The organism is Streptomyces sp. NPDC086519 (genome assembly GCF_040686075.1).
GTDB lineage: Bacteria > Actinomycetota > Actinomycetes > Streptomycetales > Streptomycetaceae > Streptomyces > Streptomyces shenzhenensis.
On the sequence record NZ_JBFBJL010000010.1, the window covers coordinates 115,343 to 173,013 of the forward strand.

Sequence of the window (57,671 nt, forward strand, 5' to 3'; positions counted from 1 at the left end):
GGACGCAGACGTGAGCCGGGTGAGCCTGTGGGGAGGGACGATGGCAACAGTGGCAGTACCGAAGGACAAGTTGGACGCCCCGGCGGTGCTCGGGGTGAACGGACCGGAGGGCGGCTTCTTCGCGGACTGGAACAGCATTGACTGGGACGGTGCGCAGGAGAACGTACGCCGACTGCGCCAGCGCATCTTCACGGCATCGAGGGACGGGGACCTGGCCAAGGTCAGGAACCTGCAGAAGCTGATGCTCCGGAGCCTTTCCAACACGCTGGTCAGCGTGCGGCGGGCGACGGAGATCAATGCCGGACGAAAGACAGCAGGGGCGGACGGGCAAGTCGTGCTCACCGCCCCGGGCAAGGCCGAACTGGCGCGCTTCATCCAGCAACGCGCCAGTAGTTGGCAGGCCCGTCCGGTCCGGCGGGTGTTCATCCCGAAGAACGGGGCGGGGCGAAAACGCCGCCCGCTCGGCATTCCCGTGATCATCGACCGGTGCCATCAGGCCCGGGCGGCGAACGCACTGGAGCCCGAGTGGGAGGCCCGGTTCGAGGCGAGGTCGTACGGCTTCCGCCCGGGCCGGGGCTGCCATGACGCGATCGGGGTTATCTACAACACGCTGAACGGGAAGAACCCCGGGCGCGTATGGATCCTGGACGCGGACCTGGCGGCGGCGTTCGACCGTATCGACCACGACCACCTTCTCGCCCAGCTCGGCACCTTTCCCGCCCGGGACATGGTGCGACAGTGGCTGAAGGCCGGCGTGGTCGAACGCGGCCGGTTCACCCCGACTCAGGAGGGGACGCCACAGGGCGGGGTGATCAGCCCCGTGCTCCTGAACGTCGCTCTCCATGGGATGGAGGCGGCCGCGGGCGTGCGTTACTACAACCTGAGCACCTGGCCCAAGGGCATGCGGCTGATCGTCCGCAAGGAACGCCCGCACCCCGGTGCCCAGTTGCGCTTCACCGACCTCGACGGACTGCGGCTGACCTGCTTCGCGACCAACCCCAAAGGCGGCCAGCTCGCCGATCTCGAACTGCGCCACCGCAGACGGGCCCGCTGTGAGGACCGCATCCGAAACGCCCGTGACACCGGACTGCGCAACCTGCCCCTGCACGAGACCGCCCAGAACCGGATCTGGCTGGAGATCGTCTCCCTCGCGCTCGACCTGCTCGCCTGGATGCCGATGCTCGCCCTGACCGGCGACACCCGCCGCTGGGAACCCAAGAAGCTCCGCCTGCGCCTGTTCTCCGCCGCCGCACAGCTCGTGAACACCGGACGCCACCGCTGGCTCCGCTTCACCGCCCGATGGCCCTGGACCGACGTCATCACCCACGCGATCGACAGACTCCACACCCTCCCGAACCCCGGCTGACCAGCGAATCCGACCGTCCCGACACCCCGCACCACCCCCACCGGCGAAGTGGAACCCGGCGCCCACCCGACGCGAAAGCCGGGCCCTCAGCCTGCCCCAACCCCGAAAAGACCCCACCCCACAGACACAACGTCCCCGTCAGCAAGCTGACGGGGACTCATGAACGATCGAGGCTAAAGTACGCCTGATTCCAGTCTCCGAGTGCGCGATGAACACCGTGGTGATCGTCGAGCTGCTGAAGGGGATCGCGACGCCGTGGCCCCGGCTGGAGTCGGACACGCACATCATCTCGACGGGGTCGGCGCGTCCGCTGGAGGACGCCTTCCGGATATCGCAGCTCGACCTGGTGCGGTGGCTGGTGCGCGACTACGGGTTCGGCGAACTCGACGCGTACCAGTACGCGACCCAGGCGGTGGAATCACCGTTGGCCAATGTGTGCGACACCAACTACACATGTGTGGCCAAGCTACGCAAGGAGTGGCTCCCCGCGCGCGAGACTTACCGCGGACTGCATGGGCGACTGCGCGAGACGGCGGCCACCCTGCGCCGCTGACCGCCCCTCGACTCCCCCGTGCTTCGAGCACGCTTCCGAAAGGCACCCCACCCATGGACCGGGCACGACCGCTCCCCAGCAGGAGACGGCTCTTGAAGGGCGCGGCCCTCGCCGCAGTCCCGTACGCGCTGCTCCCCGCGGGCCGGGCCGGCGCACAGACCGGAGCAGTCGACTATCCGTCGGCCGAGTGGCAGGCGGCGAGCGGCGACAACCGGACACGGGCCCAGCGCCCCGACGACTACGCGATCGACCATGTGATCATCCATGTCACGCAGCAGTCGTACGCCGGCACGCTGTCCATCTTCCAGAACCCGAAGAACCGGGTGTCCGCGCACTATCTGGTGCGCTCGGCCGACGGACACGTGGCCCAGTGCGTGCGGGAGTCCGACGTGGCCTGGCACGCCGGGAACTGGGACTACAACACGCGGAGCATCGGCATCGAGCACGAGGGCTGGGTGGACGAGCCGAAGTACTTCACCGACGCCCTGTACAAGGAGTCGGCGCGGCTGACGGCGTCGATCTGCGACCGCTACGGCATCCCGAAGGACCGGGACCACGTCATCGGCCACGTCGAGGTGCCGGGGACCGACCACACCGATCCGGGGAAGCACTGGGACTGGGTCCGCTACATGGGACTGGTCGGCGTGTCGTCGCTGTGAGGCTCATCGGCGGTCCGCGTGACAAGGCCGGTCGAAACGGTTGTCGGCGCGAACACCCCGCATGACGATGTCCTCAGCCGCATCGCCGTCGGGAGGCCGAGTTGACCGATCCCTGGGTGGCCCTGGAGCCGGGGTCCGACCCTGCCGAGCGCGTCCGGGCGCTGCGCCGGGCGCACGAGACGTTCACCACGGCGGGCACGGTGCCGCGCCCGGTGCGGTCCGTGGTGGCCGAGTCGTGGCGGCGTTCCGCGCGGGCCGGGGTGGGCCCGGACGGCACGGCACGCGTGGAGCTGACGGACGGTGACCTCGGGGCGTATCGGGCGGAGCATCCGCTGGCCCGGGTGATGCCGCTGATCAGGGAGCTGATGGGCACGTTCGCGGCGGACGGCGAGCACCTGCTGGCGGTGTGCGACGCGGACGGCAGGCTGCTGTGGGTCGAGGGCCATCCGGCGACCCGGCGCCGGGCGGACCGGATGAACTTCGTGCCGGGCGCGCGCTGGTCGGAGACCGCGGTCGGCACCAACGCGCCGGGGACGGCGGTGGCCGTGGACCGGCCGGTGCAGGTGTTCGCGGCGGAGCACTTCATCCGCCGGGTGCAGCCGTGGACGTGCGCGGCGGCGCCGGTGCACGATCCGCGCACCGGGCGGGTGCTGGGTGCCGTCGACATCACCGGCGGCGACCGGCTGGCGCATCCGCACAGCCTGGGCTTCGTCCAGGCGGTGGCGCGCGCCGCGGAGTCGCAGCTGGCGCTGCTGGATCCGCCGGTGCCCGCCGCCGAGGCGCCCGCGCTGGCGGCGCTCGGCCGTGACGAGGCCGAGCTCCGGCTGGACGGCCGCCGACTGCGGCTCGGCCGCCGGCACAGCGAGCTGCTGGTGCTGCTGTCCCGTCATCCGGAGGGGCTGACCGGCGACGAGCTGCTGTGCGCGCTGTACGAGGACGAGTCGGTGACGCCGGTGACGCTGCGGGCGGAACTGGTGCGGCTGCGCCGGCTGCTGGGCCCGGGGCTGCTCGCCTCCCGGCCGTACCGGCTGACCGCGCCGGTCGAGTCGGACGTGACCGTGGTGGAGCGGCGGCTGGAGGCGGGGGCGGTGGCGGCGGCCGCGCGGGCGTACTCCGGACCCCTGCTGCCCGGCTCGCAGGCGCCCGCGGTCGTACGGCTCAGGCAGCGGCTGGCGGACGGGCTGCGGGCCGCGCTGGTGGCGGGCCATGACCCGGACCTGCTGTCGGAGTGGGCGCACGCGCCGTGGGGCGAGGACGACGTCGAGGTGTGGCGGGCGCTGGCGGCGGTGCGGCCGACGGCGGTCGTACGGTCCCGGCTGGCGGCCCTGGAGGCGGAGCTCGCGGCGCCGGCCGGCTGACCCGCGGCGCAACGTGATCGCAACGTCCGCTCCCCTAGCCTCCGCGCCGGGAGCTGCCCGACGGCGGGCAGCTCATCTGCAAGGAGGCAGGCCACCATGACCCGTTACGCGGCGCCCGGCACCGAGGGCGCGATCGTCTCCTACCAGGCGCGCTACGACCACTTCATCGGCGGCGAGTACGTGCCACCGGCCCGGGGGCAGTACTTCGAGAACCCGTCGCCGGTGAACGGTCTGCCCTTCACCGAGGTGGCGCGGGGCACCGCGGAGGACGTGGAGCGGGCGCTGGACGCGGCGCACGCGGCGGCGCCGGGCTGGGGCCGCAGGTCGGTGACGGAGCGCTCCGACATCCTGCTCAAGATCGCCGACCGGATGGAGGCCCACCTCGAACCGCTCGCGGTCGCCGAGAGCTGGGAGAACGGCAAGCCGGTACGGGAGACGCTGGCCGCCGACATCCCCCTGGCGATCGACCACTTCCGGTACTTCGCGGGGGCGATCCGCGCGCAGGAGGGTTCGCTGGGCGAGGTCGACGACGACACGGTGGCGTACCACTTCCACGAGCCGCTCGGCGTCGTCGCGCAGATCATCCCGTGGAACTTCCCCATCCTGATGGCGACCTGGAAGCTGGCGCCGGCCCTCGCGGCCGGGAACGCGGTCGTCATCAAGCCGGCCGAGCAGACCCCGGCCTCCATCCACTACTGGATGAGCCTGATCGCGGACCTCCTGCCGCCGGGTGTGGTGAACATCGTCAACGGTTTCGGGGTGGAGGCGGGCAAGCCGCTGGCGTCGAGCCCCCGGGTGGCGAAGGTCGCCTTCACCGGTGAGACCACCACGGGGCGGCTGATCATGCAGTACGCCTCGGAGAACATCAAGCCGGTCACGCTCGAACTGGGCGGCAAGTCCCCGAACATCTTCTTCGACGACGTCTGGGCGCACGACGACGACTTCCGCGACAAGGCCCTTGAGGGGTTCACGATGTTCGCGCTCAACCAGGGCGAGGTCTGCACCTGCCCGTCCCGGGCGCTCGTCCAGCGCGGGAACTACGCCGAGTTCATGGAGGCGGCGGTCGCCCGTACCCGTCTGATCAAGCCGGGTCACCCGCTCGACACCGACACGATGATCGGCGCCCAGGCCTCCAACGACCAGTTGGAGAAGATCCTCTCCTACCTGGACGTCGGCCGGCAGGAGGGGGCGAAGGTCCTCACGGGTGGGGAGCGCATCGAGTACGACGGCGAGCTGAAGGGCGGCTACTACGTCCAGCCGACCATCTTCGAGGGTGACAACCGGATGCGGATCTTCCAGGAGGAGATCTTCGGCCCGGTGGTCTCGGTGACGTCCTTCGACGACTTCGACGACGCGATCAAGATGGCCAACGACACGCTGTACGGACTCGGTGCGGGCGTGTGGACCCGCGACATCAACACCGCGTACCGCGCGGGCCGCTCGATCCAGGCGGGCAGGGTGTGGACCAACTGCTACCACGCGTACCCCGCGCACGCGGCGTTCGGCGGCTACAAGCAGTCGGGGATCGGCCGTGAGACGCACAAGATGATGCTGGAGCACTACCAGCAGACCAAGAATCTTCTGGTGTCGTACTCGCCGAAGAAGCTGGGCTTCTTCTAGACACATGCGAAAAGGCGCCTGACCTGGGTTTTCACCCGTCAGGCGCCCTTCGCGCAAGCCGCCCTCGATCGAACCCGGCTTGCGCGCCAGCTCGCAATTCCTCCCACGACTGCACCCCTCCTGACCAGTGCTTCCGGACCAGTCACGGACCAAACCCCCGGTTCAGCCCTCGGGTACGTCACCTTGACTGACGCGCTGCCACTCGTTCATGGACTGCTCGATGAGACGATTCGCCTGCTCTCGAAGGCCGTCAAGGAACTTGGCGTGGTGGCGAAAGAGAACCTCGATGCTCTGGCCGGCGCGGCGGGCGCACTCGGCCGGGTCCACTCCGGAGTAGAGCCAGAACGAGATCCCGGCGTGCCGGAGATCGTAAGGCCGCTTGGCCAGGCGAGAAGTGCGCTCAGTACGGGTCAGGGCGTATTCCCGGGCCCGCGCCCACGTGATGCCATAGGCGGCAGCGTCCACGTAGGTGCCAGCCTGGTTCCGGAAAAGTCGACCGTCAGGTGCCACGTCGAACCGGTTCACATGGGCACGCAGCATGCGTACGGACTGCGGCGGGAACGGACCTGGACGTCGGTGCCCTGTGGGCGGCGGTGGAGGAGGCCGTGCCGCGTACGGCGGTGTCCGGGGCGGTCGCGACCGTGGGGGCTCTGGTGCCGGAGGACGACGGGTCGGCCGGGGCGGCCATGCGGGAGAAGCTGGCCCTGCGCTACGACACGGTCCGGCCCTTCCTGTCCCTGCTGGTGAGTCGGACGCGCTCGGCGCGGCCCCGGCCGGGCGCCAGGTGCTCGCCGCAGTACGCCGGCTGCCCGCGCTGTCGCGGCGGCGGGTCAAGGACCGGCCGCTGCTGCCCCGCGAGGTCGACGCCGAACTCGTGCCGGCGATGTGGAGGCGGGCGGTGTTCTCCAACTCGAAGCTGCCGCAGGGCGCGGTCGACCGTGACGCATACGTGGTGTGTGTGCTGGAGCAGCTGGACCACGCGCTCGACCGGCGGGACGTGTTCGCCTCGCCGTCGAACCGGTGGGCGGACCCGCGCGCGAGGCTGCTGGACGGGCCGCGGCGGGAGGCGATGAAGGCGGACGTGCTGGCGGGCCTGTCCCTGTCCGAGGACGCCGCCGAGCACCTGGACCGGCTGATCCGGGCCCTGGATGCCGCGTGGCGGCAGACGGCCGACCGGCTGGAAGAGGCCGAAGACGACGCGAAGGTGGAGGTCGTCGTCCCCGAGGGCGGCGGCAGGGCCAAGTTGTCGGTGGACAAGCTCGGCGCGGTGGGTGAGCCGGAGTCGCTGACCTGGCTGAAGAACACCACGGAGGCGATGCTCCCCCGGATCGAGCTGCCGGACCTGCTGTTCGAGGTCCATTCCTGGACCGGGTTCCTCGGCGCCTTCAGCCACGTCTCCGAGCGGCGCACCCGCATGGAGGGCCTGCTCGTCTCCCTGGTCGCGCTGCTGGTCTCGCAGAGCTGCAACATCGGCCTGACCCCGGTCATCGACACGGAGAACAAGGCACTGACCCGCTCGCGCCTGTCCCATGTCGACCAGAACTACGTGCGCGCCGATATCCTCGCCGCGGCGATCGCCGCGCTGATCGCCGCGCAGTCCCGCATCGAGCTGGCCCAGAGGTGGGGCGGCGGACTGCTCGCCTCCGTCGACGGCCTGCGGTTCGTCGTCCCCGCCAAGAGCGTCAACACCGGCCCTTCGCCCGAGTATTGCGGTTACAAACGCGGCGTGACCTGGCTCAATGCGGTAAACGACCAGGTGGCGGGGATCGGCGCGATGGTGGTGCGCGGCACGCCGCGCGACAGCCGGTACACGCTGGACACCCAGCGGCCCCGGCCAGGGCCTGCGCCCCTTCCGCGACCCCGACGCCGCTGAGGACGACGAGGAAGAGGCCTGACATCCCGGGCGTGTCCAGGACGTCAGGCCGTTCGTTCGCTGCTTGCTACCGGGCCCTGGGGCCGGGGGCGGGCGGGGTGCGCGGTCGCAGGCGCTCTCCCTGCGGCCCGAACATGATCAGGTACTCGACCGGGCCGCCGAGGCCGGCGTTCACCACCCCATGCGGGGTGCGGGTGTCGAACTCAGCGACGTCCCCGGCAGTCAGGACGAGGTCCTGGTCGCCGAGTGCGAGCCACAGCCGCCCGTACAGGACGCACAGCCATTCCCAGCCGTCGTGGGAGACCTGCCGGGGCCGCGCGGGCGGCTCCTGGACGGCGGGGAGGACGTGTTTGTGGGCGTGCAGGCCCCCGACGTACCGGGTCAGCGGCAGCACCGCCTTGTCGTCGCCCAAACGCTGGAGCGCGGAGGTGCGGGGCTCGGCGGCGGGGGCGGTGCCGGTCAGCTCGTCCAGGGAGACGCCGTACTCCTTCGCCAACTGCAACACCGCTTCCAGGGTGGGCTTGCGTCGGCTGGTCTCGATCCGCGACAGCGTGCTCGGGGAGATGCCGGTCGCGCAGCTGACGCCGGTGAGCGTGGAGCCGCGGTGTTCGCGCGCGGCCCGCAGCCGGGGGCCCATCGCCGCCAGCGTGTCGGCCACGTCGTCGCCTGTCACCCGCTCTGCCCCCTTCCGGACGTGCCGCTCCACCATCCTGTCCTGCAAGTTTGCCAGAGTGGCAAGGGTAATCGCGTCGGACGGTCGTCGCGCCGCATGATCGATGCGTACCTGCATCCACCCGCGAACCGAGGAGAAGCCCCCATGCAGCCCGAGCCGTCCGCCGCACTCCGCCACCGCACCGTCGAGGCCCCGGCCGGGCGCCTGCACCTGGTCGAGCAGGGCACCGGCCCGCTGGTCCTGCTCGTGCACGGCTTCCCCGAGTCCTGGTACTCCTGGCGCCGCCAGCTCCCGGCCCTCGCCGCGGCCGGCTACCGGGCGGTGGCGATCGACGTGCGCGGCTACGGTCGCTCCTCCAAGCCTGCGGCGACCGACGCCTACCGGATGCTGGACCTGGTGGAGGACAACGTCGCCCTCGTGCACGCCCTCGGCGAGGAGAACGCGGTGGTCGTCGGCCACGACTGGGGCTCCAACATCGCCGCCACCTCCGCCCTGCTCCACCCCGAGGTCTTCCGGGCCGTCGCCCTGCTGAGCGTCCCGTACGCGCCACCCGGCGGCCCCCGCCCCACCGACATCTTCGGTCAGATCGGCGGCCCCGAGCAGGAGTTCTACGTCTCCTACTTCCAGGAGCCCGGCCGGGCCGAGACGGAGATCGAGCCTGACGTGCGGGGCTGGCTCGCGGGCTTCTACGCCGCCCTGTCCGCCGACACCATGCCCGCCCAGGGCGAGCCCGACCCGCACTTCGTCGCCCACGACGGCCAGCTGCGTGACCGTTTTCCCGCCGGCATCCTCCCGGTCTGGCTGACCGAGGACGACCTCGACGTCTACGCCGGAGAGTTCGAGCGCACGGGTCTGACCGGCGCCCTCAACCGCTACCGCAACGTGGACCGCGACTGGGAAGACCTCGCCCCCCACCGCGGCGCCCCGATCAAGCAGCCGTCCCTGTTCATCGGCGGCGCCCTGGACGCCTCCACCACCTGGATGTCCGACGCTATCGACGCCTTCCCCACCACCCTCCCCGGCCTGACCGCCTCCCACCTCGTAGAGGGCTGCGGCCACTGGATCCAGCAGGAACGCCCCGAGGAGATCAACCGTCTGCTGACCGGCTGGCTCAACACCCTCACGGGCTGAACCGTCAGGCGCGGCCGGGGCTTCTGTACACGGAACAGTTCGGCCCGCGTACCCAAGCGCGGCGGCTACGGCCGGGTGCTGCGTGATTCTCACAAATGATCAGTTGCGAGAGTCCCGCGAACGCCCCGGAGCCGCTCACGAATCCGCAGGTCGCCGTTCGCAGAACCGACTGTCCGAAGTGCGAAGCCCCGGCGGGCAGCGCCTGCCGCACTCGGAGCGGGAAGTGCGTAACGAAGTACCACACCGCCCGCTTCATCCTCGTCCCCGCGCTCCGCGAGGAACTGGAGGTGACCGTCCCCGAGGACCGCGGCCCGGGGCGGCCGTGGAAGGCGGGCCCACCCGTCGAAGCTCCACCGGCCGCCGCGACGGCCAAGCCGATCCGGATCGGGTACGCCCGCTGTTCGACCGCCCAGCAGGAACTCGCCTCCCAACTCACCGCACTCGAACCGGTCTGCAAGCAGATCTTCTCCGAGAAGATCTCCACCCGGATCACGACGCGGCCGGAGCTGGAGAAGGCGCTGAAGCTCGCGTACGACATCAAGGAGGCAGCCCCCGACCAGGAGGTGATCCTCACCGTCCGCGAACTCAACGTGCCTCGCCCGCAACGCCGCTGAGCTGATGACCCTCTCCGGCCGGCTTCAGGACGCCGGCGTCCAGCTCGAACTCGTCACCGGCCCGCTCACCGGCATCTACGACCCCGACGGCATGGGAGCGATGTTCTTCGCCGTGCTCGCCGTCGCCGCCCAACTCGACCGCAACTACATCCGGGAGAAGACCCTGGAGGGCCAGCAGACCGCCGCTGCCAAGGGCAACCACGGCGGACGACCCAAGGTCATCGACGACGACATGCTCACCTTCGCCGTCGCGCTGAAGAACAAGGGTGTCCCTGTCCCCGACATCGCGAAAAAGCTGACGATCAAGGCGGGCAGGAACGCGGGACGCCACCCGTCGGTCGCCTCTCTGTACCGGGCGCTTCGCCGGTCAGCAGCCAGGTGAAGCTTGCTGCCCGCCTCTGGAGCACTGAAGGAGAGCGGATTTCTGCCGGAGATTCCGCCGACGCCAGTAGCAGCGGCAGTTCTCCCGCCCAACCGGTCTCGATGTTCTGCCCGTTCTGTTCTTCAGGGCCGGTGACCCGGCACCGCCGGTGTCAGGACCAGGCGATCTCGCCATGGCGGTCGATGAAGCGTCCGGTGCCGGCGCCGGGCTCCTCGGTGGCGAGGGCGACGATCGCGTCCGTGCCCTCGGTGAGGGTCTGGGAGCCGCTGTGGCCGTTTATGTCGGTCGCGGTGTAGCCGGGGTCGGCGGCGTTGACGCGAATGCCCTTGAGCCCCTTGGCGTACTGCGTGGTCAACATCGTCAGCGCCGCCTTCGAGGAGGCGTACAGCGGCGCGACGACGTGCGACTCGGACCGGCCGGGGTCGTGGGTGAAGGCGAGGGAGCCCATGCCACTGCTGACGTTGATGATCACGGGGTCGTCCGAGCGGCGCAGCAGCGGCAGGAACGCGGTGGTGGTGCGGACGGCGCCGATGACGTTGACGTCGAGGACGGCGCGGGCGTCCGCGGCGGTGAGGTCGCCGGGATCACCGAAGGGTCCCTGTACCCCCGCGTTGTTGATCAGGACGTCGATCCTGCCCTCGTGCTCGGCGACGTCCGCGGCGGCGGCGGCCACGGACGCGTCGTCGGTCACGTCGACGGGGACGAAGCGTGCGCCCAGCGCGGCGGCTGCCTCCTCACCCCGCTCACGGTCGCGGGCTCCCAGGAGAACGGTGTGACCGCACGCGATGAGGCGGCGGGCGGTCTCGCGGCCGATGCCCTTGTTGGCTCCGGTGATGAAAGTGATCGTCATGCCTTCGATGGTTGCCTGGACGAGGGAACTGGACCAGGGACGCTTCGGCGGTGGGAAGACCAGTACCACCCTTGCGCCCCCGCATGTGATCGGGGATGCAGGAGGATGAAGAGCATGACGACGACACCCCCCGGGGCCGGACTGGGCGCGGCGATCCGCACGTGGCGGAACCGGCTGCCCCCGTCGGCCGCCGGGCTGCCGGTCGTCCGCAAGCGCCGGGCTGTCGGGCTGCGGCGCGAGGAACTGGCCGATCTGGCCGGAGTGTCGGTCGACTACGTCGTGCGCCTGGAGCAGGGGCGGGCCACGACACCCTCGGCGTCGGTGGTGGCGTCCCTGGCGCGCGCCCTCCAGCTGTCCACCGCCGAGCGGGACCACCTCTACCGCCTGGCCCAGATCGTGCCGCCGGCGGACGGCACGATCTGCGACCATCTCCCGCCCGGTATGCAACGAGTGCTCGTCCGCCTCGGAGACGTACCGGTTGCCGTGTTCGCGGCGGACTGGCAACTGGTGTGGTGGAACCACGGGTGGGCCGCCCTGCTGGGCGACCCCTTGGCCTCGCCGCCGCGGATGCGCAACTTCGCCCGCGACAGGTTCCCGGTGGGCGCCGATCACACCCCCCTCGCGCTGTGGCCGGTCACCGATACGGACCCCGCCACCGCCGACGCCGCCCTCGTCTCCGACCTGCGCCGCGCCACCGGCCGCTTCCCCCGGGACAGTCGCCTGGCCGCGCTGGTCCGCGACCTGAACGCAGGCAACGAGAGGTTCGCCGAGTTGTGGGCGAAGGGAGCGGTGACCGCGAACCGCGAGGTCCGCAAGACGGTCGACCACCCGTCGGTGGGCCCCGTCACGGTGGACTGCGATGTCCTGACCGACGGCGACACCGAGCTCAAGATCGTCATCATGACCGCCGCGCCGGGCAGCGAGGACGAGACCAAACTCCAGCTCACCACCGTCGTCGGCCCACCGGCCGGCACGCGCAACTGATCCGCACGTCAGGCGTGGAGGAGAGCACACTCCCGCCGGACTACCAGCGCATTCTCGCCGCCGTGCGGCAAGCCGCCGGACCGGTCATGGCCCGGCACGTCGGGGACACGCCAGGAATCGACGTCAGCGTGCGGGCCAAGCTGGAACCGCCGCGCGGGAAGCTGGTCAGACTCGTCGATCGCGGCTGGCTGCGCAAACTACCCGACGGCCGGTTCACCACCTGCCTGTGACCAGGCACGCCAGCGCCCGGAGCGATGGGGTGCGGGCGTAACCGGGGTGGCCCCGGCGGCCGTTGGAACTGTGTGACGAGAACCAGAGAACGCGCCGAGGACACTTGCCCGCTTGATTACAAGTGCCGTCTGCCGCTGTCCACGCGCACCGTCAACCACCTCGCCGATCTACTGCGACGCCATCTGAAGGCGATACGGTCCAGGTGGCGGATCCTGCCGCCCGGGAGGATCACGGTGATCGTCCTGGCCGTGCTGCACCACGACCAGCGCCTGGCCGGCATGGCCGGCGGCAACAACGTGTCCGAGTCCACCGTCCGCCGCTGGCGCGACGAGCTGATCACCCTCCTCGCCCCGCAGGCTCCGCGCCTGGACCGCGCCCTGAAGAAGATCGCCAAGCAGGGCGGGGAGGTAGTCCTGATCGACGGCACCCTCATCCCCACCCTGCGCCGCGCAGGAAAAGCCGACCGACGAAACTACTCTGGTAAACACCGCCATCACGGCCTGCACTTCCTCGCCCTGACCGACGAGAAAGGCGGCCTGATCTGGATATCCGCCGCCCGGTCCGGCCGCACCCACGACAACACCGCCGCCCGCCACGAACACATTCTGGCCCACCTGCGCGCCGCCGGTCTCGGCGCACTGGCGGACCTCGGCTTCCGCGGCCTGGACAACGACGTACGCGGCCCCGTGATCGTCACCGGCTTCACAGCCACCGCGCTCACAATCTCACCCCGGCCAGAAGACCGCCAACCGCGTCCTCGCCACCGGACACGCACCCGTCGAACACGGACTCGCCCACCTCAAGAACTGACGGGCCCTCATCAAACTCCGCACCGGAGGAGGGCGGTCCGCGTGCTCTGCGGTCGCAGGGGCCGGCGTCGCTGCCCGGGCTGAGCGAGAAGCAGTCAGCGCAGCTGGAGGCGGAGCTGGCCAAGGGGCCGACCGCGCACGGCTGGGAGGACCAGCGCTGGACCCTGGGCCGGATCAAGACCGTGATCGGCCGGCGCTTCCACCTGACCTACACCGTCCAGGGTGTGCGCAGGCTCCTGGTGCGCGACGGCTGGTCCTGCCAGGACCAAGAACATTCTTTGTTCTTACAGCCCTCGGAAACTCGGGTTCTTCCAGAGCCCGCAGCCTGACGTCAGGACTGCTCCGCCGCCAGGGCGCACAGCTGTGAGCGGTTGGGCAGCCCGGTCTTGGCGATCAGGCTGGCGACGTGTTTCTCGACGGTGCGCGGCGATATGTAGAGCCGGGCGGCGATGTCCTTGTTGCTGGGGCGGTCGGCGAGCAGCCGGAAGATCTCGTACTCGCGGACCGTCATGCCCTTCATGCGCAGTTCCGGTGGAATCCGGTCGCTGCCGGTGCGGTGCTGGCGCACCGGTGCGCCGATCGCGCGCAGCAGGGTCCGGCAGGCGCCGACCACCGCGGTGGCGGAGGTCTCGCGGAAGTGGTGCTCGGCTTCCCGCAGCCATCTCTCCGGTTCGCCCCAGCTCAGCGCGTGCGCCTCCTCCGCGATCAGCCGCTGCCCGAGATGGCGGGCGGTGGGGTAGGGCGCGCCCGTGGTCTCGGCGAGGAGTGCCGCGTGTCCGGCCGCCTCGGGCCGGCCCTCGCGGCCGAGCAGGACGGCCTCGGCCAGCAGGAGGAAGTACCGGTTCCAACGCATCCGGCCCGCGGCGCTGGCGGCCAGCCGGTCGAGCTGACCACGGTCGGCCCGGTCGTCCAGGAGGTCGAGCAGCAGCGCGAGGCCGTGCCGTCCGCTCAGGTGGAAGGTGGTCGGGTTCTCGGCCTCCAGCGCCTTGAGGTCGGCCATGGTCCGGGCCGCCTGGTCCCGGTTCTCCTCCAAGAGGGCACAGAAGACCTGGGCCAGACCGAGGGCCAGCGGCTCCTCCAGCGAGCCGCGCCCTCCCCAGCGTCCGAAGTCGGCCAGGGCCTCCTCCATGGCGGTACGGTCGCCCTGGTGAGCCGCCAGCACCGAGCGGGCCATCAGCAGGTATCGGGCCACCGACGTCAGCTTCAGGCGGGCTGCCATGGTCAGCGTCTCGTCGCCGAGCGCCCGGGCCTCGGTGAACCGGCCGCGCAGCACATCGTGAAGGGTGAGGATGCCGTCGATGCCGTAGACGACGGTGACCGCACCCAGCCGCCGGGCCTCCGTGCGGGCCTCCTCGAGGGTGGCGGTACTGCCGTCGTCCAGCCACCGGATGCCGCCGAGCCGGGTGAGCGCGTACATCCGCTGGAGCGGCAGACTGTGCCGTTCTGCGGTGCTCATGGCCTGTTCCAGGTAGGTACTGGCCTCCGAAAGGTCACGTTCGCGGGCGACCACGGCGAGGAGTTCCCACGCCTGGCAGACGACCAGGGGCAGGCCCTCCCGCTCGGCGGTGCCGAGCGCGGCGCGGGCCAGCCGCTCGGCCCGCTGGGTGCGGTCCTGTCCCGGCGTGTCGAGGCACAGGTACGCCTCCACCACGTCGGTCAGCGCGGTGTGCGCCTCGTCCGGCGCCGTCGCCAGCAGCGCGCGAGCCCGTTCGATCTGATTGTTGCCGTCGGCCCAGCGGCCGGCCATGTACGCCACGTGCGCGAGGCGGGTGTGCAGGGCCGCCAGCCGGGCCGCGCCCAGACCGGCTCCGACGAGTTCACGCAGGGTTCCGGTGAGGCTGAGCGCGCGGGTCAGGTCCCCGGTCTCCGCGAGCGCGGGCAGCAGCGCTTCCAGGACCTCGGCGCGGGCGACGGAATCCCCGCCTTCCGCCAGCAGCCGCTCGGCGCGGTCGAGCAACGCGACCGCGGATCCCACCGCGCCGTCGGCGAGGGCACGGCGCCCGGCCTCGGCGAACAGCCGGCCGCCCCGGACGGGGTCACCGGCGTCGGCGCGCAGGGTCGCCGCCAGCGGGCACCAGTCGCCCGGCAGACCGGGGTTGAGGGTCTCGATCGCGTTCGCGGCCTGCTCGGACAGGGCCACTCGGGCGGCCGGGGTGAGCTGCGCGAGCAGCGCTTCGGCGGTCAGCGGATGCTGGAAGGCGTACCAGTCGGGGGCGGGTTCGTCGGCCGCGACCAGCCGGGCCGCCACACTCGCGTGCAGGTGGCTGAGCAGGCTCCGGTCGTCGACGCCGGTCATCGCCTGGAGCACCGACAGGGGGAACCGCCGGCCCAGCACGGCCGCGGCGCTGAGCACGGTCCGCCCCTGCGGGCCGAGCTGGTCGATGCGGTGAATGGCGCCCTCCAGCAGCGCCCTGGGCATGTTGCGGCGGAGGTCGCCGACCACCCGCCAGGCGGCGCCCTCGCGGACGAGCGAGCCGCCGGCGACCGCGCCCTGGAGAAGTTCCTCGACCAGGAACGGGATGCCCGCGCTGTCCTGCCACATCTGGACGAGCACCTCGGCGGGCAGCTGGCCGGGATCGGTTTCCAGGCAGGAGGCGATCATCCGGCCGACCCCGTCGGCGTCCAACGGTGCCAGCCGGAACACCGTCGCGCTGCGACGGCGCCCGGCGGACTCGGCGAGGCTCAGCGCCTCGCCGGGATCGGACCTGATGGTCGCCGCCAGCATGAGCGGCTGCTGTTCGAGGTTGTCCACCAGGTACTCGACGACGGCGAGGGTCTCGGTGTCGGCGTCGTGCAGATCCTCCAGCACCAGCAGGCAGCCGCTCTCACGGCCGGCATGCGCGAGCACCCGCAGGACCGCTTCGGCGAGCACCACCGTCGATCCCTGGTCGGGGGAGCCGGTGCTCCAGCCCGGGATGAGCCGGCCGAGCACCGGGCGGTACGGTCCGAGGCTCGCCTCGTCCGGTGTCACCCCGCCGCGGGAGAGCGGCATCAGGGCCTCGGTGAGAGGCCGGAGCGGCACCATCGGTCCGATGGTGCTGCTCCGGCCCTTCAGGACCCGGACGCCGGCGTCCAGCGCCGATCCGATCAGCTCGGCGACCAGCCGCGACTTGCCGATTCCCCCCTCTCCGACCAGAAACGCCGTGCCTCCGCGTGACCGGTTCAGATCCCGCAACGATTCGCCGAGCTCGGTGACTTCGGCCTCACGACCAATGAGATGAGCTGCCCGCAGACGCATACCTCCGGATGGTAGCCACTCGCTCACGAAGGTCACACACCTGCTCGAACCGGCCGGGAGTGACGTCAGGTCAGGCGGGCACCGACACGGTGGTGATGGTGGCGGAGCCGAGGCCGACCACCACGCCGCTGCCGAGGGTCATTCCGGCAAGCGCCCGGGTCCGGGCGCACGCCCCGTTCCAGCGGACCAGCCGGATCTCGCCGGCCGGGTCGGTGGCCGTCGCGGACGCGCCCGTGGCCTCGCCGTGGACGGTACCGTTCTGCGGGAAGCTGGACATGGTTCTTCCTTTCGGTGGACATCGATCCGACGTGGGATCGCGCTGTTGATGAACTGTTCGTATTTCCGAAAAGGTTCTCGTGGTGCTCGCGGCGCGGGCACCGGTTCGGACGGCGGTTCGAGGGCACTCAGCCCCGTCCGCCGCCCTGGGCGGGGCCGAGCAGCAGGACCGAGGGCACGGTGTCGGCGAAGCCCAGCCGGAGCAGGGCGTAGCCGATGCCCGACAGCCCGGTGAGCAGTCCGGGCGTCGGTACGCGCCCAGGTGTCCCGCAACAGGGCCCCCAGGCGTGGAGCAGTCCGAGGACCAGGCCGATCCGGCCGGTCAGGCTGCTTCGCGCCTCGGCGTGGCCACACCCGGCGAGGGCGGCCACCGCTTCCGCGATGCCCAGCTCGCCGTGGCACAGGCTGAGGTCGGCCACCGGCGGGTGCTCGGTGAGCCTGCGGCTCGCGTCCCGGGCCGGACCGTTCTCCGGCTGCGGGCAGAGCCCGGCGTCGGCCGCCGCCAGTAGGACGCCCGCGGTGCCGCAGCACCAGCCCGCGTCGAGCCGGTCCGCCGCCGCGAGCGCGGTGGTCAGCCGGGTGCGTCCGGCCGCCTCGGTCCGCGCGCCCATTGGACCGCCGGCGAACCGGGCGTGCCGGGCGAGCGCCCAGCCGATCCCGGCCTCGCCGAAGGCGAAGCCGAAGCTCTCCGGTGCCCCGTCACCGGGCCGGCCGGCCGGCGCGAGCCCCAGCAGCCGTTCGGCGATCCGGTCGGCGAGGTCGGCGGCCTGTGGCAGCCCGCGCTCGCGGTACACCGCGAGCAGGGCGGCGAGCGCTCCGGCCAGGCCGGCCGACACGCCCGGTGGGGTGTCGTCGCCGAGCGCCGCCAGCGCCAAGGCGTCCAGCGCCGTCGGCAGGCACCCGGCGAGGTCGTCGTCAACCAGGGTGGCCACCCGTGCGAGCGCGTAGCAGACCCCGCCCAGGCCTTCGAAGCCGCCCGGGCCCACGGCCCGGCTCAGGGCCGGGTCGGCGGCCATCGCGGCGACGAGTTCGGGCACCGGGGCGAGCGCCGCCCGGGCCAGCTCGGTGTGCCGGGCGGAGCCGGTGAGCGCGCCGAGCTGGGCCAGGAACAGGGCCACTCCGCTGTATCCCTGGGCCAGCCCGGCGCCCATGGGCAGCACCGTCCAGCGGTCGTCGACCGCCTCCAGGCCGATCCAGTTGGCCCGGCCGTGTCCGCCGACGGCCCGGCCGGCGATCTCGTCGGCGATCCCGCAGGCGGCGGCCAGCAGTGCGGAGGGTTCCGGCAGGACGGCGGGAGCCGGACTGGCCCGGCGGCTCACCCGGTGGTGGCGTCCGGCGGCGCACGGCTCCGCGGACGCCAGGGTGGCCGAGATGATCCACTCCTGGGCACGGCGGTCGACGGTGCTCATGGCGGCGAGCTTCGCCCGTGAGGAGGCGAGACCGGAGGTGTCCAGGACGCCGCTCACCGGGCTCCCGTCCGAGGCGAAGACCTCCGGTGAGCCGGGCCGGTGGAAGAAGACGGGGACGTCGCCGTCCCACAGGTCGGCGATCTCGTACTCGATCAGGGCCTGGCGGGCCGGGTCGCCGTCCGAATCGGCCCACAGCACCGCGAACATGGCATCCCGGTCGAGCCCGTCGCGCAGCACCTGCGGATGGGTCGCCTCCTCCAGCAGGGTGGCGTACAGCGGCGTCGGCCGGAGCACGAGCCGACCGACCGCGTCCCCGCCGGCGCCCAGCGGCCCGGCCGGGCCGGACAGTTCGTCGCGGTGCCGGACGACGGCGTCGTACCCGGTGCGGAATCCCGCCAGGACCGCGGCCACCCGGTCGGCGCTGCCGGGCCCGGCCGCGGCGCTGTAGGGCCGGTTCAGCGCGCCGGTGAACGGCGCCGGGCGGCGCACCATGCGCATCGCGTCCGTGCCGGCGTCCTCCCAGACCATCCGGGTATCGGGGGACTCCCCGCCCGGTGCGCCGCCCAGCGCGGAGACGTCGACCGCGCCCAGCTCTCCCACCAGGAGCTGCGGCAGCAGGCAGGTGCGGTGCACCGAGGAGGCGTGTGCCCCGGCGGCCGGATCCGGCCGGGTGGTCCCGCCCTCCCGCAGGACGGGGTGCAGCAGCGTCTCGACATCGACGAGCACGGGCTGGTCGCCGTGCGCGAGGACGTTCTCGTAGTGCAGGTCCACCCCTTCGAGGGTGTAGGCCAGCGCGATCAGCAGACCCTGCCGACGGTGGAACCGGTCGATCTCGGCCAGCGAACGGCACGTCCGGTGGTCGATGTACTCCACCCACCCGTAGCCGTCGCCGGCCACCCAGCGCGGGGTGCGCAGCCCCAGGCCCGGGACTTTGGCGTCCAGCCAGCCGGCCATCCTGTCCAGCAGGGCGTGCTGGTCGACCGGCCGCGGCTTGTAGACCGCGCTGCCGGCGGCGAACCGGAGCACCGCCACCGACCTCCCCTGCTGGTGCAGGTCCCCGAGTCCCAGCTCGACGCCGACCAGCGGGCCCGGGTCCCGCCCGCCGAACAGCTCGTCGGCGAGCTCCTGCCGGTCGGCGGCGAGCCGCGCCAGCAGTTCGGCGCCGGACCGGGCGGTGTGCCGGCAGGTCAGGGCCAGCAGACGGGCGAGCACCGGGTATCCGGCGAACAGCCGGGCGAGACCCGCCCGAGTGCCGGCCCGGCCGGCGAAGTCGGCGAACCGGGCGGCCGAGGTGGAGCCGGACAGGTCGCCCGTGGTCCGCGCGGCGGCCAGCTCGACGACCAGGGTCCGGGCGGCCGTTCTGGCAAGTCGCCGTACCAGCCAGTCCGCGTAGTCCCCGGCGAACACCGCCGTCTCGCCGGGGTCGGCACCGTCCGCTCCGGCCTGTTCGGTCAACTCGGCGACGGCCGCCGTCACCAGCGGGCGCAGTACCGGTTCGAAGACCGCCGCTCCGTCCGCCGGGTCGGCGGGCGCGGTCACCGCGGCCCCGCGGACCTCCGCGGGGGTCTCGGGGGCTGCCGCGAGCGCCCCTTCGACGAACGCCGCCCACTGCGGCTTGGCGAGTCGGCCGGCCAGGCGGGCCGGAGGTTCGGCGGCGAGTGCCGCCACCAGCCGGGTGTCGGCGCCCAGTCGGGCCGAGCGGACGGACTCGCAGGCCAACTCGACCGGCGAGCGGGTGCGCAGCCCGGCGGCCGGGGCCGCCGGTGTCGGCGCCGGCGGGTGCGGGGCCGACAGGCGCTCACGCAGTGTCGCGGCCGGTGCCCACCAGGAGGGGGTCGCCTCCGTGGCGGGACGGGCGGTGTCGGTTCTGGTCACGTCCGTCACCCTTCCAGCGGGGTCGCCCGCCCGTACAGGGGAGCAGTACCCCCACATTCCGCGGCGGACTACCCAGTTGACGCCGCCGCCGGACCCCCTTTCCCGCCGCCGGGCGGGTCGGCGGGAGCGGTGGGCGGCGACGACGGCGCCGCGGCCGGGGCGAGCGGGCCCCGGCGGGCCGGGCCCCGGCCGGCGGCGCGCGGCCGTGTGCGGTCCGGCCGCCGGTGCACGGGCCGGGGCCGGCGCGGCGGGGCACGGGAATGCGGGTAATCGCGCCCCATGCGGCGCGGCGCACGGGTTGCCGAGACTCCTCGCCGAGAGGTTCGTCCTGCGCTGACCGAGGAGTACACATGGGCAATCCCCTGTCGTTGTGCGTCGTGGCCCTGGACCCGCTGCTCGAAGCCGGCGCCGTCAGCGCCCTGTCCGGCAACCGGGACATCGCACTGGTCCGGCCGGAGGAGAAGGCCGACGTGGCCGTCGTGATCTTCGACCGAGTGGATCGCGAGGAACTCGACCTGGTGGCCGCGACCGGCAGTGGCCCGCACCGGCCCGCCGTCATCGTGATCGCCTCCCACATGTCCCCGGCCGAGGCCGCGGACGCCATCAACGCCGGTGCCCGCGGTCTCCTGCGACGGCACGAGGTGGACGTCGACCGGCTGGCGCGGACCGTGCGGACCGTGGCCGGCGGCGACTGCACCGTGCCCCCCGACCTGATCGACGGCCTGCTCGACCAGAGCACCGAGGCCGACCCGTATCCCGGCGTACGGGGCCGCAGACCGGACTGGGGCCTGGACGAGCGGGAGCGCGCGGTCCTGCGGATGGTGGCCGACGGCCGGGAGACCGATGAGATCGCCAAGGAACTCTGCTACTCGCCGCGGACGGTGACCACCGTGGTCCGCGACATCACCCAGCGGTTCCGGCTGCGCAACCGCGCCCACGCGGTGGCCTACGCGCTGCGGACGGGCCTGCTGTGACCGGCCTCGTCCTCGAAGCGGCGCCGGTTGCCGGGCGGGACGACGGCGCGCCGCGCGTGCATCTGTGCCCGGCGGGCGGGGCGGCCCGCGACCTGGTCGCCGCCGGTCTGCGCCGGGCCGGCGTCGAGCTGGTGGCGGCCGGAGACTGCGACGGGGTCGTCCGGGTTGCCGCGGGCCGGACGCCGGGAGCGGCGCTCGACGGCCGACCGGAACCCGGCGGCGGCCCTCTCCTGCTGGTCGCCGACACCTTCACCGCCGCGGGAGTGCGGCTGGCCGTGCGGGCCGGGGTGGTGGCGATGCTTCAGTCCGCCGAGGCCACGCCGGAGCGCCTGCTCACCGCCGTCCACGCCGCCCGGTACGGCGACGGCCGGATGTCCTACGGCGTGCTGGCCCGCCTCCTCGGCGAGGCGGGCGGCGACGAGGCGGAACGCAGGCGCCCCGTGCCCGACTCGCCGCTGACGGCCCGGCAGAAAACGGTCCTCGCGCTGGTCGCCGAGGGGCACGGCAACGCGGCCATCGCCCGTGAACTGTCCTGCTCCCAGCACACCGTGAAGAACGTCATGTACGACCTGATGACCCGCCTGCAGGTCCGCAACCGGGCGCACGCGGTGGCGTACGGCGTCCGCACCGGGCTGATCTGAGCCGGTCCCGGTCCCGACCAGAGACATTGACGCAGCAAAAGCCGCGACGGGCGCTGCCGCTCCTTCCCTACTGCGCCGCCACGCCCGAGCGGCAAGCTCCGGACGTGCCCCGACCACCCGAGGCACGCGACGACCTACCCGACTCCTCGGAGGTGAGCCGGTGGACCGCTGTGACGGCCGGACGACATCCTTCTCGCAGCAACGGCTGTGGTTCCTCGACCAACTGCGACCCGGCACGGCGGACCATCTGCTTCCGCTGGCGCTGCGCCTGCGGGGCGGCCTCGACACCGAGGCCCTCGCCGCCGCCCTGGCCGACGTGGTCGACCGGCACGAGGTGCTGCGCACCCGGTACGCGGCCGCCGACGGCGAGCCGGTGGCCCACGTGGTCCCCCGGGTCGAGGTTCCGCTGGACAGGGTCGACGCGCCCGCCGCCGGAGCGGCCGGCATCGCCGCGGTCCTCGACCGCGCGCTGCGCCGGCCGGTCGACCTGTCGACCGCGCCGCCGCTGCGGGCCACTCTGGCGCGGCTCGCGCCCGACGACCACCTGCTGGTCGTCGTGGTCCACCACATCGCCTTCGACTTCTCCTCCTGGAACGTCCTCACCCGCGACCTGGCCGCGGCCTACCGCGGCAGGACCACCGGTGTCCGCCACGGACTGCCGGACCTTCCCTTGCAGTACTCCGACCTCGCGGCCCTTCAGCGCGAGCAGTCGGACGGTCCCCGGCTCGCCCGCGGCCTCGACCACTGGCGCTCGCGGCTGGCGGACCTGCCGCCGCTGGACCTGCCGACCGACCGGCCCCGCCCGGCCGAGTTCGACGGCGCCGCCGCCGTGGCCCGGTTCACCCTCCCTGCCGATCTGGTGGCACAGGCCGACCGGCTGGCCCGCTCCCGCCGCGCCACCCGGTTCATGGTGCTGCTCGCGGCCTTCCAGGCCCAACTGGGCCGCTACAGCGGGCAGAGCGACTTCGCCGTCGGCACCCCGGTCGCCGGCCGCGGCCACCCCGCCGCCAGGGACCTCATCGGCCCCTTCGTCAACACGGTGGTGCTGCGCGCCGACCTGTCCGGCCGACCGGCTTTCGGCGAGCTGGTGGACCGGGTCCGGCACGCGTTCCTGGCCGACCTCACGCACGCCGACACCCCGTTCGAACGCGTGGTCGGCGAGCTGGCCCCGCCCCGCGACCTCAGCCGCAACCCCCTCTTCCAGGTCTCGTTCCTGACCCTCGACTCCCAGGCCGAACCACCCGACCTGCCCGGCCTGTCGGTCGAAGTGGTGCCCACCCCGGTCGCCGGGACACCGTTCGACCTGGCGCTCGACCTGCTCGGCCGCCCCGACGGCAGCCTCGGGCTGCGCCTGCAGTACGCCACCGCGCTGTTCACGCCCGAGACGGCCGCCCGCATCACCGAGGACTACGTCCGGCTCCTGCGCGAGCTGCTCGCCACCCCGGACAAGCCGCTGGCCCGTGCCACCTCCGCACTCGAACCGCTGCCCGGCGGCGAGCGCCGCCGCCGGCTCGCGCTCGGCCTCGGCAGCGCCCGCGCCGTGCCCCCGCAGACCGTCACCGACCTGTTCGAGCAGCAGGCGCGCCGCACCCCGCACGCCATTGCCGTCAGCTCCGGGGACGGCGAGCTGAGCTACGCCGGACTCGACCAGCGGGCCGACGAGCTGGCCCACCGGCTGCGCGGCCTCGGCGTCGGCCGCGGCACCCGGGTGGGCGTGCTGCTGGAGCGCGGCACCGGGCTCCTCGTCACCCTGCTCGGCGTCCTCAAGGCGGACGCCGCCTACGTCCCGCTCGACCCGCTGCACCCCGCGCGGCGTATCGGCCACCTGATCGAGGACACCAGGGCCGCGGTGGTCGTCACCACCGGCCCGCTGGCCGGACGGGTGGCCGGCACCGAGGCGAGGACCCTTCTGCTCGACGGCGACCCGCCGCCGTCCGGCCCGGCGCACCGGCGCGACCGGACCACCGGCCCGCACGACCTGGCGTACGTCTTCCACACCTCCGGCTCGACCGGTACTCCCAAGGGCGTGCAGATCCCGCACCAGGCCCTGACCAACTTCCTGCTCGCGATGGCGGCCCGGCTGGAGCTGGGGCTGGCGGCCACCGTGCTGGGCGTCACCACCGCCTCCTTCGACCCCTCGATGCTGGAGCTGTGCCTGCCGCTGCTGACCGGCGCCCGGCTGGTGCTGGCCGACAGCGAGCAGGCCCGCGACCCCGAGCGCCTGATCCGGCTGATCGGCGAGGCCCGCCCGGATCTGATGCAGGCCACCCCGTCGATGCTGCGGACACTGGTCGACACGGGCTGGACCCCCGGCCCAGGTCTCACGGTGCTGTCCGGCGGCGAGAAGCTGCACACCGACCTGGCCGCGGCGCTCGCGGCGGACGGCGCCCCGGTCCTGGACCTCTACGGGCCGACCGAGGCCACGATCTGGACCAGCGTGGCCCGGCACGGCGCCGACGGACGGGTAGAGCGGTGGGCGGCGGTGGACAACACGACCGTCCGGGTGCTCGACGACCGGCTGGAGCCGGTGGCCGAGGGCGTCACCGGGCACGTCTGCATCGGGGGCGACGGCCTCGCGTGGGGCTACCGGGGGCGGCCCGCCCAGACCGCCGGCGTCTTCCTCCCCGACCCGCACGCCACCGCGCCCGGCGGCCGGCTCTACTTCACCGGCGACCTCGGCCGGCTCCGCCCGGACGGCTCGCTGGAGATCCTCGGCCGCAGCGACCACCAGGTGAAGATCCGCGGCCACCGGATCGAACCGGGCGAGATCGAGGCCGCGCTGCTCGCTCTCGACGGCGTCCGCGCCGCCGTGGTGCACCCGACGCCGGACGCCGACGGCGGTCAGCAGCTCACCGCGTACCTGGTCGCGGACGACTCCGGGAACCCTCCCGCCCCCGACGCCCTGCGCGCCGAACTGCTCGACTCCCTGCCCCACCATCTGGTGCCGGCCGCGTTCGTCCTGCTGGACGCCATCCCGACCGCGGTCAGCGGGAAGGTGGACCGCCACGCGCTCCCCGTGCCGGCGCCGCAGGCGGCCGGCCCGGCGGCCGCGCCGCGCACCCCGCGGGAACGGTCCGTGGCCAGGGTCTGGGAAGAGGTCCTCGGCGCCACCGGGATCGGCGCCCACGACGACTTCTTCCTGCTCGGCGGACACTCGCTGCTCGCCACCCGGGTGTCCGTGCGCCTGCGCGCCGCCCTCGGGGTGGACGTCCCCGTACGGGCGCTGTTCGACCACCCCACCGTCGCCGCCCTCGCCACGGCCCTGGACGGCTATCCGCCGCTGGCCCCGGACGGCCCCCTGCCGCGGCTGACCGCACGCCCGCGCGGCGCGCGCACGACCGCCGGCCGCTGACCGCAACCGCCTCCTCGCCCAAGGACCGCCATGACACTCCTCGCGACCACCGACACCTCCGTCTTCGAGAAGATCGAGTCCGAGGTGCGGATGTACTGCCGTACCTTCCCCGTGGTGTTCGAGCGCGCCAAGGGCGCGCTGCTGCACACCGACGACGGCCGGGCCTTCATCGACTTCTTCTGCGGCGCCGGCAGCCTCAACTACGGACACAACCACGACGCCGTCAAGCGGCGCATCATCGACTACCTCGCCGACGACGGCCTCATGCACGGCCTCGACATGCACACCGTGGCCAAGCGCGACTTCCTCACCCGCCTCACCGAGGTCGTGCTGCAGCCGCGCGGCCTCGACTTCAAGGTGCAGTTCACCGGCCCGACCGGGACCGACGCGGTCGAGGCGGCCCTCAAGCTGGCCCGCCGGGCGACGGGCCGCACCGGCCTGACCGCCTTCACCGGTGCCTACCACGGGATGTCCCGCGGTTCGCTGGAGGTCACCGGCAGCCGCCGCGCCCGCCGCGCGGGCACCGTCGCCGGCGGGGACGTGACCTTCGTCCCCTTCGAGGACGGCCCGCTCGGCCCGTTCGACTCGATCGGCCTGATCGAGCGGCTGTGGGCAGACCCGTCCTCCGGCACCGAACCGCCCGCGGCCGTCGTCGTCGAATCGGTGCAGATGGAGGGCGGCGTCTACCCGGCGAGCCGGGAGTGGCTGCGCCGGCTGCGCGAGGTCACCGAACGGCACGGTGTGCTGCTGATCCTGGACGAGATCCAGACCGGCTGCGGCCGCACCGGCGCGTTCTTCGGCTTCGAGGAGTCCGGGATCGTGCCGGACATCGTCACCGTCTCCAAGTCCCTCAGCGGCTACGGGCTGCCGCTCTCGCTCACGCTGTTCCGCCGCGAGCTGGACCTGTGGCAGCCCGGTGAGCACACCGGCACGTTCCGCGGCAACCAGCTCGCCTTCGTCGCGGCCACCGCGGCCTGCGAACTGTGGCAGCGGGACGACTTCCTGACCGGCCTTCAGCGGGGTGCGGAGCGCCTGACCCGGTTCCGGGCCGACGCGGCCGCGCTGGACCCCGGCCTCGTGCTGCGCGGCCGGGGCATGGTGCTCGGCGTCGACACCGCCGGGGCCGGCGGTGCGGAGCGGGCCGAGCGCGTCCAGCGACACGCCTTCGAGCACGGCCTGATCGTCGAGCGCTGCGGCCGCTACGACGAGGTCCTCAAGGTGATGCCCCCGCTGACGATCGAGCCCGGTCTGCTCGACGACGGGCTCGGCATCCTGCTCGACGCCCTGCAAGCGAACTGACGGCCAGCCACCAGAGGAGGAACCCGCGATGCCCCGCCCCGACCGCCACCACCTGATCTCCGTCGACGACCTGACCGACCGGGAGCTGCGCTGGCTCGTGCACCGCGGCGCCCAGTACGCCGCCGGCGAGTGCGAGGGCGCCCGGCCGCTCGCCGACGCCGTCGTCGGCGTGCTGTTCCGCAAGACGTCCACCCGCACCCGGACCGCGTTCTCGGCCGGCGCGCTCCGGCTCGGCGGGCGGCTGATCACCTACGGTCCCGGCGACCTCCAGGAGAACACCGGGGAGAGCTCCGAGGACACCGGGGACGTGCTCTCCCGGATGCTCGACGTGCTGGTGGCGCGCACCGCGGGCAGCACCGAGGAACTGCGCGCCTACGCCGCCCAGCAGCGGATGGCCGTGGTCAACGCGATGAGCGCCGCCGAGCACCCCACCCAGGCCCTCACCGACCTCACCACGATGCTCGGCCGCTTCGGGCGGATCGAGGGACTGCGGGTGCTGTACGCCGGCGAGGGCAACAACACCGCCTCGGCGCTCGCCCTGGCCCTCAGCCGGTTCCGCGGCACCGAGCTGCACCTGCGCACCCCGCCCGGCTACGGACTGGACGCGGCCTTCCTCGACCGGGCGGCCGTGCACGCCAAGGAGTCCGGCGCGCTGGTCGAGGAACGGCACAACATGGCCGACCTGCCCGAGGTCGACATCGTCTACACCACCCGCTGGCAGACCACCGGCACGACCAAGCCCGACCCCGACTGGCGGCGCGTGTTCGCCCCCTTCCGGGTGGACGCCGCCGTGCTGGCGGCCTGTCCCGGCGCCGTCTTCATGCACGACCTGCCCGCGCACCGCGGCGACGAGGTGACCGGCGAGGTGCTGGACGGCCCCGCGAGCATCGCGTTCCAGCAGGCCGAGAACAAGTACCACAGCGCCCGCGCCGTTCTGGAGTGGTGCCTCGGCGGCATCCCGGCAGAGTCGGCCTGACGACCGGCCGGCCGCCGGCCCGGCGCACTCTTCCCAGGGAGGTAGCACAGCAATGTCCGACACCATACGCATGCCCGGCGGCGGGTGGCGCCTGTGGACGCACTTCGCACTGCGCGGGCCCGGTTTCCCCGCCGCGGGAGTACTACGGCTGGCCCCGGAGGGCCTGGCCTCGGCCGCGGACAAGTTCGCCCCCGGGGAGGTGCCGGCGGGGGCGGACTGGGAGGCGTTCGAGGAGGCCTTCTCCGCGGCCGCGGTGCGCACCGCGCGCGACCTCCAGGAGATCGCCGCCTCGGCGCCGTTCCGGGCCGCGGTCGCCTGGCAGAACCGCACGGTGCTGCGCACCGGCATCAAGCCGTTCCTCGACTGGACGCCGTCCGCCGAGGGCCGCACCAGCATGCCCCGCCAACGCGAGGAGCTGGTCGCCCACTACTGGCAGCGGTTCTGCGTCAAGAACGACACCATCGGTTTCTTCGGACCGGTCGGCTGGGGCACCTTCGACCCCTCCCGGCGCGGCGTCGAGGTGCACCCCGGCACGGGCCTGGTCGCCGAGTCCCGGGTCTACTTCTCCAGCTGGTCGATGGACGCCCTCGCGAAGGCCATCGACCGCGACCCGCGGGTGCGCGCGTGGACTCCGCCGCGCCAGGTTCCGTTCGTCCGGGTGGTCGACGGCACGGTGCGCCTGCCCGGACGCCCGCCGCAGCCGGCTCCGGAACCCGCGCTCACCGTCCTGCGCCTGTGCGACGGGCGCAGGACGCCCGCCGAGATCACCGGCCTGGCCGCCCGGGAGCTGGGCCGGGACCTGCCGGCCGAGGAGGTGACCGAGGCCCTGGAATGGCTGGCCTCGCGCCGCCTGATCGGCTGGAAGCTGGATGTGCCCGCCGGTACCTACCCCGAGCGGGAACTGCGCGCCATGCTGGAGCGTATCGGCGACCCGGCGGTACGGGAGCCCGCCCTGGCCAAGCTGGCGGTGCTGGAGACCGGCCGCGACCGGGTCCAGCGGGCCGGTACCGACCCCGAGGAGCTGACCGCCGCGCTCGCCGCCCTGGAGGCGGGCTTCGCCGAGATCACCGAGGTGTCGGCGGTCCGCGAGAAGGGGGCCCGCACCGCGCCCAACCGCGCCCTGGTGTACGCCGACTGCCGCCGGTCCGCCACGGCGACCGTGGGCACCGCCGTCCTGGCCCAGCTCGCTCCGCTGGAGCTGTGCCTGACCGCCGCCCGCTGGATGACCAACCGGTACGCGGAGGCCATCGGCGCACGCATCCACGAGGCCTACCTGGAGCTGCGGAAGCTGCACGAGCAGGTCGACCTCGGCTCGCTCTGGTTCGCCTGCCTGCCCGCCCCGCACCCGGAGTCCCTCACCGACATCGAGCGCATCCAGGCCGAGCTGCGCGAGCGCTGGGCGCGGATCATCGACGCCCCGGCCGGCGCCCGGCGGGTCTCGCTCTCCAGTGCCGCCATCGCCGACCGGGTACGCGAGGCGTTCCCCGAGGGCGGGCGCGGCTGGTCGCTCAGCCGCTACATCAGCCCCGACCTGTTGATCGTCGCCGAGGACCTGGACGCCGTCGAACGCGGCGAGTTCCAGCTCGTCATCGGCGAGCTGCACGTCGCCATGAACACCCTCGCCCAGTCGCTCTTCGTCCACCAGCACCCCGACCGGGGGCAGCTGATCGACGAGACCACCCGCGACTTCCCCGGCCCGCGGCTGCTGCCCATGCTGCCCAAGGAGCTTCCGCTCAAGTGGTCCGCCCGCAGCCGGCAGTCCCTGGACCGCCCGGAGGACCACTACGTCGCACTCGCCGACCACAGCGCCGACCCGCACCGCCCACGCACCGTCCGCTCCGGCGAGGTGCGGGTGGAGGAGCGCGACGGCGGCCTCGCGGCCGTGCTGCCCGACGGCTCGGTCTTCGACCTGCTCGACGTGTTCTGCCACGCGCTCAGCAACCGCGCGATGGACCGCTTCACCCTGCGCCGGGACGGCGACCACTCGCCCCGGATCACCATCGACTCCACCGTCGTCGCCCGGGAGAGCTGGCGGTTCGCCGGCTCCGCGCTGGCCTTCGCCGACGACAAGAGCGAGGCCAGGCGGTTCGTCCGGGCCCGGCAGTGGCGGGACACCCACGAACTGCCCCGCTTCGTCTTCGTGGTCTCCCCCACCGAACCACGGCCCTTCTTCGTCGACTTCGACAGCCCCGTCTACGTCAACATCCTCGCCAAGGCCGCCCGCCGGCTCGCCCGCAAGGACCCCGACGCCAAACTCACCGTCACCGAGATGCTCCCCACCCCCGAACAGACCTGGCTCACCGACGACCAGGGCCGGCACTACACCTCCGAACTCCGCCTCGTCGCCGTCGACCGGAGCACCGCCCCCGGGGAGCGGGCATGACCGCCCCCGCAGGATCGACGTTCGTCGAGGACATCCGAGCGCACGCCGTCCGCGCACCGCACTCCCCCGCCCTGCTGACCGCCGACGGCCCGACCAGGTACGGCGAACTGGCCGCCCGGATCGACCGGATCGCCGCCCACCTGGCCGCCCACGGCGTGGGCCCGGAGCGGGTCTGCGCGGTGGCCCTGCCTCCGGGCGCCGACGCCGTGGTCGCGACCGCCGCGGTCGTCCGGGCCGGCGGGGCGTTCCTCACCCTGGACACCGCCCTGCCCGACCGGCGGCTCGCCGCGCTCGCCGCCGGCGGCGGCGCGGCCCACCTGCTCACCTGCTCCGCCCTCGCCGACCGCCTCGGACCGCTGGTCGGCGCACCCACCGTCCTGCTCGACCGGCTCCCGGCCGCCGGCCCGCCGCCGGCCTCCTTCCGCGCCCCCCATCCGCGCTCGCTCGCCTACGTCAGCCACACCTCTGGCTCGACCGGCACCCCCCATCCCGTCCTGATCGAGCACGGCGGCCTGGACAGGTACCTCCGCACCGTCGTCCGCGACAACGCCCTCGGGCCCGGCACCGTCAGCCTCCAGCTGGCCCCGCCCGGCTACGACGCGTCCATCCGGGACACCTTCGCGCCGCTCGCCGCGGGCGGCTGCGTCGTCCTGGTCGAACGCGCGCGCCTGCTCCGCGCCGAGTCCTTCGCCGACACCGTCGCCGAGTACGGCGTCGACACCCTCCTCAGCACCACTCCCTCCTTCCTGAGCTTCCTCGCCCAGTCGCCCCGCGCGGCGGAGCGGCTGCGCTCCCTGCGCCTGGTGTGCTCGAGCGGCGAGTCGCTGCGTCCCTTCCTCGCCGCCGGCGGCCGTGCGCTGGTCGGCGGCCGGCTGGTCAACCAGTACGGGCCCAGCGAGTGCACCATGACCTCCACCCGCTACGACGTGCCGGCCGCCCCCGACACGTCCGCCGACATCGTCGGCACCGCCATCGACGGCACCGTCGTACGCCTGCTGGACCCACGGGGGCGCGAAGTCCCCGACGGGCGGACCGGCGAGGTGCACATCGGCGGCGCGGGCGTGGCCCGCGGCTACGGCGGTCTGCCCGGCCTGACAGCCGACCGTTTCCCGCCCGACCCGTACGGGCCGCCCGGCGCACGGCTGTACCGGACCGGCGACCTCGCCCGGCGCGCCCCCGACGGGGCCCTGGAGTACCTCGGCCGGGCCGATCGCCAGGTCAAGATCCGCGGCCACCGCGTGGACCCTGCCGAGGTGGAGGTCGCCCTGCTCGCCCACCCCGAGGTCACCGGCGCCGTGGTGACCGCCGAGACCGACGACCGGGGCCGGACCTGGCTCTGGGCCCACGTCACCGGTCCGCTCGGAAGCACCACCGACGCCCAGTTGCGCGCGCACCTGGCCGGTACCCTGCCGCCGCACCTGATGCCCAGGCGGTTCACCCGTCTGGAGCGCCTGCCCGTCACGCACAGCGGCAAGGCCGACCGGCGGGCGCTGCGCGACAGCGTTCCGGAGCCGGTGTCATGACGGCCGCGGACACCCGGATCGCACCGGCCGCCGTGCCGGCCGCCGCCGAGCGGATCGCCTCCCACGTGCGGCACACCCCGCTGCTGCGCCGCGACCTGCTGCCCAGACTGCTGGTCAAGGCCGAACACCTCCAGCACAGCGGGTCCTTCAAGCTCCGCGGCGCGGCCAACGCGCTGCTCGCGCTCGGCGCCGACGCCGTGGTGGCCGGCTCCTCCGGCAACCACGGCATCGCGGTGGCCACCCTGGGCCGCGCCCTCGGCGTCCGGGTCACCGTGGTGATGGCGGCCGGCGCGGCCGAGACCAAGGAAGCGGCCGTCCGGGCGCTCGGCGGCCGGGTCGTCCGGGTGCCCGGCGGGGTGGCCGACCGCGACCGGTACGCGAAGGACCTCGCCGCCCGCACCGGCGCCGCGCTGGTGCCCTCCTCGGACCACGACCTCGTGGTGGCCGGACAGGGCACCGTCGGTCTGGAGATGTTGCGGGACGCCCCCGACCTCGACGCGATCTTCGTACCGGTGGGCGGCGGCGGCCTGCTGGCCGGTGTCTGCCTCGCCGCCGCCCACCTGGGCAGCGCGGTCCGGATCATCGGCGTGGAACCCGACGGGGCCCGGCGCTACGCCCGCTCCCTCGCCGCCGGCCGCCCAATCGAAGTGCCGCCCAGCGACTCGGTGGCGGACGGACTGCGCGGCCAGCGGCCCGGCGAGGTGATCCTGCCGATCGTCCGGCACCGGGTCGACGAACTGATCGGGGTCGGCGACCCGGCCGTGCTCCGCGCGATGACCCTGCTGCACCGCGCCGGCATCCCGGCCGAGCCGAGTGGCGCGGCCGCCCTGGCCGGTGCCCTCCGGCTCAACCTCCCCGGCCGCAGCGCCGTCGTCGTCTCCGGCGGCAACAGCGCCGCCGCCCTGGCCGCCGCCGGAGCCGCGCACACCGGCACCGGCCGCCGACCGGCCGCTGCGCACCGCCCCGCCTCCCTTGTCCACATCCACACCACTCCGAAGAAGGACGGGCCATGAACCCCATCGACACCGCCGAACTCACCGGGCTGATCACCGGCTACTACCGCGAGACGCTCGGCGACGACACCCTCGACGCCACGAGCGACTTCTTCGAGGCGGGCGGCGACTCGCTCGCCGCCTTCCAGATCGTCCACCGTCTCCAGGAACTGCTCGACGCCGAGATCGCGGTCGCCCTGGTCTTCACCTATCCGTCGCCGGCCGAGCTCGCGCAGGTCGTCGTCGACGACCTGTCGCTCGCTCCCGCGTCGGCCTAGGGGGCACCGGGATGCACGAGGGATCCGTCTCTCTGAGCGGCCGCTGGCGGCTGTGGGACCAGGTCGCGGTGCGCGGCGCGGGGTTCCCGGCGGACGGGGTGCTCCGGCTCGCGCCGGAGGGCCTGGCCGCGGCAGCGGACAAGTTCGGGCCTCGGGACGCGCTGTCCGGCGCGGCCTGGAAGGCCTTCGAGGCAGAGTTCGCCCAGGGCGCCGTGCGGGCGGCCGCGAGCGCGCAGGAGATCGCCGCCTCCGGGCTGTTCCGGGCGGCGGTCGCCTGGCAGAACCGCGGAGTGCTCGACTCGGCGATCCGGCCGTTCCTCAACTGGTCGCCGGCGACGGCGGGCCGTACCTTCAAGCAGCGCCAGCGCGAGGAGCTGGTCGCGCACTACTGGCAGCGGTTCTGCGTCAAGAACGACACCATCGGCTTCTTCGGACCGGTCGGCTGGGGCGTCCTCGACACCGCCCGGCCCGGCGTGGCCGTCGAGCCGGGCACCGGACTGACCGCGTCCTCGGAGGTCTTCTGGTCCAGCTGGTCGGTCGACGCGCTGGCCCGGGAGATCGAGGCCGACCCGGCGGTGCGCCCCTGGACGGCGCCCCGCCGGGTGCCGTTCGTACGGCTGGAGGAGAACGCCGTACGGACCCCCGCCAGGCCGCCGCACCCGGTGCCGCCGGAGACGCTCCGGCTGCTGCGCCTGTGCGACGGCACCCGCTCCGTCCGGGCCCTCCAGCAGGAGATCGGCCCGGACACGGACGTGCCCGCCCTGCTCGGCGAACTGGTCCGGCTGCGCTGGATCACCTGGCGGCTGGACGTTCCCGCCGACATCCGCCCCGACCGCCGGCTGCGCGCCTGCCTGGAGCGGATCGGCGAGCCGGCGCTGCGCGCCGCCGCCGTCGCCCGGATGGACGAACTGGAACGCGCGGTCGAGGGCGTCCGGGAGGCGGCCGAGGACCCCGAGCGCCTGGTCGCGGCTCTCACCCGCGTGGAGCAGACCTTCCAACGAGTGACCGAGGCGGCCGCCAAACGCGAGAAGAGCACCACCACGGCGCCCGGCCGGGCCGTGGTCTACTCGGACAGCCGCCGCTCCGCCCGGGTGACGCTGGGCAGCCATGTGCTGGCCGCGCTCGCCCCGCTCGACCTGCTGATGTCCGCGGCCGCCTGGCTCTGCTCCGCCCTGGCCGCCCGCGTGACGGAGCGCGTCACCGAGGTGTACGAGCGGCTGCGCGCCGACGCGGGACCCGGACGGCCGGTGGACCTCGCCGCCTTCTGGTTCGCCTGTATGCCGGTCCTGCACGGGGCCGCGGTCGCCGACGCCGCCGGCCTGCAGGCGGAGTTCGAGCGCCGCTGGCAGCGCATCCTCCCGGCCTCGGAGGGGGTACGCCGGGTCACGGTCGCCGGCACGGACATCGCCGGCCGGGTGGCGGAGGCCTTCGGGCCGGCCACCGCACCGGGCTGGGCCGCGGCGCGGTACATCAGCCCGGACGTGATGATCGCCGCGGAGGACGCCGCCGCCGTCGGGCGCGGCGAGTTCCACCTCACCCTCGGCGAACTCCACCTGGCCGCCAACACGCTCGGCAACGAGCTGTTCGTCAACCAGCACCCCGACCCCCGCGAGCTGTTCGACCGGACCGACCGGGACCATCCGGCGCCACGGCTCATGCCGCTGCTGCCCAAGGAACACAAGTCCCGGCTCTCCGCCCGGATCCGGCACGCGCTGGTACGGCCGCGGGACTACCAGGTCGCTCTCCTCGACAACACGGCGGACCCGCACCGCGACCGCACCGTGCCGAGCGCGGACGCCGTGGTGGAGCAGCGCGGCGGCCGGCTCTGTGTGGTGCTGCCGGACGGCGCGGAGTTCCCGGCCGTGGAGGTCTTCGCCCATGTGCTGACCACGCTGGTGACGGACCGGTTCCGGCTCCTGCCGGAAGCCGACCGCTCGCCCCGGGTCACCATCGACCGGATGACGGTGGCCCGGGAGAGCTGGCGGTTCGCCGGCTCCGCGCTGGCCTTCGCCGACGACAAGAGCGAGGCCAGGCGGTTCGTCCGGGCCCGGCAGTGGCGGGACACCCACGAACTGCCCCGCTTCGTCTTCGTGGTCTCCCCCACCGAACCACGGCCCTTCTTCGTCGACTTCGACAGCCCCGTCTACGTCAACATCCTCGCCAAGGCCGCCCGCCGGCTCGCCCGCAAGGACCCCGACGCCAAACTCACCGTCACCGAGATGCTCCCCACCCCCGAACAGACCTGGCTCACCGACGACCAGGGCCGGCACTACACCTCCGAAATCCGCCTCGTCGCCGTCACCGACTGAACCGTCCGACCGGAACCGCGCTGCCGAGCCGCGGTCCACCCCGCACCGCCGAACCGGGCCGGGCTCCACACCAGGAGCCCGGCCCGGTCGCACGTGTGGCGCCCGGCAGTTGACACCGGCCGGGGTGGGGCGGGCGGTGCCGAGCGGGGTGAGCTGAAGCCGAGCGAGCGACGCCGAGCGGGGTGAGCCGAAGCCGAACAGGCGACGCCGCGCGGGGTGGGGCGGAGCCGAGCCAGCGACGCCGAGCGAGGTGAGCCGAAGCCGAACAGACGACGCCGAGCGAGGTGAGCCGAAGCCGAACAGACGACGCCGAGCCGCGAAGCCCAGCAGCCGACGCCAAGACGCGCAGGACCCTGCGTCCGACGCCGGTGCACCCGTCGTCCACGGCGGTCCGGTGGACGGGGCAGCCGAGGTCACGTGCCGGGCCCGGCGACGTGGTGGCCGGGGCGCCGGCCTGGATGCCGACGACCCGATCGGGAGCCTGCCCGCTCTGCCCGCCCCGCGTGAGCGGCAGCGGCAGCGGCCCGGGGTTGTTCGCACGGACTCGGGCCGGTCGACACGGCCGGTCCGGTGCGCGGCGTGGCCCTGCGCCCTCCGGCGCCGACCGCGATCCGGTCCGTCGGTCGACGCACGGGAGGGCGGGGGCGCCCAGCGCGCCCCCGCCCTCCCGGCCGTCCCGCCCGCCCGCGTCAGCCCGCGTCCTCCGTGCCCCCGCCGCCGAGGATGGCGGTGACGGCCTCGGCGAGCCGGCCGAGGTGCGGCGGCTTCAGCACGCCGAAGTGGTCACCGGGGATCCGGTGCAGCGTCACGTCCCCGGTGAGTTCGCGCCACCTGGCGAGGTAGTCGGGGAACGACTGCCCGGAGGCCACCTCGTGCTTGCCGTCGGCCAGTTCGTCGCTGGCGATCAGGTGCAGCCGGCCGGGGTACGGGCGGTGCCGGTAGGTCAGGCACATCTCCATGACCTCGCGCCACATCTTCGCGGAGGGCAGCCAGACCTCGCCGGCGCCGTGTTCCGGCAGCGTGATCCCGACCTCCGGATCGACGTCGTCCACCAGGTGTTCGAGCAGCGCCAGGGCCTCCGCCCGCAGCGCCGAGGTGTCCTGCCCGGACGGCGCGGCGGCCAGCTCGGTCAGCTTCGCCACACAGCTCTCGATCAGCCAGTACTCCCGCCACAGCTCGATCCGCTCGTGGTTGTCCAGGCCCGGGTCGAGCAGGATGAAGGTGACCTCCTCGCCCTCGGCCGTGAGCCGGTGCGCCATCTCGCTCGCGATGCCGCTGCCGCCGCACCAGCCGAACAACCGGTACGGCCCGTGCGGTGCCTCGGCCCGCAACTCGGCCAGGTAGCGCTCCGCCATCTGTTCCGTCGAGGGGACGGGGCCGTGCTCGGCCTGTAGGCCGGGCCAGCCGAAGGCCGCGACCGGCTGGTCGGGGTCGAGGTACGGGACCAGCGGGCGGTACCAGTGGGCGCTGCCGCCCCCTGGGTGCACGCAGAACAGCGGCGGCCGGGTGCCCTCGCGCCGCAGCCAGACCAGTGACCGGGCCGCCGGCGTGCCGGCCTCGGCGGCCGCGGCGAGCCCCGCCACGGTGGGGCGCTCCAGGAACGACCGGACGGTCAGCTCGATGCCGTGCCGTTCGCGCAGCAGGGCGATGATCCGCAAGATCGCCAGCGAGTGCCCGCCGAGGACGTGGAAGTCGTCGTCGGCACCGACCCGCTGCACACCGAGCACCTCGCTCCAGACCTCGGCCACGGCCCGCTCGGCGGGTGTGCGCGGGGCGGTGTGGGCCGATGCCGGGGCGGGTCCGGCGGGCTCGGGCAGCGCGGCCCGGTCGATCTTCCCGTTGGCGGTGAGCGGGAGGGCGGCCAGCTCCACCCAGGCGCCGGGCACCAGGTAGTCGGGCACCCGCCGCCGCAGCTGCTCGCGCAGCGCCGCGACGTCCAGCGGACCGTGCCCGGGTTCGAGGACGACATAGCCGGCCAGCCTCTTGTGGCCGTCCGGTCCCGGATGCACCGCGGCCGCCGCCGCCCGGACGGACGGGAGGCCGCCGAGCGCGGCCTCCACCTCGGCGAGCTCGACCCGGTGGCCGCGGATCTTCACCTGGCCGTCGCGCCGGCCGATGAAGGACAGCGTGCCGTCGGCGTCGCGCCGGGCGATGTCCCCGGTGCGGTACAGGCGCGCCCCGGGGACGGTCCCGGAGGGGTCCGGCACGAAGCGGTCCGCGGTCAGATCGGGGCGGCCCAGGTAGCCGCGGGCGAGTCCGGGGCCGCCGACCAGGAGTTCGCCGGGCACCCCGACCGGCACCGGGTCGAGTTCCTCGTCGACCACCAGCACCCGGGTGTCGGTGATCGGTGTGCCGATCGGCACACCTCGGTCGGCGTCCGCCTCGGTCACTCCGCGCAGCGCGGTGCTGAAGGTGGTGCACTCCGTGGGGCCGTAGCCGTTGGTCAGCGCCACTCCGTGGGCCAGGGCGGTGCGTACGTGCGAGGGCGAGAGCGCGTCGCCGCCGGCGAGCACCTGCCGTACCTCGGCCAGCAGCTCCGGGCGGGTCTCCACCATGTGCTGGAACAGGCCGGCGGTGAGCCAGAGCAGCGTCACGCCGTGCCGGCGGACCACCTCGGCCAGCTCGTCGGCCGTGGTCGCCCCGGGCGGGCAGACGGCGAGCCGGGCGCCGTTGGCCAGCGCTCCCCACACCTCCAGCGTGGACGCGTCGAAGGCGAGCGGCGCGTGCAGCAGCAGCACCTGGTCCGGGTCGAGGTCGGCGTAGTTCGGATCGTGCACCAGCCGGACGATGCCCCGGTGCGTGACCTGCACGCCTTTGGGCCGGCCGGTGGAGCCCGAGGTGTAGGTGACGTACGCCAGGTTGTCGGGGACCGTGCCCGCCTCGACGGGGGTCTCGGGCAGCCCGTCGAGGACGGCCCAGCCGGCGTCCAGGGGGACGCTGCTGAGGCCGGCGAACCCGGCCAGGCGGGCGGTGTCCTGCGGGCGGCACAGGACCACCCCGGCACGGACGTCGTCCAGGACGTAGCCGATGCGGGCGTCCGGGTAGCCGGGGTCGAGCGGTACGTAGTACCCGCCGGCCTTGAGGACGGCGAGCATGGCGACCACCGCCTCGATGCCGCGGTCCAGGCAGAGCGCGGCCGGCTGCTCCGGGCCGATGCCGAGCCCGCGCAGCAGGTGGGCCAGCTGGTTGGAACGGGCGTCGAGTTCCCGGTAGGTGAGCCGACGCGGGCCGTCCTCCAGCGCGGTCGCGTCGGGGCGGGCGCGGGCGGCGAGCAGTTCGGGCACGCAGACCTCGGGCAGCGGCCGGCTGCCGGTCGGCGTCCCGTCGGTCTGCTCCAGGCCGGGAGCGCGGAAGCGGCGCGGGTCCGCGTCGGCGTCGTCGGCCATCGCGGTGAGGACGCCCAGGAAGGCGTCGCCGATGGCCGCCAGCCGCTCTTCGCCGGCCCAGCCGGGCCGGCAGGTCATCCGCAGCTCGCCCGGGAAGGTCCACACGTCGAGGGTGAACTCGTTCGGACTGTGGTCGTCGACCGTGCCGATGTCCGCGCGCTGCTCGTCGAGCACGTGGAAGTCCAGGTACGCGAAGACCACCTCGACGAGCGGTTCGCCGCCGCCCCATGCGCGCTGCATCGCGGGCAACGGGTAGCGCCGGTGCGGCCACAGCGCCAGTTCCTCGGCGAACACCGACCGCACGAGCTCGCGCCAGCTCGGCGCCCGCAGGTCGACGGCGAACGGCACCGTGTTGAGGTACATGCCGCGCACCCGGTCGCCGCCCGGCAGTTCGGGCCGGCCGTTGGTGACGGCGCCGGCGAAGAACCGGTGCTGGCCGCTGATCAGGCCGAGCACCTTCAGGTGGGCGGTGTACAGGACGCTCTTGAGCGACGTCTGGGTGTCGGCGGCGAGCCGGCGCAGCCGTGGCTCCAGGTGCGCCCAGGGCAGCCGCACCTCGGGGGCCGGCGAGTCCGCCTCGGCGAGGGCGCTGTCGGCGGGCAGCCGGAGCCGCTCGTGGCCGGTGATCCGCTCCCGCCAGAACTCCCGGTCCGCCGACGAGGCCAGGGCTCGCTTCTCCAGCTTGACGAAGTCGGCGTAGCGGACCCGTGGCGGGGCCGCGGGCGGGGTGGCGGCGCCCCGGGACAGCTCGCGGTAGAGGGTTCGCAGCTCGCCGATGACCGAGTGGTGGCTCCAGCCGTCCAGGATGGCGTGGCACTCGACGTGGGTCAGCAGCCACTCCCGGTCGCCGATCAGGTGGGCGTGGTACCGCAGCAGCGGGGCGCGGCCGATGTCGAACGGGGTGCGCTGGGCCTCGGCGCGGAAGTCCCGCACCCGCGCTCGCTGTTCCTCGGCCGGCAGACCGCGCAGGTCGGTGACGCCGGCCGCCACCTCCAGGCCGTCGGCGGGGTGCACGAGCTGGAGCGGTTCGGAGTACCCGGTGAGGTCGAAGGAGGTGCGGAGGATCTCGTGCCGCTCGACCAGCAGGCGGACCGCGCCGGTGAACGCCTCGGCGGAGAACGGGCCGTCGTCCAGGATCTGGAAGGTGCTGACGTTGAGGTAGGTGTTGCGTTCGGGGTCGGCGAGCATCTCGTAGACCATGCCCACCTGGACCTGGCCCATGGGGTAGGCGTCGGCCAGTCCCTCCGGGAGCCGGTCCCGGTCGCCCGGGGCGAGCAGCTCGAACCGGCCGGTCAGGGTGGTCTCCTGGGGCTCGGCCGCCGGCCGGGCGGCCGCCACCGGGGCCAGTTCGGCGACGGTCTGCCGGGCGAAGACGTCCTGCACGGTGAGGTCGAGCCCCTGGTCGCGCAGGGCTCCGACGGCCCGGATGGCGCGCATGGAGTCTCCGCCGAGCTGGAAGAAGCCGTCGTGCACCCCGACCTCGTCGACGCCCAGGGCCGTGGCGAAGGCGTCCGCGAGGGTCCGCTCGATCGCCGTGCTCGGGGCGGTGAACGCGCCGACGAGGCCGGAGCGCGTCCGGTCGGGTGCGGGCAGCGCCGTGCGGTCGGTCTTGCCGCTGGGCGTCAGGGGCAGCGTCTCCAGCAGGGTCCAGTGCACGGGCCGCATGTGTTCCGGCAGCCGCCCGCGCAGGTGCTCGCGGGCCGCCTCGACGTCGGCCGAGGGCGGCACCAGGTATCCCACGAGCTGCTCGTCGTGCACGGCGACGGCCGCGGCCGCGACGCCGGGCGCCTCGGCCAGCACCGCCTCGATCTCGCCGAGTTCGACCCGCTGGCCGCGGATCTTCACCTGGTGGTCGAGCCGGCCCAGGTACTCGATGGCGCCGTCCGCGCGGTACCGGGCCAGGTCGCCGGTGCGGTACAGCCGGCCGCCGGGCTCGGTGGCGAAGGGGTCGGGCACGAAGCGGTCGGCGGTGAGCGCCGGACGGTTCAGGTAGCCGCGGGCGAGCTGGACGCCGCCGAGCAGGAGTTCGCCCGGCACGCCGATCGGCACCGGCCGCAGCGCGTCGTCCAGGATGTAGGTGCGGGTGTTGGCGATCGGGCGGCCGATGGTGACGGGGAGGCCCGGTTCGCACCGGGTCGCGGTGACGTCCACGGCGGCCTCGGTCGGTCCGTACAGGTTGTGCAGCTCGCAGCCGATCCGCTCGTGCACGGCGGTGACCAGGTCGGCGGGGAGCGCCTCGCCGCTGCACACCATGCGGAGCAGCGAGGGCAGGGCCGGCAGCGGCCCGGCGAGGAAGGCCCGCAGCATCGACGGTACGAAGTGGACGGTGGTGATCGCCTCGGTGCCGATCAGCCCGGCCAGGTAGGCCGGGTCGCGGTGGCCGCCGGGGCGGGCGAGCACCAGGGTGGCGCCGGTGATCAGCGGCCAGAAGAACTCCCACACCGAGACGTCGAAACTGTAGGGCGTCTTCTGCAGCACCCGGTCGTCGGCGCCGAGACCGTAGGTCTCCTGCATCCAGTGCAGCCGGTTGACGATGGCCCGGTGCTCGATCAGCACGCCCTTGGGGCGGCCGGTGGAGCCCGACGTGTAGATCAGGTACGCCGGGTGCTCGGGGGCCGCCGCGACGGCCGGGGGGTGGGCGCGGGTGCGGGGGATGTCCGCGGTGATGTCGACCAGGTGCGGCGCGCGGTCGCGCACCAGGGGGGCGAGTCCGGGGTCGGTGATCACGGCCCGGGCGCCGGAGTCCTCCAGCATGAAGGCGAGCCGGTCGGCCGGGTAGTCCGGGTCGAGCGGCAGGTAGGCGCCGCCGGCCTTGAGCACCGCCAGCAGCGCCACCACGAGGTCGGTGCCCCGGTGCAGGCAGACGCCGACCACGGACTCGGGTCCGACGCCGAGGGTGCGCAGGTGGTGGGCGAGCAGACCGGCCCGCTCGTTCAGGTCCCGGTAGCCGAGGCCGGCGCCCTCGAAGCGCACCGCCTCGGCGTCGGGGGTGCGCGCGGCCTGGGTCTCGAACAGCTCTGTGAGGGTGCCGGCCGGGTAGGACCGGCCGGTCGCGTTCCAGTCGACGAGCTGGCGGTCGCGCTCCGCCGCGGGCAGGATCTCCAGTTCGTCCACCGGGGTGCCGGGCGAGGCGACCGCGCTCTCCAGCAGGCGGGCGAACTGCGCGGCGAACCGTTCGGCCGTCGCCGGGTCGAACAGCGCCGAGGCGTAGTTGACGCCGCCGGACAGCGAGCCGTCCGGTTGCTCGGCGAGCCCCACGGTGAGGTCGAACTTGGCGGTGCTCTCGCCGACCGGCAGCCGCTCGGCCGTCAGCGGGCCCATCGGCGTCGGCGCCGGCGAACCGGCCGCGTCCTGCCACAGCAGCATGGAGGAGAACAGCGGCGTACGGGACGGGTCCCGCTCCGGTGCCAGTTCCTCGACCAGCCGCTCGAAGGGCAGCTCCTGGTGGGCGTAGGCGTCGAGGGCGCGTTCGCGGACCTGCCGCACCAGGTCCGCGAACGACGGTGCCCCGGCCAGGTCGACCCGCAGCACCAGCGTGTTGAGGAAGAGGCCGACCAGGTCCTCGAGCTGCGCGCGGTCGCGCCCTGCCACCGGGAAGCCGACGGCGACGTCGCGCCGGCCGCTCCAGCGGCCGAGCAGGACGGCGTGCGCGGCCAGCAGGGCCATGAAGGGGGTGGCGCCGTGCTCCCGCGCGAGCGCCGTCAGCCGCCGGGCGGTGCCGGCCGGCACGGCGAGCGGCGCGAGCCCGCCCGCCGAGTCGCGTACGGCGGGACGGGGGCGGTCGGTGGGCAGTTCCAGGGGCGGCAGCCCGGCCAGCCGCTCGCGCCAGTGGTCCAGCGGGCGGCGCAGCGCCGCGCCGGACAGCCGTTCGCGCTGCCAGAGGGCGAAGTCGGCGTACTGCACCTGTGGTTCGGGCGAGCGGGTGGGCCGCCCGGCGACCGCGTCCGCGTAGCGTTCCGCGAGTTCGCGGACGAGGACGTCCTCGGACCGCCCGTCGCAGGCGATGTGGTGGACGGTGAGCAGGAGGACGTGCTCCTGCTCTGCCATGCGGGCCAGCACGGCGGAGAACACCGGGCCCTCGGCGAGGTCGACCGGCCGGCGCGCGCCGGTGGCCAGGGCGGCGATCCGGGCGTCCGCGGCCGCCCGGTCGAGGGCGCCGAGGTCCTCCTCGACGAGGGGGACGCTGCCCGGCTCGTCGACGATCTGCACGGGCTCGCCGTCGGCCACCGGATAGCGGGTCCGCAGCACCTCGTGCCGGTGGAGGATCCCGTCCAGCGCGGTGCGCAGCGCGGCCCGGTCGAGAGAGCCGCGCAGCCTGAGCGCCACGGTCATCAGGTACTCGGTGCCGCCGGGCTGGAGCCGGTCGAGGATCCACAGGCGGCGCTGGGCGAAGGAGAGCGGGAGCGGGCCGCCGCGCGGCGCGCGGGCGATGCCGTCCGCCGGGGCGGGGGCGGCCCGTCCGGCGAGGCGCAGGCGGAGCAGTTCCTGCCTCAGGTGCGCGCGGTCCCTGGTGTCGGTCATCGCAGGCCTTCCTCGGCGAGCAGACCCGCCACTTCTTGGTCGGAGAGCGCGGCGACGTCGGCCTCCACGGCCTCGGACACCGCCTGGGAGAGCCGGGCCACGGTGGTGGCCTCGAACAGCAGGCGCAGGGGCAGCTCGACGGCGAACGTCTCGCGGAGCCGGGCCAGCACCCGGGTGGCGAGCAGCGAGTGCCCGCCCAGGGCGAAGAAGTCGTCGTGGGCGCCGATCCGCTCCTGGCCCAGGACCTCGGACCAGATCGCGGCGACGGCCTCCTCGGCGGGGTCGCGCGGGGCGAGGTGCTCGCGGGCGCCGCCGGTCAGGGCGGCCGAGGCGTCCGGCAGGGCCTTGCGGTCGATCTTCTTGCTGGCCGTCAGCGGGAACGCGTCGAGCGGCACCCACACGGAGGGGATCATGTACTCGGGCAGGAGTGCGCCCAGGTGTGCGCGCAGCTCGGCCACGTCGGGCATCGGGCTGCCGGGACGCGCCACCAGGTAGGCGGCCAGCCGGCGTTCACCGGGAGCCGTCTGCGGGGCGGTGACCACCGCCTCCTGGAGGGCGGGGTGCCGGGCGAGTGCCGCCTCGATCTCGCCGAGTTCGATGCGCAGGCCGCGGACCTTGACCTGGTGGTCGATCCGGCCGAGGAACTCGATGGTGCCGTCGGGGCGGTGGCGGGTCAGGTCGCCGGTGCGGTAGAGCCGCCCGCCGGGCTCGGTGGCGAAGGGATCGGGCACGAACCGGTCCGCGGTGAGGTCCGGCCGCCGGTGGTAGCCGCGGGCCAGCCGGACGCCGCCGAGGTACAGCTCGCCGGGGACGCCGACGGGGACGGGCCGCAGGTCCGCGTCCAGGATGTAGGCCCGGGTGCCGGGCACGGGCCGGCCGAGCGGCAGGGCACCGGCCGCGTCGCCCTCCGCGGGCGCCTCGGGGACGGGATGCAGCAGGCAGGTGACAGTGGCCTCGGTCGGCCCGTAGTTGCACAGGAAGCGGGCGGGCAGACCGGTTTCGGACCAGCGCCGCGCGTCCAGGCCGGTGACCACGTCGCTGCCGACGTTCATCAGCTTCAGCGAGTCCAGCAGGGGCAGGTCGGGCGACTCCAGGACTGCCCGGTAGTAGGACGGGGTGATCTCCAGGACGGTGACGCCGTGCTCGGCGAGCCGGGCGGGCAGTTCGTCCGGGGTCCAGAACACCGGGTCGGCGACGACGACGGTGGCGCCGGCCACCAGGGTCGCCGCGGTCTGGTCCATCGCCACGTCGAAGGTGAGGGCGGACAGCAGGGCCACCCGTTCACCGGGGACGATGCCGTACGCGTCGGCGATCACCCGGCAGTGGTGGGCGTACGCGCGGTGCTCGATCATCACGCCCTTGGGGCGGCCGGTCGAGCCGGAGGTGTAGATGACGTAGGCGAGGTTGCGCGGCCGGGCCGGGACGGGCGCCGGGACCGCGGGGGCCGGGCCGGGCTCGTCCGGGGCGTCGGCGTCGGCCAGGACCACCCGGTGGGCTCCGGTCAGGCGGCCGGCGAACGCGCGGGTGGTGACGACGAGTTCCGGGCCGGCGTCGGCGAGCATGAGCTCCAGCCGCTCGGCGGGGTGCCCGGGGTCGAACGGCACGTAGACGCCGCCGGCCTTCAGTACGGCGAGCAGGACCACCACCGCCTCGACGCCGCGCTCCAGGCAGGAGCCGACGACCGTCTCCGCGGTGACCCCGAGGGAGCGCAGGCGGGCGGCGAACCGGTCGGAGAGCGTGTCGAGTTCGGCGTAGCTGACCTGCTGGTCACCGAAGACCACGGCGATGGCGTCCGGGGCCCGCCGGACCTGCCGGGCGAACAGCTCCGGTACGCACAGTTCGTGTTCGTCGGCCGGGTCGAGCACGGCGGCCCGTGCGGACTCCGGGTCGGCCCAGGTGGTGAGGGCGCGCTGCCGCTCGTCCTCGGTGAGCATGCGGAGGTCGCCGATCCGGTCGCCGGGGGCGGCCGTCACACTGCCGACCAGGGTCAGGTAGTGGCCCGCCATCCGTTCGACGGTCTCCCGGTCGAAGAGCGCGGTCGCGTACTCGAACCAGCAGTACATGCGCCCGCCGCGCTCCTTGACGGTCACGGTGAGGTCGAACTTGGCGGTCTCCAGTCCGGCCCGGACCGGTTCCACGGCGACCGCGCCGAGCCGGTCCGGGACGCCTGCCAGGTGCTGATGCTCGAACATGATCTGGAACAGCGGATTGCGGGAGAGGTCCCGCTCCGGTTGCAGCGCGTCGACCAGGTGCTCGAACGGCACGTCCTGGTGGGCGAAGGCGTCGAGCACCGTGCGGCGGACCTGCTCCAGCAGTTCGCCGAAGGCCGGGTTGCCGCCGAGGTCGCTGCGGATCACCAGGTTGTTGGTGAAGAACCCGACCAGGTCCTCGGTCTCCTGGCGGGTCCGGCCGGCGACCGGGGTCCCCACCGCGAGGTCGTCGCGGCCGGTCCAGCGCCGCATCAGCACCTGGAACGCGGCGAGCATCACCATGAACGGGGTCGCGCCGTGCCGGCCGGCCAGTTCGGTGACGGCCCGGGCCACCTCCGGCGCGACCTCGACGACGACGTTGTCGCCGCGGGCGTCGCGGACCGCCGAGCGGACCCGGTCGGTGGGCAGTTCGACGGGCGTGAGTCCTTCCAGGCGGTCGCGCCAGTAGGCGAGTTGGTGGTCCAGCCGGCCGGCCCGCTGCTGCTCGCGCTGCCACACCGCGAAGTCGGCGTAGCGCACCGGCTGCGGGGTGAGCGGTGACGGATCGCCCGCGGCGAAGGCCCGGTAGGAGAGGTCGAGGTCGCGCAGGTAGACGTTGGTCGACCAGGCGTCGAAGGCGATGTGGTGCAGGGTCAGCACGAGGAGGTGGTCCTCGGGGGCGGTGCGGATCAGGGTCGCCCGCAGCGGGTGTCCGTGTTCGAGGTCGAACGGCCGGCGGGCCAGCTCGTCCACCAGCGCTCGGGCCCGTGGCTCGGCGTCGGGCGTGCCCGTCAGGTCGGTCAGGGTGAAGTCCACCGGCCCGGCGGGGTCGACGACCTGGACGGGCTCGCCGCCCTCGGAGCGGTACCTGGTCCGCAGGATCTCGTGCCGTCCGGACAGCGCGTCCAGCGCGTGGCGCAGCGCGACGGTGTCGAGCGGTCCGGTCAGCCGCAGCGCCAGCGGGACGACGTACTCGTGGGTCCCGGGCTCCAGCTGGTCGAGGAACCACATCCGCTGCTGGCCGAACGAGAGCGGCAGCGGGCGGTCCCGGCCCGCGGGCCGGACGGCGTCCGGATCGGTGTCCGGGGCGGGCTCGGCGCCGGCGCCGGCCTCGGTGAGCCGGGCGGCCAGCGCGGCGACCGTCCGCGCCTGGAACAGTTCGCCGACGGTCAGTTCGGTACCGAAGGCGCGCCGCAGCCGCAGCACGAGCCTGATCGCGAGCAGGGAGTGGCCGCCCAGCAGGAAGAAGTCGTCCTGGGCGCCGACCCGTTCGACGCCGAGGATCTCGGCCATCAGCGCGGCGACGGCCTCCTCCGCGGGGGTGCGCGGGGCCTGCCGGTCCTCGGCGGCGGGCCGGCCGGGTTCGGCGGCGGCCGGCAGCCGGCGGCGGTCGACCTTTCCGTTCGGCGTGAGGGGAAGCTCGGCGAGTTCGACGACGGCGGACGGCAGCATCGCCTCCGGCAGCGTGGCGGCCAGGTGGACTCGCAGCGCCTCCGGATCGATCCGCTCCCCCGCGGCGGGCACCGCGTAGGCGGTCAGCCGCGCGTCGCCCGCGTCGGACCGCTGCACGGCCACCACGGCGGCGGCCACCGAGGGATGGGCCGACAGCAGGACCTCGATCTCGCCGGGCTCGATCCGCACTCCGCCGATCTTGACCTGGTCGTCGACGCGTCCGACGTACTCCAGCGCGCCGTCCGCGCGGCGCCGTACCAGATCGCCGGTGCGGTACCGGCGCGCGCCGGGCACGGCCGCGTCCGGATCGGGGACGAACCGGTCCGCGGTGAGGTCGCCCCGGCCCGCGTACCCGCGGGCGAGTCCGAGGCCGCCGACGTGCAGCTCGCCGGTCACCCCGACGGGCACCTGACGGCCCTCGGTGTCCACCACGTAGGTGCGCACATTCGGCAGCGGCAGGCCGATGGGCACCAGGTCGCCGGGCTCGTCCGGGTCGAAGTGCCAGGCGGTGGCGTCCACGGCGCACTCGGTGGGGCCGTAGGTGTTGACGACCTCGGCGTCGAGGGTGCGGCGCAGCCGGTCGGCCAGGTCGGCGGGCAGCGGCTCGCCCGCCGAGCACAGCAGGCGCAGTGAGGCGCAGTCGGCCAGGGCCGGCTCCTCCAGCAGCAGGCGCAGCATCGAGGGCACGCCCTGCAGCACGGTGACCCGGTGGTCGGCCACGGCACGGACCATCACCGCCGGGTCGCGGTGGGCGTCCTGGGGGCCCGTCACCACCGCGGCCCCGCACACCAGCGGGGAGAGGAACTCCCACAGCGCGGCGTCGAAACCTATGGTGGTCTTCTGCAGCACCCGGTCGCCGGGGCCCAGGCCGTAGCGCTCCACCGACCAGAGCACGCGGTTGCGGATCGCGGCTTCGGGTACGACGACACCTTTGGGCCGGCCGGTCGAACCGGAGGTGTACATCACGTACGCGGCCCGGGTGCCGACCGCGCCCTCCGGTTCGAGGGGCGGGGCCTGCGCGAACTCCCGCGGCCGGACGGCGTCGAGGACGAGGGTGTCCGGGTGGGCCGGCAGCTGCCCGGACAGCGCCTCCTCGGTGACCAGCAGGGTCACTTCGGCGTCGCCGATCAGGTGGGCCAGCCGCTCCGCCGGGTGTTCCGGTGCCAGCGGCACGTACACGCCGCCCGCGGTGAGCACGGCGAGAACGGTGGCGACCAGGTCGGTGCCGCGGTGCAGCGCGACGCCCACCGCGCTCTCCGGGCCGACGCCGCGCGAGCGCAGCAGTCCGGCCAGCCGCCGCACCCGGTCGGCGAGGTCGGCGTAGCGGGTCTCCTTCTCGCCGGACACCACGGCCACCGCGTCCGGGGTGGCCAGGGCCTGGGCGAAGAACAGTTCGGCGAGCGACTGCCGCGGCCGCTCGGTCTCGGTGCGGTTCCAGCGCTCGAAGGCCGCCAGTTGCTCGGCGGGGACGGTCTCCAACGCGTGTGCGGGGGCGTCCGGGTGCTCGGCGATGCCGGTGAGCAGCCGCAGCAGGCTCGCCGCCATCCGCTCGATCCGCGCGCGGTCGAACAGCGCGGTGGGGAAGATGAGCCGGGCCGCGATCGAGCCGTCCGGGAGTTCGGACAGGTGCAGCGACAGGTCGAAGGCGGAGTGATCGGTGGCCGGCTCGACCTTGGCGACGTCGAGTCCGGGCAGCCGCAGCGGGCGGCGCTCGGCGTTGTGCAGCGCGAAGCCGACCTGGAACACCGGGTTGCGGGAAGGGTCCCGCTCGGGCGCGAGGTCGGCCACCACCCAGCCGAACGGCACGTCCTGGTGCTCGTAGGCGTCCAGGGTGGTCTCCCGGACCCGCGCCAGCAGGTCGAGGAACGAGCCGTGGCCGGACAGGTCGGAGCGCAGCACCACGGTGTTGAGGAACAGGCCGACCAGCGGCTCCAGTTCGACCTGGTCGCGGTCCGAGACGGACACGCCGACCGCCACGTCGGTGCGGCCGGACCAGCGCGCGAGCAACAGCTGGAACGCGGCCAGGTGCACCATGAACGGGGTCGCGCCCGCGTCCCGGCCGAGCACCGCCAGCCGCCCGGCAAGCTCCGCCGGCACCGTGAACGGGACGCTGTCCCCGGCCGGGTCCCAGTGCGCCGGGCGCCGGCGGTCGGCGGGCAGCTCCAGCGGCTCCAGGCCCGCCAGCCGCTCCCGCCAGTAGCCGCGCCGCTGCTCGGCCCGCGCGGGTGCGGCCGCCCAGGTGTCGCGCTGCCACTGCGCGAAGTCCGCGTACTGCACCGGTACCGGGTCGAGCGGCGAGGGCCGGCCGGCCGCGAACGCGGTGCACAGTTCGTGCAGTTCCCGGGCGAGGACGCCCCAGGACCATCCGTCGAAGGCGATGTGGTGGACCGTCACCAGCAGGGCGGCGTCCTCCTCGGCGAACCGGACCAGGGTCAGCCGCCAGGGGGCCTCGGTGCGCAGGTCGATCGGCGTGCGCAGCTCGGCCGCGTGCAGTTCCCGCACGCGCGCCTCGCGGTCCGCCGGCGCCGTGCCCGTCAGGTCCACCGGGACGAGCCGCACGGGGCCGGGCTCGGCCACGAACTGCGCGCCGGCGCCCTGCGCGGTGCCGTAGCGGGTGCGCAGCACCTCGTGCCGTGCCGAGATCTCGGTGAACGCCGCCTCCAGCACCCGCGTGTCGAGCGGGCCGCGGATGCGGAACGCCTCGCACATCAGGTACTCGGTGGAGGCACCGGAGCGGAGCTGGTCGAGGAACCAGAGCTGTTCCTGGGCGTACGAGAGCGGCAGGCCGCTGTCATCGGCGGTCATCGGTCACCTCCGGGTACGTGGCGGACCGCACGGCCGCCGAGCAGGGCTCGGCCATCGCCACGGCGATCCGGCGCGGTCCGGTGAACGGCTCGCGGGCGTGCGCCGACAGCATGTTGTCGACGAGGAGCACGTCGTCCCGCTGCCAGTCGAAGCGCCGCTGCTCGGCGCGGTAGCAGGACCGCAGGTGTGCGACGACCTCGTCCGGGATCGGCCGCCCGTCGCCGTAGTAGGTGTTGGTCGGCAGCTGCGCGTCGTCGTACATCTCCCGCAGCGCGCCGCACACCTCCTCGGCCAGCGTGGTCACGTGGAAGAAGGTGAGGTGGTTGAACCAGACCGTCTCGCCGGTCACCGGGTGCCGGTGCACCGCCCGGCGGCGCGCACGGGTCCGCAGGCCGTTCGCCGTCCACTCGGTCTCGACGCCGTTGCGGGCGCAGTACGCCTCGACCTCGCCGCGGTCGCCCGTGTTGAAGGCCTGCTGCCACGGCACGCCGAAGCCGTCGGAGAAGTTGCGCACCACCATCCAGTCCCGGGCGGCGAACTCCTCCCGGACGGACGGGTCGATCGCCCGGTACACCCGGCGGGTGTCGGCGAGCGGCGTCGCGCCCAGGGTGTCCGGCGGCTGCACGCAGTGGAAGAAGAGGTTCAGCGGCCAGTCCGCCTGGTAGGAGTTCTCGTTGTGGAGGAAGATCTCCTCGTCCGGCGGATAGTCGGTCGAGGTGTACACCTGACCCTTGATGGTGCTCCGCGGCGAGGACCGCTCCGCGTAGGGCAGCGGCGTGCCGGACACCGCCCGGACCGCGGCCTCGAAGCCGTCCACGCCGCCGACGTCGAAGCCGCGCAGCAGCACCGCGCCGTGTTCGAGCAGCCGGCCGCGGACGAGCGGTCGGGCGGCCGACAGGTATGCGGACAGGGGCGTACCGGGGGACTCGGCGGACAGCGTCAGGGGCAGCGCGGAGCTCGCGTCGCGCTCCTGGGCGCGCTCGGGCGGCGCGGTCCGGATGGAGGGGTTCGCAGTCATGCGCCTCAGCGTCGCCGCCGGGCCGTCGCCGCTCCGAGAGAACAACCGGCAGTCACATCGGCAGCGTCGGCGCCACGGTGACTGCGCCTCCTTCTCTGGGGTCGAAGGGGGCTGCTGCGGCAGGCTCTGCGGCGCCGCCACCGGTCACGTGAGGTTCGTGACGCGGCAGTTCACCCGAGGGAGGGCCCGCCGTGGCCGAGGAAGACACCGACGAGCGCACCTACCGCGTCGTCCGCAACGACGAGGAGCAGTACTCCGTCTGGCTCGCCGACCGCGAGCTGCCGCTGGGCTGGTACGCCGAGGGCACCGAGGGTAGCCGGAGCGAGTGCCTGGCCCACATCGGCACCGTCTGGACCGACATGCGACCGCTCAGTCTGCGCCGGCAGATGGAGGGGGCGGCGCGCGGCTAGCGCCTGCCCGGCGGACCAGGTCGGAGGAGAACAGCGGTGCCTTGCAGCCCGGGTGAGTGGGGTCCGGTGCGTCCAGCTGCAGGGCGGAGGGGAGGGCGTGCCGGACCCCGCGTCTCGGACGCGATCCGCCGGACAGGCCCTGGCGTCCGGCCCGGGCCGGACTTGGAGTGTGACAGATGACCAGCCCCGACACGAGGGCGCCGGCGGAGCCACGGCCGCCAGACCCTCCGGACACAGCCACCGCCGGCCCGGTGGTGCCGCTGCACCGCAACCGCGACTTCCTGCTGCTGTGGGGCGGCTCGGCGGTCTCCCTGCTCGGGTCGACGGCCACCACGATCGCCTACCCGCTGCTGGTCCTGGCCCTCACCGGCTCGCCGTTCGCCGCCGGCCTGGCCGGATTCGTGGCGCTGCTGCCCGCACTGCTCCTCCCGTTGCCGGCCGGCGCCCTGGTGGACCGCTGGCCGCGCCGGCGGCTGATGATCTGGTGCGACGCGCTGCGCGCGCTCGGCGCGGCGGCCATCGCGGTCGCCGCCGCCCTGGACGTCCTGGGCCTGCCGCTGGTGCTGGCCGTGAGCTTCGTCGAGGGCGCGCTCACGGTGTTCCACGGGCTCGCCGCGCACGCGGCCGTCCCGAACGTGGTACCCAAGAGCCAGCTCTCGCTGGCCCTGTCCCGCAACGAGGCGCGGGGGCGGGCCGCCGTGATGCTCGGGACGCCGCTCGGCGGTGTGCTGTTCGGTCTCGGCCGGGCCGTCCCGTTCCTGGCCGACGCGCTGAGCTACCTGGTCTCGCTGACCGGACTGCTGTTCATCCGCAAGGAGTTCGAGGCCGAGCGGTCGGCCCGCGCCGGCAGCATGGGCGAGCAGGTCCGCGAGGGCCTGAGGTGGCTGTGGCGACAGCCCTTCCTGCGCACCACCACCCTGCTGGTGGCGGGGAGCAACCTGATGTTCCGGGCACTGTTTCTGGTCACCATCGTGCTGGCCACCGACGTCGGCGCGTCCTCGGCGGGGGTGGGCCTGATGGTCGGCGTCGCGGGGGGCGGGGGTGTCCTCGGTTCGCTGGCGGCGCCGTGGTTCGCCCGCCGGGTCGCACTGGGCGCCCTGGTGATCGGGGCGAACTGGGCGTGGGCGGTGCTGATGGCCGTGATCGCCTTCAGCCGCGACCCGTTCACGCTCGCCGCCGCCTACGCCGCGATGTGGTTCGTCGGGCCGCTGTGGAACGTGGCGCTCGGCAGCTACCAACTGGGCATCACCCCGGACCGGTTGCGCGGCCGGGTGCTCGCGGCGATGACCACGCTGTCCAACGGGGCGCTGCCGATCGGCTCGCTGCTGGGCGGTCTGCTGCTCGACTCGGCCGGCGCGCGGACCGCCGCGCTGGCCCTGGCGGGCTGGATGGTGCTGATCGCCGGCGCCGCCTCCCTCGCCCGCTCCGTACGCGTCACGCCCGGCGCACCGGCGCGGTGACCCTCCGGGCCCCGGCCCGGCCTCGGCTCACGCCCGCACCGAACCCGGCCGGGCGGCGGCCGACGCACCACCCCTCGATCCAGTGCTGACAGGAGGAACTAGCGTGTTCCGCACGATGCTCGGGCCCCGCCCCGATCCGACGGGGCGAGGCCGCCATGCCGGAACCTGACGACGGGCCCGCCGGCGTTCTCGGCACGATCGGCGGCACGCCGCTGATCGAACTCGCCAAGCTCGCTCCGGGGCGGCACTTCACCACCTACGCCAAGCTGGAGGCCTTCAACCCCGGCGGCAGCATGAAGGACCGCTCGGCCCTGGAGATGCTGCGCGGGCTGATCCGGAGCGGCACCCTGGTGCCCGGCCGCTCGGTGGTCGTCGAATCGAGCTCCGGCAACCTGGGCATCGGACTGGCCCAGATCTGCGCCTACTACGGGCTCCGGTTCATCTGCGTGGTGGACCCCCGCACCAACCGGCAGAACATCGCCGTCATGCGGGCCCTCGGTGCGGAGGTCGAGGTGGTGAGCGAGTGCGACCCGGCGACGGGCGAGTACCTGCCCGTCCGGATCCGCCGCATCAACGCGCTGGTCGCCCACATCCCCGGCGCCTACTGGCCCAACCAGTACGCCAACCCGCTCAACCCCCAGGCGCACCGGCGGACGATGCGCGAGATCCTGGAGGCGGTGCCGGGCGGGATCGACTACCTGTTCTGCGCGACGGGTTCCTGCGGCACCCTGCGTGGCTGCGCGGAGTACGTGCGCGACCGGCAGCTGCCGGTGACCGTGGTCGCGGTGGACGCCAGAGGGAGCGCCATCTTCGGCGGCGTTCCGGCACCCCGGCTGATCCCGGGCCACGGCGCGGCCGTACGGCCGGCGCTCTACCGCGACGGGCTCGCCGACGAGGTCGTCCATGTGGCGGACCTCGACTGCGTGGTCGGCTGCCGGCGGCTCGCCGCCCGGGAGGGCATCCTCGCGGGCGGCTCCTCCGGGGCCCTGGTGGCGGCGGTCGGCCAGATGGCCGACCGCATCCCGGCGGGCGCGCGCTGCGCGGTCGTCCTGCCCGACCGCGGGGAGCGCTACCTCGACACGATCTACGACGACGAATGGGTCGCCCGCCACTTCGGCGACGTGTCCCACCTGTGGAAGGAGACGAAGTTGGCGATGAAGGGGGCATCATGCTGATCCTTGGAGCCGGAGAGGTCCACCAAGTCCTCGACGACGCCGAGGCCGAGGTCGTCGCAGCGGTGCGCCGCGCGTACCTGCTGCACGACCGGGGCCGTACGGCCCTGCCGCACTCGGTCTTCCTCCGCTTTCCGGACGACCCGCGCAACCGGATCATCGGACTGCCCGCCTACCTCGGCGAGGAGGAGCCGGTGGCGGGCATCAAGTGGATCGCCTCCTTCCCCGGTAACACCGCGCGGGGCCTGGAACGCGCCTCCGCCGCGGTGATCCTCAACTCCATGGCCACCGGGCAGCCGGAGGCCCTGCTGGAGGGCTCGGTGATCTCGGCGCGGCGCACCGCGGCGAGCGCCGCCCTCGCGGCGGCGACGCTGGGCTCGTCCGTCCCCGAGACCGGTGTCTCCCTGATCGGCTGCGGTGTGATCGGCTTCGAGATCCTCGCCTACCTCCGGGCCGTCCTGCCCGGCCTCGCCGCGGTCACCGTGTTCGACCTCGACAGCACCCGGGCGGAGTCCTTCGCCGCCCGTTGCCAGGCCCGCTGGCCGGACCTGAAGACCGAGGTCGCCGTCAGCGCGGAGGAGGCGCTCGCCGCCCACCGGCTGGTCTGCCTGGCGACCACCGCCGCCGCCCCGCACCTGACCACCGACGCCTGCCGGCCCGGCACCCTGGTCCTGCACGTGTCCCTGCGCGACCTGACACCGGGAAGCATCCTGACCGCCGTCAACGTGGTCGACGACGCGGACCACGTGTGCCGCGAGTCGACCTCCCTGCACCTGGCCGAACAGCTCTGCGGCAACCGGGGCTTCATCACCACCTCGCTCGGTGCCGTGCTGAACGCGGGAGAGCCCTTCCGACGCGCCGAGGACCGCGTCACCGTGTTCTCCCCGTTCGGCCTGGGCACCCTGGACCTCGCCCTCGCCGACCTCGTCCGCCGCCGGGCCGAATCCCTGGGCCTCGGCGCCCGGGTACCGGACTTCCTGCCGGCTCCCGCCGAGGCCGCGGTCGGCTGACCGGCGACGGTCGCGGCATCGGCCCCCAGACGCTACAGAAGGGCGCCTGACATCGGCTTCCACCCGTCAGGCGCCTTTCGCTCAGCCCGTTGACCAGTCCCGCACAGTCGCGATGTACAGGCAGCCGAAGAACGCCTGACCGTGCAGGCGAGAAGACTGACAGTGGCCGGAACCGCACGCCGGGTGGCCGCCGCACCGGTTGCCGAAGGTTCTGATGCGCCCCAGCTCCATATGCGCGATTGACAACGACCCGAATATGACATATGCGGCAAGTGTGCCAACATGGAACATGTGCCATTGAGCGCCAGGCGGGAACTTCCTCGCCGAACGCTCGACCGGGAGAGTTCAGACAGGCGAGAGGAGTGCATCATGATCGCCAAGTTGCTCCGCAGACTGTCCTTCGCCCGCCACTACGGTGCGTACGGGGCCCACGAGTGGGATGCGTACGCCGGCGACGACTCGGACTGACCGCACTGTCGGCGAGCGCGCCCGCGCGCCCGCCGGCTCCCAGCCACGCTGCCGACGACATCGACCTGGACAGGTACGAGAGTCAGGCACGATCTCATGGGCCGAACAAACGAGCCGCCGCGGTTGCCCGAAGGCAGCTTCGCGGCCTGGAGCCGCGACCGGCTGGCGATGGCGCGTCGCGGCGCTGACGAGTGCGGGGACGTCTGGCAGCTGGAGCCGGGTGTCTACGTAGCCGCTACGGCCGGGCCGTGCGAAACGGTACTGCGCCGCGCGCAGGACTTCCCCAAGGCGTCTTCACCCCTCTTCCCGCCGTTGAAGCGGTCGAGCGGAGCACCGACGTCCGAGGAACGTGCGCGCGCTCACGCCGCCCGCATGCGCGGACTGCGCCCGCAGGCGGTTGCAGCCCGGATCGGTGAGATCGCACCCGGTGCCGCTCGATTCGCCGACCAGTGGCCCACGGGCCAGGACGTCGAGGTTCTCCCCCCGGTCCGGCACGCCCTGGCAGAGATCGGCGTGCGCTACCTCTTCTCCGAGGACGCTCCCGCCCTGCTGCCCTTCGCCTCACAGCTCTTCCTGGCCCGCGAGGTGCTCGTACGCCCCTCGCACTGGGAATGGCCGCACTGGATCCCCACCCCGGCACGGCGGTTCCGCACCCGGCAGCAAACGGCCTTCACCGACGCTCTGCGGCCCATCGTCCAGCGGCGCCGTTCTTCGGGCCGGCTCGGTGACGACATGCTGGGACAGATGCTCCGGCCCTCCGCCCGCTACGGCCTGCTGCCGGAAGAGGCCATTCTCGACACTCTTCCCGGAATCACCGTCGCCACCTTCGAGACGCCTTCCCGGGCCGCCGGATGGATCCTGCTCCACCTGGCCCGATACCCCCAGGCAGCGGGACGCGTCGCGGCCGAAGCCGCCTTGCTGCCCGCGGACCCGGCCGAGACGACCAGCGCTCACCTCGACCGCCTGCGATACACCCAGGCGCTGGTGCGCGAGGTGCTGCGGCTGCACCCCCCGAGCTGGCTGCTGACCCGGCACGTCACGCGACCAACCGAGCTCGCCGGCTACACCATCGACGCCGGGTCCACCGTTCTGGTCTGCCCCTACACCGCCCAGCGCGACGCACGGGAACACACCGATCCGGACCGGTTCCAGCCCGAGCGCTGGCTCGATGATTCGGGCTCGCCGGCGAAACCCGGGGTCTTCCTCTCCTTCGGTACCGGGCCGCACGGCTGCGAGGGCGCCGCTCTGGCCATGGCGATGCTGACGCTCCTGACCGCGCAGACCGCCCGCCGCTGCCACGTGAGCGAGCCGCGCGGACCGGAACCCGGCTACCAGGTCACCACCCTGGAAGGTCTCGCAACGGTCGGCTTGCGCCTGCGTGCCACTTTGCGCAGGCCGCCGCCACCCGCGAACAGCGAACGCTGACCGAGTTCGCGCTGTTCCGCACCGGCTTGGATGACCGGCTCACGGTTCGCTCATCGCGTGTCGCTCGTCGAACTCGTTGGCGAGCATGCCCATCATGACGAGATCGTGGTAGCGGCCGGCGAAGTAGACGTGTTCCCGCAAGCGCCCCTCCTCGGTGAAGCCGAGCCGACGGGTGAGTGCCAGCGACGCCTCGTTGTGGGCGAAGACCGCGCCCAGGCATTTGTGATAGCGCCGCTCGGCAAACATGAAGCGCATCAGCAACACCACGGCTTCTGCCGCGTAGCCCCTGCGCCGGTGGCCGGTGCCGATCGTGACATCAAACTCGAACCAGCCCGACCGAGGGCCGGTGCGATGTGAGCCGACGGTGCCGACCAGCTCGCCTCTGGCCGTCGTTTCGACTGCCAGCCCGAAGCGGTCGTCATCGCACGTGGCAACGGCTTGCTCCATCGTCCAGGCACGGTAGCTCTCGGCGGACCGCGGTAGATCCAGCCGGCCTGCCCGCCGCCCGTCGTCGTCGGCGAAGCGCGCGAACGCTGTCCAGTCGTCGGGCTCGACAGCGCGCAGGCGCACCCGTTCACCAGTCCAGGACGATGCCATGCCGTATTTGATCACGCTGCGGTGTGCGCGAGGCCGGGAGGCACGCCGAGGCAGTCGAAGGTACACGTGCTCGCGGGGAGACAGGCGGGCGCACAGAGCTGGTCCTCCTGGACCGTGAGCTGTGGGCTCACCAGAAGCCGGGGGCGGAGCCGGTGAAGAACCACAAGGCGGCGGTGTACCACATCAGTGCGATGGCGGCGACCAGGGCGCCGCCGGCGGCCGGAAGCGCCCAACCGGGCAGTCGGCGGCTGTGCACCACCAGCACCTTGGCGACGAACGCGCCGTACAGGACGCAGCCCGTGATGGAGTGCACCGCCGCTCGGCTGCTCGTGAACTCAACTCCGTAGGCGGTGATGCAGTGGTAGGAGATGGGCAGCGAGAGCAGAAAGGCAAGAAGGCCGATGAGCCGGTGTGCGGGGGGCACGCGGTGCGGCGCGGCCCCCGCTCCCGGCAGGCGCCGGTACATCCACAGCCCGAGCAGCAGTTGGACGACCGCGAGGGCCATCAGAGCGCTGCCCAGGCGCGCCTTGAGATCGTAGACGCCGACGCCGTGCTGCCCGAACAGGCCGCTGGTGTAGTCGGGTGTGTGCGTGCGGCCGAACGCGTACACCCCCACCGCGACCGCGACCGGCAGCAGAGCAGCCAGAAAGCCGGCGCTCTTTCGTGCGGGACGCCGCATCCGCGCGCCCGTGTGCCCGGTCATCAGTCCCCGATCGATCGGGGTCGGCCTTGCTGCCGGAGGCGTTGACCACGTACCACTGTGGCGCCGGAGGCGCCGGCTTCCTCGCCATTGGTGTCACCGGCCCTCGTGTCACCCGCGAAGCCGTGCAGCGGGTGCCCGACGCAGGTCACTTGAGTGGCAGACGGGGTCGCCCTGGACGTGCCGGAGGTGAGCGGCGGCCAGGCAGACGCACATGCTCCGCCGCCGGCCGGCGCAGTCGGCCTGACGGCCTCGGGGAGGTGGAGCGTCCGCCCCTCGGCGTCGTTCAGGACGGGGCCTGGCTTGCTGAAGTGCACCGTGGCCGTGCCGGGGGCGGGGGCCGCGCTGCCGGGGGCGGCCGAGCCGATGTACCAGGGGATGCCCGCTGACAGCACTCCAGATGCGGGCCCGGCGCAGGCGGACGAGACCG

At 73.6% G+C, this 57,671-nt stretch carries 35 protein-coding genes and 4 pseudogenes; 28 read left to right on the plus strand and 11 right to left on the minus strand.

Annotated features, from left to right (window positions below):
* Positions 1 to 124: 124 nt before the first annotated feature.
* The 5 genes and pseudogenes from AB0P24_RS12535 to AB0P24_RS12555 all read left to right on the plus strand — a co-directional run.
* Positions 125 to 1,366: pseudogene (locus AB0P24_RS12535) on the plus strand (transposase); the annotation flags it as partial.
* 199 nt (positions 1,367 to 1,565) lie between these two features.
* Positions 1,566 to 1,919, plus strand: a pseudogene (locus AB0P24_RS12540) (acetamidase); the annotation flags it as partial.
* 53 nt (positions 1,920 to 1,972) lie between these two features.
* Positions 1,973 to 2,578, plus strand: a complete 606-nt coding sequence (locus AB0P24_RS12545; protein WP_365793006.1) for an N-acetylmuramoyl-L-alanine amidase — start codon at positions 1,973 to 1,975, stop codon at positions 2,576 to 2,578.
* Between the two features lie 101 nt (positions 2,579 to 2,679).
* Positions 2,680 to 3,936, plus strand: a complete 1,257-nt coding sequence (locus AB0P24_RS12550; RefSeq protein WP_365793008.1) for a GAF domain-containing protein — start codon at positions 2,680 to 2,682, stop codon at positions 3,934 to 3,936.
* Positions 3,937 to 4,032: 96 nt separating this feature from the next.
* Positions 4,033 to 5,556 (plus strand): aldehyde dehydrogenase family protein, encoded by a 1,524-nt coding sequence (locus AB0P24_RS12555; protein WP_365793010.1) that lies wholly within the window; start codon positions 4,033 to 4,035, stop codon positions 5,554 to 5,556.
* A 162-nt stretch (positions 5,557 to 5,718) separates the two neighbouring features.
* Here AB0P24_RS12555 and AB0P24_RS12560 read toward each other — a convergent pair whose 3' ends face one another.
* Positions 5,719 to 6,096 carry a hypothetical protein gene (locus tag AB0P24_RS12560; protein WP_365793130.1) on the minus strand — a complete coding sequence of 126 codons (378 nt, stop codon included), beginning with the start codon at positions 6,094 to 6,096 and terminating at the stop codon, positions 5,719 to 5,721.
* Between the two features lie 23 nt (positions 6,097 to 6,119).
* On the opposite strand from AB0P24_RS12560, the pseudogene AB0P24_RS12565 reads away from it, so the two are divergent.
* A pseudogene (locus tag AB0P24_RS12565) lies at positions 6,120 to 7,375 on the plus strand (Tn3 family transposase); the annotation flags it as partial.
* A gap of 121 nt (positions 7,376 to 7,496) precedes the next feature.
* Here the strand turns inward: AB0P24_RS12565 and AB0P24_RS12570 are convergent.
* Positions 7,497 to 8,102 (minus strand): helix-turn-helix domain-containing protein, encoded by a 606-nt coding sequence (locus AB0P24_RS12570; RefSeq protein WP_365793012.1) that lies wholly within the window; start codon positions 8,100 to 8,102, stop codon positions 7,497 to 7,499.
* A gap of 144 nt (positions 8,103 to 8,246) precedes the next feature.
* Here AB0P24_RS12570 and AB0P24_RS12575 point away from each other — a divergent pair, with 144 nt between their 5' ends.
* From AB0P24_RS12575 to AB0P24_RS12585, 3 genes are all read left to right on the plus strand, one after another.
* On the plus strand, positions 8,247 to 9,233 hold the full coding sequence (locus tag AB0P24_RS12575) for an alpha/beta hydrolase (protein ID WP_365793014.1): 987 nt from the start codon (positions 8,247 to 8,249) through the stop codon (positions 9,231 to 9,233).
* Between the two features lie 287 nt (positions 9,234 to 9,520).
* On the plus strand, positions 9,521 to 9,847 hold the full coding sequence (locus AB0P24_RS12580) for a recombinase family protein (RefSeq protein WP_365793016.1): 327 nt from the start codon (positions 9,521 to 9,523) through the stop codon (positions 9,845 to 9,847).
* 4 nt (positions 9,848 to 9,851) lie between these two features.
* The gene (locus AB0P24_RS12585; RefSeq protein WP_365793018.1) at positions 9,852 to 10,229 is read left to right on the plus strand and encodes a recombinase family protein; all 378 of its coding nucleotides are present in this window, start codon (positions 9,852 to 9,854) and stop codon (positions 10,227 to 10,229) included.
* A gap of 151 nt (positions 10,230 to 10,380) precedes the next feature.
* Here AB0P24_RS12585 and AB0P24_RS12590 read toward each other — a convergent pair whose 3' ends face one another.
* Positions 10,381 to 11,079, minus strand: coding sequence for an SDR family NAD(P)-dependent oxidoreductase (locus AB0P24_RS12590; RefSeq protein ID WP_365793020.1), 699 nt, complete (start codon positions 11,077 to 11,079; stop codon positions 10,381 to 10,383).
* Between the two features lie 105 nt (positions 11,080 to 11,184).
* Between AB0P24_RS12590 and AB0P24_RS12595 the strand changes: the two genes are divergently transcribed.
* The 4 genes and pseudogenes from AB0P24_RS12595 to AB0P24_RS12610 all read left to right on the plus strand — a co-directional run.
* Positions 11,185 to 12,063, plus strand: a complete 879-nt coding sequence (locus tag AB0P24_RS12595; protein WP_365793022.1) for a helix-turn-helix transcriptional regulator — start codon at positions 11,185 to 11,187, stop codon at positions 12,061 to 12,063.
* 14 nt (positions 12,064 to 12,077) lie between these two features.
* Positions 12,078 to 12,293: a hypothetical protein gene (locus tag AB0P24_RS12600; protein WP_365793024.1), complete on the plus strand. Its 216-nt coding sequence runs from the start codon at positions 12,078 to 12,080 to the stop codon at positions 12,291 to 12,293.
* A 72-nt stretch (positions 12,294 to 12,365) separates the two neighbouring features.
* A complete protein-coding gene (locus AB0P24_RS12605) occupies positions 12,366 to 13,187 on the plus strand; it encodes a transposase family protein (protein WP_365793026.1) in 822 nt (273 codons plus the stop codon).
* Positions 13,133 to 13,366 (plus strand): annotated as a pseudogene (locus AB0P24_RS12610) (winged helix-turn-helix domain-containing protein); the annotation flags it as partial. The gene AB0P24_RS12605 and the pseudogene AB0P24_RS12610, both read left to right, overlap by 55 nt.
* Positions 13,367 to 13,434: 68 nt before the next feature.
* Here AB0P24_RS12610 and AB0P24_RS12615 read toward each other — a convergent pair.
* The 3 genes from AB0P24_RS12615 to AB0P24_RS12625 all read right to left on the minus strand — a co-directional run bounded on the left by AB0P24_RS12615 (position 13,435) and on the right by AB0P24_RS12625 (position 19,901).
* Positions 13,435 to 16,341, minus strand: coding sequence for an AAA family ATPase (locus AB0P24_RS12615; protein ID WP_365793028.1), 2,907 nt, complete (start codon positions 16,339 to 16,341; stop codon positions 13,435 to 13,437).
* Between the two features lie 70 nt (positions 16,342 to 16,411).
* Entirely contained in the window at positions 16,412 to 16,618 is a 207-nt protein-coding gene (locus AB0P24_RS12620) for a hypothetical protein (protein WP_365793030.1), read from the minus strand.
* A gap of 127 nt (positions 16,619 to 16,745) precedes the next feature.
* On the minus strand, positions 16,746 to 19,901 hold the full coding sequence (locus AB0P24_RS12625) for a type 2 lanthipeptide synthetase LanM family protein (RefSeq protein ID WP_365793032.1): 3,156 nt from the start codon (positions 19,899 to 19,901) through the stop codon (positions 16,746 to 16,748).
* A 350-nt stretch (positions 19,902 to 20,251) separates the two neighbouring features.
* On the opposite strand from AB0P24_RS12625, the gene AB0P24_RS12630 reads away from it, so the two are divergent.
* From AB0P24_RS12630 to AB0P24_RS12675, 10 genes are all read left to right on the plus strand, one after another.
* Positions 20,252 to 20,875: a response regulator transcription factor gene (locus AB0P24_RS12630; protein ID WP_365793034.1), complete on the plus strand. Its 624-nt coding sequence runs from the start codon at positions 20,252 to 20,254 to the stop codon at positions 20,873 to 20,875.
* A complete protein-coding gene (locus tag AB0P24_RS12635) occupies positions 20,872 to 21,516 on the plus strand; it encodes a LuxR C-terminal-related transcriptional regulator (protein ID WP_365793036.1) in 645 nt (214 codons plus the stop codon). Before AB0P24_RS12630 ends, AB0P24_RS12635 begins: the two co-directional genes overlap by 4 nt.
* A 160-nt stretch (positions 21,517 to 21,676) precedes the next feature.
* Positions 21,677 to 24,868: an amino acid adenylation domain-containing protein gene (locus AB0P24_RS12640; protein WP_365793038.1), complete on the plus strand. Its 3,192-nt coding sequence runs from the start codon at positions 21,677 to 21,679 to the stop codon at positions 24,866 to 24,868.
* A gap of 30 nt (positions 24,869 to 24,898) precedes the next feature.
* Positions 24,899 to 26,167: an aspartate aminotransferase family protein gene (locus AB0P24_RS12645; RefSeq protein ID WP_365793040.1), complete on the plus strand. Its 1,269-nt coding sequence runs from the start codon at positions 24,899 to 24,901 to the stop codon at positions 26,165 to 26,167.
* 28 nt (positions 26,168 to 26,195) lie between these two features.
* Entirely contained in the window at positions 26,196 to 27,143 is a 948-nt protein-coding gene (locus AB0P24_RS12650; protein WP_365793042.1) for an ornithine carbamoyltransferase, read from the plus strand.
* A gap of 52 nt (positions 27,144 to 27,195) precedes the next feature.
* Positions 27,196 to 29,526, plus strand: coding sequence for a lantibiotic dehydratase (locus AB0P24_RS12655; RefSeq protein WP_365793044.1), 2,331 nt, complete (start codon positions 27,196 to 27,198; stop codon positions 29,524 to 29,526).
* Positions 29,523 to 31,049 carry an amino acid adenylation domain-containing protein gene (locus AB0P24_RS12660; RefSeq protein ID WP_365793046.1) on the plus strand — a complete coding sequence of 509 codons (1,527 nt, stop codon included), beginning with the start codon at positions 29,523 to 29,525 and terminating at the stop codon, positions 31,047 to 31,049. The genes AB0P24_RS12655 and AB0P24_RS12660 overlap by 4 nt, the downstream gene beginning before the upstream one ends.
* Positions 31,046 to 32,062, plus strand: coding sequence for a pyridoxal-phosphate dependent enzyme (locus AB0P24_RS12665; protein ID WP_365793048.1), 1,017 nt, complete (start codon positions 31,046 to 31,048; stop codon positions 32,060 to 32,062). The genes AB0P24_RS12660 and AB0P24_RS12665 overlap by 4 nt, the downstream gene beginning before the upstream one ends.
* On the plus strand, positions 32,059 to 32,319 hold the full coding sequence (locus AB0P24_RS12670; RefSeq protein ID WP_365793050.1) for an acyl carrier protein: 261 nt from the start codon (positions 32,059 to 32,061) through the stop codon (positions 32,317 to 32,319). Before AB0P24_RS12665 ends, AB0P24_RS12670 begins: the two co-directional genes overlap by 4 nt.
* A gap of 11 nt (positions 32,320 to 32,330) precedes the next feature.
* Entirely contained in the window at positions 32,331 to 34,628 is a 2,298-nt protein-coding gene (locus AB0P24_RS12675; RefSeq protein WP_365793052.1) for a lantibiotic dehydratase, read from the plus strand.
* Between the two features lie 689 nt (positions 34,629 to 35,317).
* Here the strand turns inward: AB0P24_RS12675 and AB0P24_RS12680 are convergent.
* From AB0P24_RS12680 to AB0P24_RS12690, 3 genes are read right to left on the minus strand one after another with little or no spacing between them, the layout of a single operon-like run.
* Positions 35,318 to 42,535 carry an amino acid adenylation domain-containing protein gene (locus tag AB0P24_RS12680; protein ID WP_365793054.1) on the minus strand — a complete coding sequence of 2,406 codons (7,218 nt, stop codon included), beginning with the start codon at positions 42,533 to 42,535 and terminating at the stop codon, positions 35,318 to 35,320.
* Complete coding sequence (locus tag AB0P24_RS12685; RefSeq protein ID WP_365793056.1) at positions 42,532 to 48,981, minus strand: amino acid adenylation domain-containing protein; 6,450 nt, start codon at positions 48,979 to 48,981, stop codon at positions 42,532 to 42,534. The genes AB0P24_RS12680 and AB0P24_RS12685 overlap by 4 nt, the downstream gene beginning before the upstream one ends.
* Positions 48,968 to 49,999, minus strand: coding sequence for a TauD/TfdA family dioxygenase (locus AB0P24_RS12690; RefSeq protein ID WP_365793058.1), 1,032 nt, complete (start codon positions 49,997 to 49,999; stop codon positions 48,968 to 48,970). The genes AB0P24_RS12685 and AB0P24_RS12690 overlap by 14 nt, the downstream gene beginning before the upstream one ends.
* Before the next feature lie 191 nt (positions 50,000 to 50,190).
* Here AB0P24_RS12690 and AB0P24_RS12695 point away from each other — a divergent pair, with 191 nt between their 5' ends.
* The 5 genes from AB0P24_RS12695 (at position 50,191) to AB0P24_RS12715 (ending at position 55,944) form a co-directional block, all read left to right on the plus strand.
* Positions 50,191 to 50,409, plus strand: coding sequence for an MbtH family NRPS accessory protein (locus AB0P24_RS12695; RefSeq protein WP_365793060.1), 219 nt, complete (start codon positions 50,191 to 50,193; stop codon positions 50,407 to 50,409).
* A gap of 176 nt (positions 50,410 to 50,585) precedes the next feature.
* Positions 50,586 to 51,869: an MFS transporter gene (locus AB0P24_RS12700; protein WP_365793062.1), complete on the plus strand. Its 1,284-nt coding sequence runs from the start codon at positions 50,586 to 50,588 to the stop codon at positions 51,867 to 51,869.
* Positions 51,870 to 52,024: 155 nt separating this feature from the next.
* Positions 52,025 to 53,044, plus strand: a complete 1,020-nt coding sequence (gene sbnA / locus AB0P24_RS12705) for a 2,3-diaminopropionate biosynthesis protein SbnA (RefSeq protein ID WP_365793064.1) — start codon at positions 52,025 to 52,027, stop codon at positions 53,042 to 53,044.
* Positions 53,038 to 54,051, plus strand: a complete 1,014-nt coding sequence (sbnB, locus tag AB0P24_RS12710) for a 2,3-diaminopropionate biosynthesis protein SbnB (protein WP_365793066.1) — start codon at positions 53,038 to 53,040, stop codon at positions 54,049 to 54,051. Before sbnA ends, sbnB begins: the two co-directional genes overlap by 7 nt.
* 564 nt (positions 54,052 to 54,615) lie before the next feature.
* Positions 54,616 to 55,944, plus strand: coding sequence for a cytochrome P450 (locus AB0P24_RS12715; RefSeq protein ID WP_365793068.1), 1,329 nt, complete (start codon positions 54,616 to 54,618; stop codon positions 55,942 to 55,944).
* Between the two features lie 39 nt (positions 55,945 to 55,983).
* Here the strand turns inward: AB0P24_RS12715 and AB0P24_RS12720 are convergent, their stop codons facing one another.
* Both AB0P24_RS12720 and AB0P24_RS12725 read right to left on the minus strand, forming a co-directional pair.
* Entirely contained in the window at positions 55,984 to 56,541 is a 558-nt protein-coding gene (locus tag AB0P24_RS12720; RefSeq protein WP_365793126.1) for a GNAT family protein, read from the minus strand.
* Between the two features lie 127 nt (positions 56,542 to 56,668).
* Positions 56,669 to 57,244 (minus strand): DUF6529 family protein, encoded by a 576-nt coding sequence (locus tag AB0P24_RS12725; RefSeq protein WP_365793070.1) that lies wholly within the window; start codon positions 57,242 to 57,244, stop codon positions 56,669 to 56,671.
* Between the last annotated feature and the right edge of the window lie 427 nt (positions 57,245 to 57,671).

Bases quoted from the DNA above. Each gene is read 5' to 3' on its own strand.
- AB0P24_RS12585 (WP_365793018.1), top strand. From the start codon at position 9,852: ATGACCCTCTCCGGCCGGCTTCAGGACGCCGGCGTCCAGCTCGAACTC.
- AB0P24_RS12575 (WP_365793014.1), top strand. From the start codon at position 8,247: ATGCAGCCCGAGCCGTCCGCCGCACTCCGCCACCGCACCGTCGAGGCC.
- AB0P24_RS12615 (WP_365793028.1), bottom strand. From the start codon at position 16,341: ATGCGTCTGCGGGCAGCTCATCTCATTGGTCGTGAGGCCGAAGTCACC.
- AB0P24_RS12620 (WP_365793030.1), bottom strand. From the start codon at position 16,618: ATGTCCAGCTTCCCGCAGAACGGTACCGTCCACGGCGAGGCCACGGGC.
- sbnB (WP_365793066.1), top strand. From the start codon at position 53,038: ATGCTGATCCTTGGAGCCGGAGAGGTCCACCAAGTCCTCGACGACGCC.
- AB0P24_RS12645 (WP_365793040.1), top strand. From the start codon at position 24,899: ATGACACTCCTCGCGACCACCGACACCTCCGTCTTCGAGAAGATCGAG.
- AB0P24_RS12680 (WP_365793054.1), bottom strand. From the start codon at position 42,535: ATGACCGACACCAGGGACCGCGCGCACCTGAGGCAGGAACTGCTCCGC.
- AB0P24_RS12650 (WP_365793042.1), top strand. From the start codon at position 26,196: ATGCCCCGCCCCGACCGCCACCACCTGATCTCCGTCGACGACCTGACC.
- AB0P24_RS12685 (WP_365793056.1), bottom strand. From the start codon at position 48,981: ATGACCGCCGATGACAGCGGCCTGCCGCTCTCGTACGCCCAGGAACAG.
- AB0P24_RS12700 (WP_365793062.1), top strand. From the start codon at position 50,586: ATGACCAGCCCCGACACGAGGGCGCCGGCGGAGCCACGGCCGCCAGAC.
- AB0P24_RS12665 (WP_365793048.1), top strand. From the start codon at position 31,046: ATGACGGCCGCGGACACCCGGATCGCACCGGCCGCCGTGCCGGCCGCC.
- AB0P24_RS12560 (WP_365793130.1), bottom strand. From the start codon at position 6,096: ATGCTGCGTGCCCATGTGAACCGGTTCGACGTGGCACCTGACGGTCGA.
- AB0P24_RS12715 (WP_365793068.1), top strand. From the start codon at position 54,616: ATGGGCCGAACAAACGAGCCGCCGCGGTTGCCCGAAGGCAGCTTCGCG.
- AB0P24_RS12690 (WP_365793058.1), bottom strand. From the start codon at position 49,999: ATGACTGCGAACCCCTCCATCCGGACCGCGCCGCCCGAGCGCGCCCAG.
- AB0P24_RS12590 (WP_365793020.1), bottom strand. From the start codon at position 11,079: ATGACGATCACTTTCATCACCGGAGCCAACAAGGGCATCGGCCGCGAG.
- AB0P24_RS12595 (WP_365793022.1), top strand. From the start codon at position 11,185: ATGAAGAGCATGACGACGACACCCCCCGGGGCCGGACTGGGCGCGGCG.
- AB0P24_RS12720 (WP_365793126.1), bottom strand. From the start codon at position 56,541: ATGGCATCGTCCTGGACTGGTGAACGGGTGCGCCTGCGCGCTGTCGAG.
- sbnA (WP_365793064.1), top strand. From the start codon at position 52,025: ATGCCGGAACCTGACGACGGGCCCGCCGGCGTTCTCGGCACGATCGGC.
- AB0P24_RS12675 (WP_365793052.1), top strand. From the start codon at position 32,331: ATGCACGAGGGATCCGTCTCTCTGAGCGGCCGCTGGCGGCTGTGGGAC.
- AB0P24_RS12545 (WP_365793006.1), top strand. From the start codon at position 1,973: ATGGACCGGGCACGACCGCTCCCCAGCAGGAGACGGCTCTTGAAGGGC.
- AB0P24_RS12630 (WP_365793034.1), top strand. From the start codon at position 20,252: ATGGGCAATCCCCTGTCGTTGTGCGTCGTGGCCCTGGACCCGCTGCTC.
- AB0P24_RS12670 (WP_365793050.1), top strand. From the start codon at position 32,059: ATGAACCCCATCGACACCGCCGAACTCACCGGGCTGATCACCGGCTAC.
- AB0P24_RS12655 (WP_365793044.1), top strand. From the start codon at position 27,196: ATGTCCGACACCATACGCATGCCCGGCGGCGGGTGGCGCCTGTGGACG.
- AB0P24_RS12660 (WP_365793046.1), top strand. From the start codon at position 29,523: ATGACCGCCCCCGCAGGATCGACGTTCGTCGAGGACATCCGAGCGCAC.
- AB0P24_RS12725 (WP_365793070.1), bottom strand. From the start codon at position 57,244: ATGACCGGGCACACGGGCGCGCGGATGCGGCGTCCCGCACGAAAGAGC.
- AB0P24_RS12555 (WP_365793010.1), top strand. From the start codon at position 4,033: ATGACCCGTTACGCGGCGCCCGGCACCGAGGGCGCGATCGTCTCCTAC.